Annotated in this window: 49 protein-coding genes (1 of these 49 only partly in view); 29 read left to right on the top strand and 20 right to left on the bottom strand. The window is 70.7% G+C overall.

What is annotated here, in order from left to right; genetic code table 11:
• Positions 1-171, top strand: partial view of a tautomerase family protein gene (locus FHT37_RS21250; RefSeq protein WP_147240928.1) — the final stretch only. It extends 225 nt beyond the left edge of the window; the window shows 171 of its 396 coding nt (coding positions 226-396); the start codon falls outside the window, past its left edge; it ends in the stop codon at positions 169-171.
• A 45-nt stretch (positions 172-216) separates the two neighbouring features.
• Here FHT37_RS21250 and FHT37_RS21245 read toward each other — a convergent pair whose 3' ends face one another.
• Positions 217-996 carry a type III pantothenate kinase gene (locus FHT37_RS21245; protein WP_183484336.1) on the bottom strand — a complete coding sequence of 260 codons (780 nt, stop codon included), beginning with the start codon at positions 994-996 and terminating at the stop codon, positions 217-219.
• Between the two features lie 177 nt (positions 997-1,173).
• Between FHT37_RS21245 and FHT37_RS25195 the strand changes: the two genes are divergently transcribed.
• Positions 1,174-3,003: a methyl-accepting chemotaxis protein gene (locus FHT37_RS25195; protein WP_186830461.1), complete on the top strand. Its 1,830-nt coding sequence runs from the start codon at positions 1,174-1,176 to the stop codon at positions 3,001-3,003.
• A gap of 44 nt (positions 3,004-3,047) precedes the next feature.
• On the top strand, positions 3,048-4,157 hold the full coding sequence (locus FHT37_RS25190; RefSeq protein ID WP_255489899.1) for a YbfB/YjiJ family MFS transporter: 1,110 nt from the start codon (positions 3,048-3,050) through the stop codon (positions 4,155-4,157).
• A gap of 39 nt (positions 4,158-4,196) precedes the next feature.
• On the opposite strand, the gene cobA is transcribed toward FHT37_RS25190, so the two are convergent.
• The 4 genes from cobA to nirB all read right to left on the bottom strand — a co-directional run bounded on the left by cobA (position 4,197) and on the right by nirB (position 10,889).
• Entirely contained in the window at positions 4,197-5,078 is an 882-nt protein-coding gene (cobA, locus tag FHT37_RS21235) for a uroporphyrinogen-III C-methyltransferase (protein ID WP_183484333.1), read from the bottom strand.
• Complete coding sequence (locus FHT37_RS21230; RefSeq protein WP_183485659.1) at positions 5,075-7,867, bottom strand: nitrate reductase; 2,793 nt, start codon at positions 7,865-7,867, stop codon at positions 5,075-5,077. Before FHT37_RS21230 ends, cobA begins: the two co-directional genes overlap by 4 nt.
• Positions 7,868-7,943: 76 nt before the next feature.
• A complete protein-coding gene (gene nirD / locus FHT37_RS21225; RefSeq protein ID WP_091719853.1) occupies positions 7,944-8,324 on the bottom strand; it encodes a nitrite reductase small subunit NirD in 381 nt (126 codons plus the stop codon).
• Positions 8,325-8,339: 15 nt separating this feature from the next.
• The gene (nirB, locus tag FHT37_RS21220; protein ID WP_183484330.1) at positions 8,340-10,889 is read right to left on the bottom strand and encodes a nitrite reductase large subunit NirB; all 2,550 of its coding nucleotides are present in this window, start codon (positions 10,887-10,889) and stop codon (positions 8,340-8,342) included.
• Between the two features lie 50 nt (positions 10,890-10,939).
• Between nirB and FHT37_RS21215 the strand changes: the two genes are divergently transcribed.
• A complete protein-coding gene (locus FHT37_RS21215; RefSeq protein ID WP_183484327.1) occupies positions 10,940-12,658 on the top strand; it encodes a bifunctional protein-serine/threonine kinase/phosphatase in 1,719 nt (572 codons plus the stop codon).
• Between the two features lie 16 nt (positions 12,659-12,674).
• Here the strand turns inward: FHT37_RS21215 and FHT37_RS21210 are convergent, their stop codons facing one another.
• Complete coding sequence (locus FHT37_RS21210) at positions 12,675-13,952, bottom strand: nitrate/nitrite transporter (protein WP_183484324.1); 1,278 nt, start codon at positions 13,950-13,952, stop codon at positions 12,675-12,677.
• A 325-nt stretch (positions 13,953-14,277) separates the two neighbouring features.
• Between FHT37_RS21210 and FHT37_RS21205 the strand changes: the two genes are divergently transcribed.
• Positions 14,278-15,738: a type IV pili methyl-accepting chemotaxis transducer N-terminal domain-containing protein gene (locus FHT37_RS21205; protein WP_183484321.1), complete on the top strand. Its 1,461-nt coding sequence runs from the start codon at positions 14,278-14,280 to the stop codon at positions 15,736-15,738.
• 6 nt (positions 15,739-15,744) lie between these two features.
• Here FHT37_RS21205 and FHT37_RS21200 read toward each other — a convergent pair whose 3' ends face one another.
• Genes FHT37_RS21200 through FHT37_RS21190 form a run of 3 tightly spaced genes read right to left on the bottom strand, consistent with a single transcriptional unit; the run spans position 15,745 to position 18,761 of the window.
• Positions 15,745-16,548 (bottom strand): ABC transporter ATP-binding protein, encoded by an 804-nt coding sequence (locus tag FHT37_RS21200; RefSeq protein ID WP_175538131.1) that lies wholly within the window; start codon positions 16,546-16,548, stop codon positions 15,745-15,747.
• Between the two features lie 28 nt (positions 16,549-16,576).
• Positions 16,577-17,503: a nitrate ABC transporter permease gene (gene ntrB, locus FHT37_RS21195; RefSeq protein WP_183484318.1), complete on the bottom strand. Its 927-nt coding sequence runs from the start codon at positions 17,501-17,503 to the stop codon at positions 16,577-16,579.
• Between the two features lie 34 nt (positions 17,504-17,537).
• Positions 17,538-18,761, bottom strand: a complete 1,224-nt coding sequence (locus tag FHT37_RS21190) for a CmpA/NrtA family ABC transporter substrate-binding protein (protein WP_183484315.1) — start codon at positions 18,759-18,761, stop codon at positions 17,538-17,540.
• 289 nt (positions 18,762-19,050) lie between these two features.
• Between FHT37_RS21190 and FHT37_RS21185 the strand changes: the two genes are divergently transcribed.
• A complete protein-coding gene (locus FHT37_RS21185) occupies positions 19,051-19,956 on the top strand; it encodes a PEPxxWA-CTERM sorting domain-containing protein (RefSeq protein ID WP_255489898.1) in 906 nt (301 codons plus the stop codon).
• A 58-nt stretch (positions 19,957-20,014) separates the two neighbouring features.
• Here FHT37_RS21185 and FHT37_RS21180 read toward each other — a convergent pair whose 3' ends face one another.
• Positions 20,015-20,644: an ANTAR domain-containing response regulator gene (locus FHT37_RS21180; RefSeq protein ID WP_217648359.1), complete on the bottom strand. Its 630-nt coding sequence runs from the start codon at positions 20,642-20,644 to the stop codon at positions 20,015-20,017.
• 184 nt (positions 20,645-20,828) lie between these two features.
• On the opposite strand from FHT37_RS21180, the gene FHT37_RS21175 reads away from it, so the two are divergent.
• The 3 genes from FHT37_RS21175 (at position 20,829) to FHT37_RS25710 (ending at position 27,001) form a co-directional block, all read left to right on the top strand.
• Entirely contained in the window at positions 20,829-21,842 is a 1,014-nt protein-coding gene (locus tag FHT37_RS21175; protein ID WP_183484311.1) for a PEP-CTERM sorting domain-containing protein, read from the top strand.
• Between the two features lie 194 nt (positions 21,843-22,036).
• Positions 22,037-25,321 (top strand): fused isobutyryl-CoA mutase/GTPase IcmF, encoded by a 3,285-nt coding sequence (gene icmF, locus FHT37_RS21170; protein WP_183484306.1) that lies wholly within the window; start codon positions 22,037-22,039, stop codon positions 25,319-25,321.
• Positions 25,322-25,450: 129 nt separating this feature from the next.
• Complete coding sequence (locus FHT37_RS25710) at positions 25,451-27,001, top strand: methyl-accepting chemotaxis protein (RefSeq protein WP_221211193.1); 1,551 nt, start codon at positions 25,451-25,453, stop codon at positions 26,999-27,001.
• A 95-nt stretch (positions 27,002-27,096) separates the two neighbouring features.
• On the opposite strand, the gene FHT37_RS21160 is transcribed toward FHT37_RS25710, so the two are convergent.
• On the bottom strand, positions 27,097-28,212 hold the full coding sequence (locus FHT37_RS21160; RefSeq protein ID WP_147240114.1) for a calcium:proton antiporter: 1,116 nt from the start codon (positions 28,210-28,212) through the stop codon (positions 27,097-27,099).
• Positions 28,213-28,271: 59 nt separating this feature from the next.
• Between FHT37_RS21160 and FHT37_RS21155 the strand changes: the two genes are divergently transcribed.
• Positions 28,272-28,877 (top strand): YdeI family protein, encoded by a 606-nt coding sequence (locus FHT37_RS21155; protein WP_183484303.1) that lies wholly within the window; start codon positions 28,272-28,274, stop codon positions 28,875-28,877.
• Between the two features lie 3 nt (positions 28,878-28,880).
• On the opposite strand, the gene FHT37_RS21150 is transcribed toward FHT37_RS21155, so the two are convergent.
• From FHT37_RS21150 to FHT37_RS21140, 3 genes are all read right to left on the bottom strand, one after another.
• Entirely contained in the window at positions 28,881-30,077 is a 1,197-nt protein-coding gene (locus FHT37_RS21150) for a GGDEF domain-containing protein (protein WP_091719795.1), read from the bottom strand.
• A gap of 122 nt (positions 30,078-30,199) precedes the next feature.
• Positions 30,200-30,997, bottom strand: coding sequence for a DUF72 domain-containing protein (locus FHT37_RS21145; protein WP_183484300.1), 798 nt, complete (start codon positions 30,995-30,997; stop codon positions 30,200-30,202).
• Entirely contained in the window at positions 30,994-31,698 is a 705-nt protein-coding gene (locus FHT37_RS21140; RefSeq protein ID WP_091724877.1) for a helix-turn-helix transcriptional regulator, read from the bottom strand. The genes FHT37_RS21145 and FHT37_RS21140 overlap by 4 nt, the downstream gene beginning before the upstream one ends.
• A 90-nt stretch (positions 31,699-31,788) precedes the next feature.
• Here FHT37_RS21140 and FHT37_RS21135 point away from each other — a divergent pair, with 90 nt between their 5' ends.
• The 5 genes from FHT37_RS21135 (at position 31,789) to FHT37_RS21115 (ending at position 35,971) form a co-directional block, all read left to right on the top strand.
• Positions 31,789-32,838 carry a hypothetical protein gene (locus FHT37_RS21135; protein WP_183484297.1) on the top strand — a complete coding sequence of 350 codons (1,050 nt, stop codon included), beginning with the start codon at positions 31,789-31,791 and terminating at the stop codon, positions 32,836-32,838.
• Positions 32,835-33,182: an antibiotic biosynthesis monooxygenase gene (locus FHT37_RS21130; RefSeq protein ID WP_091719785.1), complete on the top strand. Its 348-nt coding sequence runs from the start codon at positions 32,835-32,837 to the stop codon at positions 33,180-33,182. The genes FHT37_RS21135 and FHT37_RS21130 overlap by 4 nt, the downstream gene beginning before the upstream one ends.
• Positions 33,183-33,404: 222 nt before the next feature.
• Entirely contained in the window at positions 33,405-34,595 is a 1,191-nt protein-coding gene (locus tag FHT37_RS21125; RefSeq protein ID WP_183484294.1) for an acyltransferase, read from the top strand.
• 79 nt (positions 34,596-34,674) lie between these two features.
• Complete coding sequence (locus FHT37_RS21120) at positions 34,675-35,100, top strand: CreA family protein (RefSeq protein ID WP_233217840.1); 426 nt, start codon at positions 34,675-34,677, stop codon at positions 35,098-35,100.
• 16 nt (positions 35,101-35,116) lie between these two features.
• A complete protein-coding gene (locus FHT37_RS21115; RefSeq protein ID WP_183484289.1) occupies positions 35,117-35,971 on the top strand; it encodes a hypothetical protein in 855 nt (284 codons plus the stop codon).
• 18 nt (positions 35,972-35,989) lie between these two features.
• On the opposite strand, the gene FHT37_RS21110 is transcribed toward FHT37_RS21115, so the two are convergent.
• Positions 35,990-36,409 carry a rhodanese-like domain-containing protein gene (locus tag FHT37_RS21110; protein WP_183484286.1) on the bottom strand — a complete coding sequence of 140 codons (420 nt, stop codon included), beginning with the start codon at positions 36,407-36,409 and terminating at the stop codon, positions 35,990-35,992.
• Positions 36,410-36,509: 100 nt separating this feature from the next.
• Between FHT37_RS21110 and ftrA the strand changes: the two genes are divergently transcribed.
• Positions 36,510-37,583: a transcriptional regulator FtrA gene (gene ftrA / locus FHT37_RS21105; RefSeq protein WP_183484283.1), complete on the top strand. Its 1,074-nt coding sequence runs from the start codon at positions 36,510-36,512 to the stop codon at positions 37,581-37,583.
• A gap of 62 nt (positions 37,584-37,645) precedes the next feature.
• Here the strand turns inward: ftrA and FHT37_RS21100 are convergent, their stop codons facing one another.
• Entirely contained in the window at positions 37,646-38,707 is a 1,062-nt protein-coding gene (locus FHT37_RS21100; RefSeq protein ID WP_183484281.1) for a beta-propeller fold lactonase family protein, read from the bottom strand.
• Positions 38,708-38,798: 91 nt separating this feature from the next.
• Between FHT37_RS21100 and FHT37_RS21095 the strand changes: the two genes are divergently transcribed.
• Both FHT37_RS21095 and FHT37_RS21090 read left to right on the top strand, forming a co-directional pair.
• Complete coding sequence (locus FHT37_RS21095) at positions 38,799-39,980, top strand: GGDEF domain-containing protein (protein ID WP_183484278.1); 1,182 nt, start codon at positions 38,799-38,801, stop codon at positions 39,978-39,980.
• Between the two features lie 151 nt (positions 39,981-40,131).
• A complete protein-coding gene (locus FHT37_RS21090; RefSeq protein ID WP_183484275.1) occupies positions 40,132-40,764 on the top strand; it encodes a GNAT family N-acetyltransferase in 633 nt (210 codons plus the stop codon).
• A gap of 46 nt (positions 40,765-40,810) precedes the next feature.
• Here the strand turns inward: FHT37_RS21090 and FHT37_RS21085 are convergent, their stop codons facing one another.
• On the bottom strand, positions 40,811-41,632 hold the full coding sequence (locus FHT37_RS21085; protein ID WP_183484272.1) for a TetR/AcrR family transcriptional regulator: 822 nt from the start codon (positions 41,630-41,632) through the stop codon (positions 40,811-40,813).
• A 91-nt stretch (positions 41,633-41,723) separates the two neighbouring features.
• On the opposite strand from FHT37_RS21085, the gene FHT37_RS21080 reads away from it, so the two are divergent.
• On the top strand, positions 41,724-42,233 hold the full coding sequence (locus FHT37_RS21080; protein ID WP_183484269.1) for a GNAT family N-acetyltransferase: 510 nt from the start codon (positions 41,724-41,726) through the stop codon (positions 42,231-42,233).
• On the top strand, positions 42,224-42,733 hold the full coding sequence (locus FHT37_RS21075) for a GNAT family N-acetyltransferase (RefSeq protein ID WP_183484267.1): 510 nt from the start codon (positions 42,224-42,226) through the stop codon (positions 42,731-42,733). The genes FHT37_RS21080 and FHT37_RS21075 overlap by 10 nt, the downstream gene beginning before the upstream one ends.
• Before the next feature lie 18 nt (positions 42,734-42,751).
• Here the strand turns inward: FHT37_RS21075 and FHT37_RS21070 are convergent, their stop codons facing one another.
• Positions 42,752-43,921 (bottom strand): PQQ-dependent sugar dehydrogenase, encoded by a 1,170-nt coding sequence (locus FHT37_RS21070; RefSeq protein ID WP_183484265.1) that lies wholly within the window; start codon positions 43,919-43,921, stop codon positions 42,752-42,754.
• A 284-nt stretch (positions 43,922-44,205) separates the two neighbouring features.
• Between FHT37_RS21070 and fusA the strand changes: the two genes are divergently transcribed.
• From fusA to FHT37_RS21040, 6 genes are all read left to right on the top strand, one after another.
• Complete coding sequence (fusA, locus tag FHT37_RS21065) at positions 44,206-46,335, top strand: elongation factor G (RefSeq protein WP_183484262.1); 2,130 nt, start codon at positions 44,206-44,208, stop codon at positions 46,333-46,335.
• Between the two features lie 104 nt (positions 46,336-46,439).
• A complete protein-coding gene (locus FHT37_RS21060; protein ID WP_183484259.1) occupies positions 46,440-47,039 on the top strand; it encodes a hypothetical protein in 600 nt (199 codons plus the stop codon).
• Between the two features lie 340 nt (positions 47,040-47,379).
• On the top strand, positions 47,380-47,565 hold the full coding sequence (locus FHT37_RS21055; RefSeq protein ID WP_141225176.1) for a hypothetical protein: 186 nt from the start codon (positions 47,380-47,382) through the stop codon (positions 47,563-47,565).
• 66 nt (positions 47,566-47,631) lie between these two features.
• Positions 47,632-47,883 (top strand): hypothetical protein, encoded by a 252-nt coding sequence (locus FHT37_RS21050; protein ID WP_183484256.1) that lies wholly within the window; start codon positions 47,632-47,634, stop codon positions 47,881-47,883.
• A gap of 210 nt (positions 47,884-48,093) precedes the next feature.
• On the top strand, positions 48,094-48,906 hold the full coding sequence (locus FHT37_RS21045; protein ID WP_254783146.1) for an HDOD domain-containing protein: 813 nt from the start codon (positions 48,094-48,096) through the stop codon (positions 48,904-48,906).
• A gap of 112 nt (positions 48,907-49,018) precedes the next feature.
• The gene (locus FHT37_RS21040) at positions 49,019-49,630 is read left to right on the top strand and encodes a methyltransferase domain-containing protein (RefSeq protein ID WP_091719721.1); all 612 of its coding nucleotides are present in this window, start codon (positions 49,019-49,021) and stop codon (positions 49,628-49,630) included.
• Positions 49,631-49,645: 15 nt separating this feature from the next.
• Here the strand turns inward: FHT37_RS21040 and FHT37_RS21035 are convergent, their stop codons facing one another.
• Positions 49,646-50,128 (bottom strand): Lrp/AsnC family transcriptional regulator, encoded by a 483-nt coding sequence (locus FHT37_RS21035; protein WP_091724875.1) that lies wholly within the window; start codon positions 50,126-50,128, stop codon positions 49,646-49,648.
• A gap of 137 nt (positions 50,129-50,265) precedes the next feature.
• Between FHT37_RS21035 and hppD the strand changes: the two genes are divergently transcribed.
• Positions 50,266-51,390 carry a 4-hydroxyphenylpyruvate dioxygenase gene (gene hppD, locus FHT37_RS21030; protein ID WP_091719716.1) on the top strand — a complete coding sequence of 375 codons (1,125 nt, stop codon included), beginning with the start codon at positions 50,266-50,268 and terminating at the stop codon, positions 51,388-51,390.
• A gap of 57 nt (positions 51,391-51,447) precedes the next feature.
• Here hppD and FHT37_RS21025 read toward each other — a convergent pair whose 3' ends face one another.
• Positions 51,448-52,395 carry a triacylglycerol lipase gene (locus tag FHT37_RS21025; RefSeq protein ID WP_183484253.1) on the bottom strand — a complete coding sequence of 316 codons (948 nt, stop codon included), beginning with the start codon at positions 52,393-52,395 and terminating at the stop codon, positions 51,448-51,450.
• 226 nt (positions 52,396-52,621) lie between these two features.
• Here FHT37_RS21025 and FHT37_RS21020 point away from each other — a divergent pair, with 226 nt between their 5' ends.
• On the top strand, positions 52,622-54,352 hold the full coding sequence (locus tag FHT37_RS21020) for a long-chain-fatty-acid--CoA ligase (RefSeq protein WP_091719710.1): 1,731 nt from the start codon (positions 52,622-52,624) through the stop codon (positions 54,350-54,352).
• Entirely contained in the window at positions 54,352-55,323 is a 972-nt protein-coding gene (locus FHT37_RS21015) for an MBL fold metallo-hydrolase (RefSeq protein ID WP_183484250.1), read from the top strand. The genes FHT37_RS21020 and FHT37_RS21015 overlap by 1 nt, the downstream gene beginning before the upstream one ends.
• Positions 55,324-55,455: the final 132 nt, after the last annotated feature.

The raw sequence follows: 55,455 nt of genomic DNA, 5'->3' as shown, positions 1-55,455 counted from the left end.
ATCGAGGCCAAGCGCCGCCTCTACCGCGCGATCGTCGATCGCCTCGGCGAGCTCGACGTCCCCGCCGACCACGTCAAGATCATCCTCAACGAGGTGGAGCGCGAGAACTGGGGCCTGCGCGGCGGCCAGCCGGGCTCGGAGATCGACCTCGGGTTCAAGGTCGACGTGTAAACGCGTCGGGCGCGGTCGACGCGCCCCAGCGCCGGACCGTGCCGTCTACAGCGCCAGGCGATGAGCCTGCAACGCCAGCAGCCCGTCGAAGATCAGCGAGTCGATCAACTCGTGCGGGATGTCCAGCGCCGGCGAGACCTTCCAGCCCGCGCCACCGGTCATCAAGGTGACCGGCTCCTGCCCGCAGCGCTTGACGATGTGGCGGTGCATGCGCTCGATGGCGCCGGTGATCGCGTAGTTGCCGCCGCTGGTGAGCGCATCCGAGGTGTTGGTGGGGAACTCGCGCACCTCGCCGGTCGGCACGCGCAGGCCGGCGGTGCCACCTTCCAGCGAGCGCAGCATGATCCCGTGCCCGGGCAGGATCAGCCCGCCGAGGAAGCGGCCGTCGGCGTCGAGCGCATCCACGGTCACCGCGGTGCCCACCATCACCACCAGCGCGGGTCGCGGCGTCTGCCCGCGCATGCGCGCCAGCACGTGATGCCGCGCGCCGATCAGCGCGACGAAGCGGTCCGCGCCCAGGCGCCCCGGATGCTCGTAGCCGTTGATCACGCCGCCCGCCTGCGCCGACGACGCCACCCAGCGCGGTTCGATGTCCCACAGCTCCATCTGCTCCTCGACGCGGTGCCGCATCGCGTCGCCAGCCACGTTGCTGCCGAGCATGCTGCCCGGCGTCGCCGGCAGCCGGGCCCAGTCGTGCTCGGCCAGCTTCTCGATGTTCTCCAGGAACTGCGCGCCGTGCGCCAGCATCGGGCTGCCCGGCTGGGGGCTCGCGTAGAGCGCCCACTTGAGGCGCGTGTTGCCGATGTCGATGGCCAGGAAGCTCATGGGCGTGGCGGGACCTTCTGTGAAGTTCTGCGGGATCGGGCGGCCGGCGCGGATCAGGGCGGCAGGTTAGCAGTGTTTGTCCTCAAGCCGGTGCCCCCTTCGGCCGATTTAGGATGGGATGCAGGTCGACTGCACCATCCCGGGGCAGCCCCCGACCCAACACAAGGCGCCAGACCGATGAAGTTCTCGATCGCCACGCGACTCTGGATTCCCGTTGCCGTCATGTCCGTCATGACGGTGGTGATGTCGCTGGGGGCGGCCTCGCGCACCCGCAGCCTGCTCGAGGTCGCGCAGGCGACCCAGGAGAAACAGCAGCAACGCTTCGAGCTGGCGCTGCGCTGGCGCGGCCTCACCGAGGCCAACGCGAGCCGCGTGCAGGCCGGGCTGGCGGCCAACGACAACGCCGTCGCCGATGCGATGAAGGGCGACATCGCCAAGACCACCGAGACGATCAACGAGATCCAGAAGCAACTCGAGGCCCTGGCCGAGGGCGACGACGACAAGGCCGCGATGGCGCGGATCGCCGAACGGCGCCAGGCCTACATCGCCACCCGCAACGAGGCGAACAAGCTCAAGGCCGGCGGCGATGTGAACGGCGCGCACCAGGCGCTGCAGCAGAAGGTCGTGCCCGCCATCGAGCAGTACCTGGTCGCGCAGCAGGACTTCGTCACGCTGCAGCAGCGGCGCTCGGCGGCGCTGCGAGAGGCCGCGGGGGCCGAGCGCATGCGCACCGTGTGGGGCGTGGCGGCGCTGATGACGCTGATCGTTGGCCTGCTGGCCCTGGCCACCGCCTACTTCGTGCGCACGATCTCGGCGCCGCTGAAGTCGCTGATGGCCGAGGCCGAGCGCATCGGCGAGGGCGACCTGTTCCATGTCGACCGCGACTACAGCCGCGACGAGATCGGCGACGTGCAGCGCGCGCTGGCGGCGATGAAGAGCTCGCTGCGCAAGGTGATCCGCGAGGTGCGGGCCAGCGCCGACGGCATGCAGACGGCGAGCCAGGAGATCGCCAGCGGCAACCAGGACCTGAGCCACCGCACCGAGCAGACAGCCTCCAACCTGCAGCATGCGGCGTCCTCGCTGGCGCAGCTGACCGGCACGGTGCAGCAGAGCGCCGACAGCGCGCGCACCGCCAACCAGCTGGCCGGCAGCGCGGCCGAGGTGGCCGAGCGCGGCGGCACGGTGGTCGGCGAGGTGGTGGGCACGATGGCGCAGATCGATGCCTCGGCCAAGAAGATCAACGACATCATCGGCACCATCGACGGCATCGCCTTCCAGACCAACATCCTGGCGCTGAACGCCGCGGTGGAAGCGGCGCGCGCCGGCGAGCACGGCAAGGGTTTCGCGGTGGTGGCGTCGGAGGTCCGGGCGCTGGCGCAGCGCAGCGCAGGCGCGGCGCGCGAGATCAAGGCGCTGATCGGCGACAGCGTGGCCAAGGTCGAGGCCGGCTCGCAACTGGTGCGCGATGCCGGCGCCACGATGACGGAGATCGTCGCCAGCGTGCAGCGGGTGTCGGACATCATCGGCGAGATCAGCGCGAGCACCGTCGAGCAGAGCCAGGGCATCGGCAATGTCAACGGCTCGGTGGCGCAGCTGGACCAGATGACGCAGCAGAATGCCGCCCTGGTCGAGGAGTCCGCCGCCGCGGCCGAGTCGCTCAGCGACCAGGCGCGCAAACTCACGGCGCTGGTCGGGCACTTCAAGGTCAGCGACCCCAAGCCGGGGTCGGTCGACGCGGTGGGCGTGACGCCGCCACCAGCACCGGCGCGGACATCAGCGCCGACGCCGAAGCCAGCAGTCGCCGCCTCGATGGCGAAGCCGACGACCACGCGGCCGGCGGCAGCCAAGCCCGCGGCCGCGCGCCCCTCGCCGCCCAAGGCGCCTGCCGCCTCGGTCGCCAAGGCAAGACCCGCCCCCGCGGCGCCGTCCACGCCCAAGCAGGCGCCGGCAGCAGCCCCCAGCCCCAGCGCCACGTCCGCGCCCGGCGACGACTGGGAGACGTTCTGATCCGCCCCTGGCAGGTCTCCGCCGGCGGCATCGCCGGCCTGATCTTGAGCATCGGCCTGGCGCGTTTCGCCTACACGCCGCTGCTGCCGCTGATGCAGCAGCAGGCCGGCCTGAGCGACGCGATGGGCGGCACGCTCGCGGCCGTCAACTACGCCGGCTACATGAGCGGCGCCCTGATCGCCGCGCTGATCGACGACCCGCGCTGGCGCTCGCGGCTCTACCTCTGGGGCATGGTGCTGGGCCTGCTCGCCACCGCGCTGATGCCGCTCGCGCCCAGCCTGCCGCTGTGGGCGCTGTCGCGCTACCTCGGCGGGCTCAGTGGCGCCGCCGGCATGCTGCTCGGCTCCGGCCTCGTGCTCGGCTTCCTCATGCGCGCCGGCAAGCGGCCGGAACTCGGCGTCCACTTCCTCGGGCTCGGCCTGGGCATCGTCGTCTCCGCCCTCGGCGCGATGGCGATGGACCGCCTCGCGCTCGACTGGGCCGGCCACTGGTGGGGCTTCGTCGTCGTCGGCCTGCCGCTGCTCGCGCTGACGGCATGGTGGCGCCCGCCGGTGCCGCCGCCCGTCGCCGCGACGAGCACCGCCGCCGCCCCCGATCCGAGATGGATGCGCTGGATGATCGCCGGCTACTTCTGCGCCGGCTGGGGCTTCGTCATCAGCGCCACCTTCACCGTCGCGATCGTCGAGCGCCAACCGCTGCTGCACGGCCAGGGCCCCTGGGCCTGGCTGCTGGTGGGCCTGGCGGCCACGCCGGCCGTGTTCCTCTGGGACCGCGTCGCGCGCCGCCTCGGCGATCTCAACGCGCTGCTCGCCGCCTTCGCGCTGCAGATCGTCTCCGTCGTGCTGCCGGCGCTCTCCGGCAGCCTGGCCGCCGCGTTGATCGGCGCGCTGCTCTACGGCGCGACCTTCATCGGCCTGGTCAGCCTCACGCTCGCGCTCGTCGGCCGGCGGTCGCCCGGCAATCCGGGCAAGGCGATGGCGCGCCTCACGCTCAGCTATGGCGTCGCGCAGGTCACGGCGCCCGCGCTCGCCGGCGCGATGGCGCAGGCCAGCGGCAGCTACCTCGCCTCGCTCTGGCTGACCGCGGCGGTGCTCACCGTCGGCATGGGGATCATGGGACGCCTGCGCGCGCTGGAGCGGCGCAGCCCCGCCTGACGCGCAACGGCGTCGCGGCGGCGCTCCTCTGCGCCTCGTTCAGGCCGCGCGGAACGTCGCCAGCGGCTCGCCGACACGGCCGGCATCGGCATCGCTACCCGCGCCGGCGCCCGTCAATCCGGCATCCTCGCGCCATCGCGGCGACAAGGCGACCACCTCGCCGATCACGAGCAGCGCCGGACTGGGCAAGCCCTCGCGCTCGATCGCGGCCGGCAGCTCCGCCAGCGTCGTGAAGCATTCGCGCTGCCGCGGCGTGTGCGCCGCGCTGACGATCACGGCCGGCGTGCCCGGCGACAGGCCACCGTCCTGCAAGGCCTGCGCAATCGCCGCCGCGCGCGCCAGGCCCATGTAGACCACCAGCGTCAGCCGGCTCTTCGCCAGCGCCGCCCAATCGGGCGCGATGCCGTGCTCGCCGTTGTGCCCGGTCACGAAGGCCACGCCCGGCGTGCAGCGACGGTCCGTGACCGGCACGCCCACCGACGCTGGCGCCGCCAGCCCGGCCGACAGGCCGTTGATCACCTCGACCTCGATGCCGGCCTCGCGCAGCGCGTCGACTTCCTCGCCGCCACGACCGAACACGAACGGATCGCCGCCCTTCAGGCGCACGACACGCGCGCCCGCCCGGGCCTCGCGGATCATCAATTCATGGATGAAGCGCTGCTCCGTCGACACACAGCCGCCGCGCTTGCCCACGCGCAGCACCCGCGCCGTCGGTGGCAGGCAGGCGAGCACGCGCGCATCGACCAGGTCGTCGGTCAGCACCACCTCGGCCTGCTGAAGCCGCTTCATCGCCTTGACGGTGAGCAACTCCGGATCGCCCGGTCCCGCGCCGACGAGGGACACGCTCGGCGTGCCGGCGGACGTGCTGGCGCATGAAATCGCGGATGAGCTGGCGTTGGCGCTGGCATCGAGGGACGTCATGTCGCTTCCTTCACTGCATTCGAAACCGGAGACCCTGGCACGACGGTCTGCACCATGCGGCGCAGCGCCGGCAGACAGGAGCCGCACTGCGTGCCGCAGCGCAACGCGCCCTGCAGCGCCGCCAGGCGCGCCTGCGGCGCGTCGTCGGGCAGCCGCTGCAGGCAGGCGGTGATCGCGTCCTCGCGGACATTGAAGCAATTGCAGACCTGCGGGCTGACCGGCACGGCGGGCCCGTCCGCATCCGGCGCCAGCAGGCGGCGGCCGAAGGGCGCGACCGGCACGCGCTCGCTCCACAGCGCGTCGAGCCATGCTCCCTCACTGCCCTCGCCGACGCGCAACAGCGCCTGCAGACGCGCTTCGGCGCCTTCGCCATCCAGCCGCAAGGAGCGGCTGCGGCCGCGCCGCCCATCGGCATACCGCAGCACGCCGACACCGTTGAGCTGCAGCACCGTCGACAAGGCCTGCACCACCGGCGCGGGCGGCGGCTCGGCGAAGGCCAGCTCCAGGCTCCAGCCCTCCAGCCCGTCCTGCGCGGGTCCGGGCAGGCAGCAGGCGTACTCGGCCTGGTCCATCAGCACCCGCAGCTGGCTGCGCAGCGCGGCGGCCTGGCCCGGCTTCACCCAGGCCGCGCCGAACACGCGCCAGGGCAACGCCACCGCCTCCACCGAGACGGCCGCGAACTTCAGCTCGGGCTGCCGCGCATCCGGACAGAACGCCGATTGCGTCAGCGCATTGATGCCCAGCTGGCCGCGCCCGCCGAGGAACTCGCTGCCCCAGTGCATCGGCAACCAGGCCTGCTGCGGGCCGACGCCCTCGTCCGCGCGCAGCGGCACGATCAGCGGTCCGCGGCGCGACTGCACGCGCACCAGCGCGCCCGCCGTCAACCCGCGGCGCGCGATGTCCTGCGGATGCATCGACAGCGCGGGCGCCGGCTCGCCGGCGAAGAGCCGCGCGACCGTGCCGCTGCGGCTCATGCCGTGCCACTGGTCGCGCAGCCGCCCGGTGCTCAGCGCCAGCGGGAATTTCGGATCCTGCATCTCGGCCGTCGGCTTGAAGGGCTTCGCGATGAAACGCGCCCGGCCGTCGGCATGCGCGAAGCGGCGATCCTCGTAGAGCCGGGCCTGCGCGGCCTCGGCGCCGGCCGGCCAGGGCCACTGCCGCGGCGCCTCCTCCAGCATCGCGTAGCTCAGCCCGCCGATGTCCAGGTCGCGCCCGCGCGTGGCTTCACGATGCTCGATCCACGGCTGCTCCGGCGTCTCCCAGTCGAAGAGGCTGGGCCGGCCCGGACGCAGGACCGTCTCCATGCGCTGCGCGACGTCGCGCACGATGCGCCAGTCGGCGCGCGATTCGCCGGCCGGCGACAGCGCGGCGCGCACGCGGCTGATGCGCCGCTCGCTGTTGGTGACGGTGCCGTCCTTCTCCGCCCAGGTGGCGGCCGGCAGCACCACGTCGGCGAAGGCCGCCGTCGCCGTGCCGGAAAAGGCTTCCTGCAGGATGACCAGCTCGCAGCGCTCGAGCGCCGCGCGCACCAGCGCCTGGTCGGGCATGGACTGCGCCGGATTCGTGCAGGCGATCCACAGCGCCTTGACCTCGCCGCGGGCGGCGGCCTGGAACAGTTCCACCGCCGTCTTGCCCGGCTGGTCGGGCATCGCGTCGACGCCCCACAGCGCAGCCACTTCATCGCGATGCGCGGCGTTGCCTGGATCGCGGTGACCGGGCAGCAGCGTCGCCATGCCGCCGCTCTCGCGCCCGCCCATCGCGTTGGGCTGGCCGGTGAGCGAGAACGGCCCCGCCCCGGCGCGACCGACCTGGCCCGTCGCGAGGTGCAGGTTGATCAGCGCCGTGTTCTTCGCCGCGCCACTGCTGCTCTGGTTCAGGCCCATGCAGTACAGCGACAGCGTCGACGGCGACTGCGCGAACCACTGCGCCGCCTGCAGGATCTGCGCTTCCTTGAGGCCGGTGAGCCGCGCCGATTCGCTCGGCGTCATCGTGCGCACCAGCGCCTTCAGTTCCGCGAAGCCGGCGGTGTGCCGCTCGATGAAGTCCGCGTCGATCCAGCCCTCCCAGATCGCCGCGTGCAACATGCCGTGGAACAGCGCGATGTCGCTGCCCGGCTTGATCGCGAGGTGCAGATCGGCGAACTCGGCCGTCTCGGTGCGGCGCGGGTCCACCACGATGATCTTCATCTGCGGCCGCGCCGCGCGGGCCGCCTCGATGCGGCGGAACAGGATGGGATGCGCCCACGCGGTGTTGGAGCCGGCGATGAACAGGCAGTCGGCCCGCTCCAGGTCCTCGTAGCAGGTGGGCGGCGCGTCGGCGCCCAGCGACTGCTTGTAGCCGACCACCGCCGAGCTCATGCACAGCCGCGAGTTGCTGTCGATGTTGTTGGTGCCGACCAGGCCGCGCGCCAGCTTGTTGAACGCGTGGTAGTCCTCGGTCAGCAGCTGGCCCGAGATGTAGAAGCCGATCGCGTCCGGCCCATGCTCGGCGCGGATCGCCAGCAGCTGCTCGGCGATGCGGCGCGTGGTCGTGTCCCAGTCCTGCGGCTCGAACGCATCGTCGCGCGTGGGCCGCCAGGCCGGCTGCAGCAGGCGCTGCTGCTGGCGCACCAGCGGCGTCGCGGTCAGGTGCAGCGTCGAGCCCTTGGTGCACAGCCGGCCGAAGTTGGCCGGGTGGTCGGGATCACCGCGCACGCCGACGACGCGCGTGGCATCGCCCTCGCCCGCCGTGTCGATCAGCACGCCGCAGCCGACCCCGCAGTACGGGCAGGTCGAGCGCGTGCTGCGCACGCCCTCGGCCGGCGCGTGCGTGGACGCGGCGGGCTCGCGATCCTGGGGCACCCGGGCGTTCATCGGCCGGTGCCGTTCAGCAGGCCACGCGGGTGCAGGGACCGGCCATGACCGGCGGCAGGTCGATGCCCACCGTGTCCAGTTCCTGCCGGTCCAGCAGCACGACGCCGTCCTCGACCTTGACCTGGAACACCGGCGTGCGGCCTTCATCCGGCTCGCGCGCGCAGCCGTTCTCCAGCGCGATGGTCCAGTTGTGCAGCGGGCAGGCGACGGCATTGCCGAAGACGATGCCCTGGCTCAGCGGCCCGGCCTTGTGGGGGCAGCGGTCGAGCAGCGCGTGGATGCGGTCGTCGGCGGTGCGGAACAGCGCCACCTGCGGGCCCTTGGCGCGGGCGACGCGGCGCGAGCCCAGCACGGGAATGTCGGTGACGGCGCACACGGAGATCCAGTCGGTCATGGCGGGGCCTCTTGATCAGAAGGGGCCGCGCAGCGGCGCGGCGGGAACGGGTTTGGCGCCGGCACCGGCGGACCCGGCGGACGTCGCGCCGGCCGGGACGGCGACGCTGGCCACCGGCTCGAACTGGCGCACGTCAACCTGGGCCTTGGCGAACTCGAACCACGGATCGGGCTCGCCATCGAGCGCGTACTGCAGCTCGGCCCACAGCGCCTTGCGGCCCTCGTGGTCCTCGAGGATGCGCTGCTTCACATGGTCCAGCCCGACGCGGCTGACGTAGTGCACGGTGCGCTCGAGGTACCAGCCCTCCTTGCGGTAGAGCTGCATGAAGGCGCCGGTGTACTCCATCACCTCCTCGGCGGTCTTGAGCTTGACCAGGAAGTGCGCGACCTCGGTCTTGATGCCGCCATTGCCGGCGATGTACATCTCCCAGCCGGAGTCCACGCCGATGATGCCGACGTCCTTGATGCCAGCCTCGGCGCAGTTGCGCGGGCAGCCGCTGACGGCGAACTTGACCTTGTGCGGCGCGTACATGCGCCACATCGCGCGCTCCAGGTCCTTGCCCATCTGCGTGCTGTCCTGCGTGCCCATGCGGCACCACTCGGAGCCGACGCAGGTCTTCACCGTGCGCAGCGCCTTCGCGTAGGCATGGCCGCTGGGCATGCCGATGTCGCGCCAGACGTCGACCAGATCCTCCTTGCGCACCCCCAGCAGGTCGATGCGCTGGCCGCCGGTCACCTTCACGGTGGGGATCTTGTACTTGTCGACGGCGTCGGCGATGCGGCGCAGCTCATCGGCGGAGGTCTCCCCGCCCCACATGCGCGGGATCACCGAGTAGGTGCCGTCCTTCTGGATGTTGGCGTGGCTGCGCTCGTTGATGAAGCGCGATTGCGGATCGTCCACGGCCTCCTTGGGCCAGGAGGAGATCAGGTAGTAGTTGAGCGCCGGACGGCAGGTCGCGCAGCCGTTGGGCGTCTTCCAGTTCAGGCGGTCGTAGACCTCGTCCAGCTTGACCAGGTGCTCCTTGAAGATGGCATCGCGCACCTCCTGGTGGCTCAGCTCGGTGCAGCCGCACACGGCCTTCTTCTTCGGCGTGGCCGAGTAGTCGCCGCCCGCAGTGAACATCAGCAGCTGCTCGACCAGCCCGGTGCAGGAGCCGCAGCTCGCGCTGGCCTTGGTGTGCTTGCGCACCTCCTCCAGCGTGAACAGGCCCTTCTCCTTGATCGCCTTGCAGACGGCGCCCTTCGTCACGCCGTTGCAGCCGCAGACCTCGTCGCTGTCGGCCATCGCGGCGGCCTTGTTGTGGCCCTGGTGGCCGACGTCGCCGATGTTGCTTTCGCCGAACATCAGCTTGTCCCGGATGTCGCCGATCTTGCGGCCCTCGCGCAGCAGCTTGAAGTACCAGCTGCCGTCGACGGTGTCGCCGTACAGGCAAGCGCCGACCAGTTGGTCGTTCTTGATCACCAGCTTCTTGTAGACGCCGGCGAAGGGGTCGCTCATCACGATCTCCTCGGTGCCCTCGCCGCCCATGAAGTCGCCGGCCGAGAACAGGTCGATGCCGGTCACCTTCAGCTTGGTGCTGGTCTGGCTGCCGAGGTAGCGGCCGATGCCGAACTGCGCCAGGTGATTCGCGCAGACCTTGCCCTGCTCGAACAGCGGCGCCACCAGGCCGTAGGCGATGCCGCGGTGCGCGGCGCACTCGCCGACGGCGTAGATGCGGGGATCGGTCACCGTCTGCAGCGTGTCGGTGACGACGATGCCGCGGTGGCAGTGCAGGCCGGCGCTTTCGGCCAGCGCGGTGTTGGGGCGGATGCCGGCGGCCATCACGACGAGGTCGGCGGGAATCTCCTCGCCATCCTTGAAGCGGACGGCCCGGACCCGGCGGCGAGCCGGGGCCTCCCCATCCAGGCGGCCCTCCTCCTCGCCGATCAGCGCCTCGGTCTGCGCGCCCATGCGGAAGCGCAGGCCGCGCTCCTGCAGCGACTTGCGCAGCAGGTCGCCGGCCTGGTCGTCGAGCTGGCGCTCCATCAGCCAGTCGCCGATGTGCACGACGGTGACCTGCATGCCGCGCAGCATCAGGCCGTTGGCCGCTTCCAGGCCCAGCAGGCCGCCGCCGATGACGACGGCGTGCTGGTACCGGGTCGCCGCCTCGATCATCGTGTTGGTGTCGGTGATGTCGCGGTAGCCGATCACGCCGTCCAGGTCCTTGCCGGGCACCGGCAGGATGAAGGGGTTGGAGCCGGTGGCGATCAGCAGCCGGTCATAGTCGGCCTCGGTGCCGTCGGCCGCGATCACCTTGCGCTTGATGCGATCGATCTGCGTGACCGTCTTGCCCAGGTGCAGCGTGATGCCGTTCTCCTCGTACCAGGAGAGCGGGTTCAGGATGATCTCGTCCAGCGTCTGCTCGCCGGCGAGCACCGGGCTGAGCAGGATGCGGTTGTAGTTCGGATGCGACTCGGCGCCGAACACGGTGATGTCGTACAGATCGGGCGAGATCTTCAGCAGCTCTTCCAGGGTGCGGACGCCGGCCATGCCGTTGCCCACCATCACCAGCTTCATCTTTTTCATGCGGCACGCTCCAATCGGATTCGGGCGATGACGGCAGAATCGCCGCCACCATGAGTTTTGACATCGCCATCGGCCTGGCCAGCGACCGCGGTCCGCGGGAACGCAACGAGGACTTCGCCGCCGTGCAGCGGCCGCAGGACGCGCGCGAGGCCGGCAAGGGCTGGATCGCGGCGCTGGCCGACGGCGTCTCCGGACAGCCCGGCCAACCTGGCGAGGGCGGTGGCCGCATGGCGGCGCAGACCACCGTCGGCGCGCTGGTGCGCGACTACCACGCCACGCCGCGCCACTGGGACACCACCGTCGCGCTGGACCGGCTGATCGCCGCGCAGAACGGCTGGCTGGCCCATCACAACCGTCGCGGCGAGCGCTCGGCGCTGACGACGCTCAGCGCCGTCGTGCTGCAGGGTGGTGGCTACACGGTGGCCCATGTCGGCGACAGCCGCGTCTGGCTGATCCGCGAGGGCCAGGCCACGCAGCTGACGCAGGACCACGCCATCGACCAGAGCGACTTCGCGCGGCTCACCCGCGCCATCGGCCTCGATGACACGGTGCGCGTCGACTACGCGCAAGGCGACCTGCGCGCCGGCGACCGGCTGCTGCTCACCAGCGACGGCGTGCACGGCCCGTTGCGCGCGAGCCAGCTCGCCGAACTGGCGATGGGCGAGGACGCCCAGGCCGCGGCCGAGGCGCTGGTCCGCGCCGCGCTCGAGGCGGGCGGACGCGACAACGCGACCGCGCTGCTGGTGCTGGTGCGCGCGCCGGGCACCGCCGATTACGACGACCTGCTGCGCGGCGCGCAGCGCCTGCCCGTCCCGCCGCGCTTGAAGGCCGGGGATCTGCTCGACGGCCTGCGCATCACCGCGCTGGTGGCCGACAACGGCGTGCATCGGCTCTTCCGCGCCCGCCGCGACGAGGACCTTGGCGACCTGCGACCGCTCGCCTTGAAGACGCTCGCCGAGGCCCGCGGCGACGACCCGCAGGAGCGCGCCATGCTCGCGCACGAGGGCTGGGTGACGCGCCGCGTCGGCGACCACCCCGGATTGGTGCGCGGCCACGAGACGCCGGATGCCAGCGCGCTGTACCTGCTGGCCGACTGGCATGACGGCCGCACGCTCGAAGACCTGATGGCCGAGGGCCGGCCGGCGCTGGCCGACTTCCTGGCCGCGGCCGGCGAGATCGCCGCCGCGCTGGGCCGGCTGCATCGCGCCGGCATCGTGCATCGCGACATCAAGCCCGGCAACCTGCACTTGGGCGACGACGGCCGCTGGCGCCTGCTGGACCTGGGCGTGGCGCTGTCCGGCCACGAACCCGAGGCGCTGCGCGACCTGCATGCCGGCACGCCGAGCTACATCAATCCCGAGCAGTGGGACGATCCGCCGGCGCCCGCGGACGCCGGCAGCGATCTCTTCGCGCTGGGCGTGACGCTGTACCAGTGGCTCACCGGCCGGCTGCCCTACGGCGAGATCGAGCCCTACCAGCGCGGCCGCTACCGGCACGACCCGCGTCCGCCCTCGCGGTTGCGGCCCGACGTGCCGATCTGGCTCGACCGGCTGCTGCTGAAGGCCGTGCATCGCGAGGCCGCGGCCCGCTTCGAGACCGCCGACGAGTTGCTGCTGGCGCTGGAGCGCGGCGCCTCGCGCCCGCTGCCCGCCGCCGGCGGCAGCGCGCTCGCGCGTCGCAATCCGCTCGCGGCCTGGCAGCTCGCCTTCGGCCTGTCGGCGCTGCTCAACCTGCTGCTGCTGGTCTGGCTGCTGTTCCTGCCGCGCTGAACGCGGCCGGGCCGCGTCAACGCGCTTCATAGGCCCTCCCGTGGGACGGCGCCGAGGCGGCGCTGCTCGCCGTGCCCGCGGCGGGCATGCGGGCGCGGCCGCCGCGCTCGGCCCAGGTGCGGGTCCAGCGGATCTGCATCACGCGCATCACGCCCAGCATCAGCAGCGACAGCACCGCGAAGATCGCGAAGCCCCAGAAGTAGGTCCCGGCGTATTGCTTGGACAGGCCCATCAGGTTGGGCACCAGGCCGCCGCCGAGCGCGCCGACCTCGCCGATCATCGAGCCCGCCACCGCCGTGGCCGCGGGCCAGCGCAGCGGCACCAGCTGGAACAGCGCGCCGTTGCCAGCGCCCAGCGCGGCGAAGCACGCGATCAGCAGCAGCGTCGTGGCCACCAGCGATCCACCGGCCAGGCCCACCAGCAGCAGCGTCACCGTCACCGCGACCAGCACCACGGTCAGCGTGTTGACGCCGCCCCAGCGGTCGGAGATCCAGCCGCCCATCACGCGCACCGCGGCGCCCATGAATGCCGCCAGCATCGTCAGCTGGCCGGCCTGCACCTTGGAGACGCCGAACTGGTCGTAGTAGTAGGTGGGCAGGAAGGTGATGAGCCCGATGAAGCCGCCGAAGGTGACCGCGTAGATCAGGCTGAAGGCCCAGCCGTCCTTCTCGAACAGGCAGGCCATGTGGCTGCGCAGGCCGGCATGGCTGTCGACATCGGGCGGCTCCTTGGCGAAGACGATCATCACGAGCATCGGCACCAGGATCGCGGCGCCGGCGACCGCGTAGACCGTCTGCCAGCCCAGCCACTGCGCCAGCGGCGGCGCCACCAGCACCGACACCGCGGTGCCGACGTTGCCCGCGCCCACCAGGCCCATCGCCAGGCCCTTGTACTTGGGCGGGTACCAGCCCGAGCCCAGCGACAGCGCGACGCCGAAGCTCGCGCCGGCGATGCCCAGCAGCACGCCCATGGCGAGCAGGTCGTCGTAGCCCTTGACCATGAAGAAGCCGTAGCCCATGGCGACGGCGATCAGCGCCATCTCGACCAGCGTCGCGTTCTTGCGGCCGATGTATTGCGACAGCACGCCCAGCGGGAAGCGCATCAGCGCGCCCGCCATGATAGGAATCGACAGCATCAGGCCCTTCTGCGCGGCGCTGAGCTGGTAGGCCTCGCTGATGAAGGGCGCGAGCGCGCCGTTCAGCACCCAGATACAGCACGAGAACGCGAAGTACAGGAACGCCGCACCGAGGGTCGGGGCGTGACCGGAGCGCAGGAAGGTGCGGAACGCTGCCATGGCGGGGAGGCTCTGGGTGGCTGGAACGAAAAAAGGCCGCGTCGAGCACCGGGCTCGGCGTGGCCTTCTGACGGATGGGGCATCGGGTCGCTCGGCGGCCCGCTGCGAAGACCGCGGGGCCGGAACCCCGCGCGGGTGCGGCGCGTCATTGCGCCACGCACCTTCCTTCGCAAGTCGCGTGCCAGTTTGCTGCACCGCACCCAGGCCGCCCGACGCTGGCGCGAAGGGCTTATGCTGCGACGCGCCGAGGACCACCCCGGTTCCCGGCGCCCCGACGAGGCGGCCGACGCCGCCTTTCTCCTCTGTCGCGCCCCGCCTGCCGCCCATGTCCGCGTCCCTGCCCGCGCCCGCCTCACGCCCCCTCGATGACGCCGCCGACGATGGCGATGCCCTGCCCCGCCGCGTGCTGCTGCTGGGCGGCGAACGCGTCCCGTCCGACCTGCTGGCCCCGCCGCCGCACTGGATCGTGGCGTCCGTGCACCAGCCCGGACGCGACAGCTTGGTGCGTGCCGCACAAGAACAGGCCGTCGAGGCCTTCGTGCTGCTGGCCGACGCCGACCAGGTCGACGGCTGGCTCGATGCGATCGAGGCCGCTGGCGAGGCCTTCCGGAGGTCGCCCGCGGTCGATGCGCCGGGCGCGCTGCCCGGGCTGGCCGTCGTGCCCGACGCGCCGGCGCTGCCACCGCCCGTCCAGCAGCGCGCGCTGGCGCTGGGGGTGCAGCTCATCCTGGAGGCGATGCTTCCCGCCGAGGCGCTGCGCCGCCAGCTGCGCTGGGCCGTCTGGCAGGCCGGCCGCTTCGCGGCGGTGCGCGCGCAGCTCGACGACCGCAAGTGGACCGAGCGCGCCAAGGGCCTGCTGATGTCGGCGCGCGACCTGGACGAGGACAGCGCCTTCCGCCTGCTGCGCGAAACCGCCATGCATGCGCACCTGCGACTGGGCGAGGTGGCGCGCTCGGTGGTGCAGTCGGCGCAGCTGGCCGAGGCGGTCAACCTCGCCGGACAGCAGCGCATGCTCAGCCAGCGGCTGGTGAAGCTGATGGCGCAGCGGGCCGCCGGCATCGAAGCCAAGCGGGCGAAGACGCTGCAGGACGAGTCCTGCGCGCGCGTGGCGAGCAACCTGTCGCGGTTGCCGGCGCTGTTGCCCGCGTTGTTGCCGCCGATGTCATCGCCGATGTCGCCCGCGCCGGCCGCCGCGATGTCGCCCTCGATGTCGCCCGCGCCGGGGCCTTCGTCCTCCGCCGCGCCGGAGTCGGTCTCATCGCGGGCCGCGCTGCAGGTCGACCCGGTCATCGACGCCTGGCGACGCCTGGAGCCGCTGCTCGCCGGCAAGCCGACGGCCGAGGCCCTGCTCGCCGCCGATGCAGCCGCCGAGGACCTTCGCGCGCACTCTGATGCGCTCGCCTCGGCCATCGCGGCCTGCGGCGGCGGCAAGCCGCTGCATGTCGTCAACCTCTGCGGTCGCCAGCGGATGCTGAGCCAGCAACTGGCCAAGGAAGCGCTGCTGGCGGACCTGCTGCCCAGCCGGAATCCGGCGGTGCTGCTCGACAGCCTGGATCGTTTTGCCGCCGGGCTGGCGGAGCTGGAGAGCTCGCCGCTGTCGAGCGACGCGATCCGGGCCTTGCTGGCGGAGGTCGGCGCCGAGTGGCTGCGGCTGATGCGCAGCCTGCGTGACGCCCATGGCCGCGAGGCGGCCGCGGGACTGGCCCGCAGCAGCGAGATCCTGCTTGACCGGCTGGACCTGCTCACCGCGCATTACCAGCAGAGCTTGCAGATCATCCTGGGGTGAGGGTCTTCAAGCCGCCCGGGCCTCCGTGTGGCGATGCCGCGTGTAGAGGAAGTCGATCACCGCCTTGCGCGCATGCACGTAGACCGGATCCTCCGCGAGCGCGACCCGGTCCCTCGGCCGCGCCAGCCGCACCGGCAGCACCTCGCCGATCGTCGCCGCGGGTCCGTTGGTCATCATCACGATGCGATCCGACAGCAGCACCGCCTCGTCGACATCGTGCGTGACCATCACCACGGTGCTGCGCGTCGCGGCGACGATCTTCAGCAGCTCATCCTGCAGATGCGCCCGCGTCAGCGCATCCAGCGCGCCGAAGGGCTCGTCCATCAGCAGCACCTTGGGCTCCATCGCCAGCGCCCGCGCGATGCCGACGCGCTGCTTCATCCCGCCCGAGATCTCATGCGGCCGCTTGAACATCGCATGCCCCATGCCGACCAGGTACAGCGCTTCCTCCGTCCGCGCCATCAGTCGCGGACGCAGTTCCCGGCCGCCGAAGACGGACTCGACCGCCAGCAGCACGTTGTCGAAGCAGGTCAGCCACGGCAGCAGCGAATGGTTCTGGAACACCACCGCCCGCTCCGGCCCCGGACCGGCGATCTCGCGGCCGTCGCAGAGCAGGCCGCCGCCGGTGGGCCGCAGCAGGCCGGCGATCAGGTTCAGCAGCGTCGACTTGCCGCAGCCCGAATGACCGATCAGCGTCACGAACTCGCCCTGGGCAATGTCCAGGTCGATGTCGCGCAGCGCGTGGAAGCGTCCCTGGCGGGTCGAGAACACCATGTCGGCCCGCTGCACGCGGATGAAGGGAGTGCTCATCAGGATCTCCTGGTCGCGCTTGATGCGCTCAATCGTCGAAAGAGAAACGCCTGGCCAGCGCCATCAGCGCCCATTCCAGCAGCAGGCCCACGATGCCGATCACGAAGATCGCGATCAGGATGTGCCGCACGTTGAGGTTGTTCCACTCGTCCCAGACCCAGAAGCCGATGCCCACGCCGCCGGTCAGCATCTCCGCCGCGACGATCACCAGCCAGGCCGTGCCCACCGACAGCCGCACGCCGGTCAGCATGTAGGGCAGCACCGCCGGGAACAGGATGCGCGTCACCAGCTTCCACTCCGACAGCCGCAGCACGCGCGCGACGTTCAGGTAGTCCTGCGGCACGCGCTGCACGCCCACCGCGGTGTTGACCACCATCGGCCAGATCGAGCAGATGAAGATGGTCCAGATCGCCGCCGGGTTGGCGCTCTTGAACACCAGCAGCCCGATCGGCAGCCAGGCCAGCGGCGACACCGGCTTGAGCAGGCTGATCAGCGGCGACAGCATGCGGCTCGCGAATTCGAAGCGGCCGATGATGAAACCCAGCGGGATGCCCACGGCCGCCGCGAGGCCGAAGCCCAGCCCGACACGCTCCAGCGAGTTCAGGATGTTCCAGCCGATGCCCTGGTCGTTGGGGCCGTTGCGATAGAACGGATCGGCGAACAGCTGGACCGCGGCGTCCCAGGTGGCGCCGGGCGTCGGGAAGGCGCCGCCCTTGAGCGTGGCGACGGTCCAGACGAGCCACAGCAGGCCGAGCCCGAGCACCGGCGGCAGTACGCGCATCCACAGGCTGCGCCAGTCGATGCCGGCGCGCGGCGGGCGCGCGGACGGCGCGGCCGGCGTGGACGGCGCGACCGGTTCGTTGGCCGCGTCGCGGGCCAGCGGCTTGGGCGGGACCACCGGGGCGCTCATCGGCTCGGCGGCGTCGGTGGGGGAATGGAACACGGCACTGACCATGACGGCCTCCTGCGGGGATCGGATGAAGCGCCGTTCAGGCGCGGACCTTGAAGGCATCGGCGTACTTCGCCGGATCCTTGCCGTCCCAGACGACGCCGTCGAAGAACTTCGCGGACCGCATCGTCTCCTTGGGCACCGAGACGCCCAGCGCCGCCGCGGCCTGCTTGTAGAGCTCGACCTGGTTGACCTGGCGGGCCACGCCCAGGTAGTCCGGATGCTCCTTGATCAGGCCCCAGCGCTTGTGCTGCGTGAGGAACCACATGCCGTCGGACAGCCAGGGGAAGTTGACCTGGCCGTCGCTGAAGAACTTCATGTAGTTGGGGTCGTCCCAGGTCCGGCCCAGGCCGTTCTGGTACCGGCCCAGGATCCGCTGGTTGATCGCGTCGACGCTGGTGTTGACGTAGGCCTTGTCGGCGATGGTCTCGGCCATCTTCTGCTTGTTGGACAGGCTCGCGTCGATCCAGCGGCCCGCCTCGAGCACGGCCATGATCACGGCGCGCGCGGTGTTCGGGTACTTCTTCACGAAGTCGCCGGTGGTGCCCAGCACCTTCTCCGGATGGTCCTTCCAGATGTCCTGCGTCGTGGCCGCGGTGATGCCGATGCCATCGATGATGGCGCGATGGTTCCAGGGCTCGCCGACGCAGAAGCCGTCCATGTTGCCCACGCGCATGTTGGCCACCATCTGCGGCGGCGGCACGGTGATCACCTTGGCGTCCTTCATCGGGTTCACGCCCGCGGCGGCCAGCCAGTAGTAGAGCCACATCGCATGCGTGCCGGTCGGGAAGGTCTGCGCGAAGGTGTAGTCGCGCTGCTCCTTCTTCATCGCGCGGGTCAGCGACGCGGCGTCAACCGCGCCCGCCTCGGCGAGCTTCTTCGACAGCGTGATCGCCTGCCCGTTGTTGTTGAGCGTCATCAGCACGGCCATGTCCTTCTTCGGACCCGCCACGCCCAGGTGCACGCCGTAGATGAGGCCGTAGAGGACATGCGCCATGTCGAGCTCGCCGTTGACGAGCTTGTCGCGCACGCCGGCCCAGGAGGCCTCCTTGGTGGGCACGATCTTGATGCCGTACTTCTTGTCGAAGCCCAGCGCGGCGGCCATCACCACCGACGCGCAGTCGGTCAGCGGGATGAAGCCGATGCGGACCTCCTCCTTCTCCGGCTTGTCCGAGCCCGCGGCATAGGCGCCACCGCCCGGCAGCGCGGACAGCCCGCCCAGCGCCGCTCCGGCGGCGAGCAGCTTGCGACGCTCAGCGCTCATCAGACCCTCCTTGGAACCGTGTTGCATTCAAGACCTCCGGGAAAGAAAACAAAAAAGGCGTCGCGATCGGACCCGGCGCGGTGCGCGGGTGCGATCGGACGCCTTTGTCCGAACCTTGTTGGGGCGGCCCTCACGCCGTTGCGAGGGCTTGCCGATCACTACGCATGAAGCGTGCCAAGGCCGCGCACGCGGCGTGCCCGCGGAAGCGGTTTCGTGGGGCGGCGTGAACGTCGGCCGTCGGCTAACTTCCGTGAAGCCGCCGCGAACGATGCGGCAAGGGAGACAAGACATGGATGGCCTTCATTCGCGCCGCTGGCGCGCTTTCGCGCTGGCCGGCCTGACGAGCTTCGGCGCGGTCGCGGCGCAAGCGGGGACTCAGAGCGTTTCGCAGAACACCTATCTGCTGGTCAATGGCGCGGTCACTCAGTCGGTGCTCGACCATCAGCCGTCGGCCGCCGCCGGCCACCTGTACGAGGGTTCGCTGACGAGCAGCTGGCAGAAGACGGGGCTGAGCGCGAGCGGTAGCGCCTTCACACGCGCCGCGGCGGGCGACGGCTGGTTGCTGGCCGATGTCCGGAACGCCGTCTCATTGACGTCGACGTTGCCGCTTCAGCAGAGCGTCATGGTCTACAGCTTCGTCTCCGCGACGCTCGTGGACGACTTCATGATCACCTGCGACGGCTGCGTCGCAGGGACGACCGGCTACATGCTCGCGCAGTACGCCTTCGGGACGAATCAGGAGTCGTTCGGAAGCGGCGGCACGCCATCCACAGGCCGGAACTTCTACGCCTCCGCCGCGATCGGCAACGAGTACTGGGCCGCGCTCGACAACGGCGAATGGGTCGGCAACGCCTGGGGCTTCAGCTATCAAAGCTTCGTCGTGGGCCAGCCAATCCACCTGGAACTTCAACTCTCCGTCGACGTGTACTCCGGCGCGGTTTCGGTCGTCGGCGACGGGTCCGAATCCTGGATCGTTTCGCGGGATACGAGCGGCGGGCACCGCGTGTCCTGGGGAGGCATCCGCGATGTCACGGTCGGCGGCCAGGCGGTGACGAACTTCAATGCCTACAGCCTCGACGGGCGGGTGAACTACGCCCTGGCCGCCGTGCCGCTGGTACCCGAACCCGGCACGTGGGCGCTGATGCTCGGCGGCCTGGCGGCGCTGGGCGCGCTGGCGCGACGTCGGCGCGACTGATCACGACCGGCGCCTGGCACGCACCGTCCTGCGGCGCCCATGCGCCGCGGCGGTGCGTTCAGCCCCGCAGCAGCTCGTGCGCGTCGATGACCCGCCGAGCGACCTGCGCGATCGGCTCGCCGCGGTCCATGGCGAGCTTGCGCAGCCGCTGGTAGGCCTGGTCCTCGTCCAGGCCCTGCTCGCGCATCAGGATGCCCTTGGCCTTGTCGACAAGCTTGCGCGACGCCAGTTGCGCCTGCGCGTGGCTCAGCTCGGTACGCAGCGCGAGGTCCTGCTCGAAGCGCGCGATGGCGACGTGCAACACCGGCGCCAGGCGCTGCGCCTGAAGGTCCGCGACGACATAGGCGCTGACGCCCGCCTGGATCGCGCGACGCATGGTGCCGCGGTCCTCGTCCTCGGCGAAGACGACCACCGGGCGTGGCATCTTGGCGGAGAGCGTGGCGAGATTCTCCAGCGTGTCGCGCGTCGGCGATTCGGCGTCGACGATCACGACGTCCGGCTGCAGGCGCAGCACGCAGTCGTGGATCAACGTCGCCTGCTCGATGACGCCGACCACCTCGTGCCCCTGGCGCGCGAGCTCGTCGCGCAGCAGGTCCGCGCGATGCGCGCCGTCGTCGATGACGAGCACGCGCAGCCCCGCCGGAGCGGACGGCTCCGGGCTGGCAACGGGGGCTTGCGGCGGCTTCACCGCCGAGACGGCGCAAGTTCCATGCCGAGCGCACGGGCCGGGCGGAACGCGCCAGCGCGGAGCAATCGCCGCGCCTGCCACCGCGCAACCACCGTGCCCGCGGTCCTGTTTGGGAGGGGCCGCGCGATGCGGCGGATCGCCGTACTGTCGCAGCTTGCGGCACCCCCGCCGCAGGGAGAGCGCCATGCGCCACATTTCGCATCGAGTGTCCGTCGAGGTCCTGCTGGTCGCGTTGCTGTCGCTGGGAAGCGCAGCCGCCGGCGCCGCCGAGTTCAAATCCATCGCCACCGCGAGCAGCCAGACCGCGGCGCGCAGCGCCGAGCAGATCGGCGAATGGAAGACCGGCGGCTCGTCCATCTGGTCGGCCGCCGACGCCGTGCTGCTGGACCAGTCGTCCAGCCTCGTGCAGAACGCCGAGGCGCGTTCCTCGGCCACCGCGACCTTCGGCCTCCTCACCTTCGTATCGCGCACCGCGACGACGCAGACCTCGGTGTCCGGCGTGCAGCCCGGCACCCGTGCCGAGTCGATGGCCAGCACGGAAGCGGCCGACAGCTTCGTCATCACCTGCCTCACCTGCGTGGACGGCACCCGCGGGGTCATGAACTTCCGCGTCGTGCTCGAGGGCGACGTCGGCATGAGCCATTCCTCCACCAACTCGACGACGGGGCAGCCCATCCCCGGTCCCGACCGCGAGATGTCCTATTTCTGGAGCGCCAACCTCACGATGCGCGCCTCGGGGGTTGCGGCGGAGTTCCCCGGCCCGGGCTGGGTGTCGCAGTACGGGTACGACTATCTGGCGATGGTCAACGACCGCGTCGTCGCCGGCGCCTCGCGGGAGGGCACCGGGATCTACAACCTGCAACTGGAGTTCGAGTTTGGCCGTCCCATCGAGATGCTGTGGCAGGGGACCGCGATGTCCTCGTCCTTCCTGCATGACAGCGCGGATACGGTCATCGGCGCCCTCACCGCGCAGTCGTACGCCGCCTTCACCAACAGCTTCTACTGGGACGGCATCTCCTCGGTCACCGATGCCGACGGCAACGCCATCAGCGGCTTCACCGCGCTGAACGGCGCCGGCGTCAGCTACGCCCAGTCCTTCGCCGACGTGGTCGTCGCGGTCCCTGAACCGGGCATGGGTGCGCTGACCCTCGGCGGGCTGGCGCTGCTGGCGACGCTGGCCCGACGCCGCCGCGGCTAGCCCCTCGCCCTAGGGATTACCCGCCCTTCGCGCATCGACAAGCGCGGGCTTCTCACGTTTACGTAAACGTCAACCGGCACCTAGAATCGGCGCCCAGGGTCGGTCCCCAGAAGGGATCGACCCACGACAGGCGCCGCGGCGGGACCACCCTCGCCGTCCGCAGGCGACCGCGCCCCCCAGCCGGAGACACACGCATGACCGAGATGTCCGCCGAGTACAAGGCCCTGGCCGAGTACCGCCCCACCCAGAAGGTCCGTTTCGTGACCGCCGCGAGCCTCTTCGACGGCCATGACGCGGCGATCAACATCATGCGGCGCATCCTGCAGAGCATGGGCGCGGAGGTCATCCACCTGGGTCACAACCGCTCGGTGGACGAGGTCGTGACCGCCGCGCTGCAGGAAGACGCGCAGGGCATCGCGGTCAGCTCCTACCAGGGCGGCCACGTCGAATACTTCAAGTACATGGTCGAGCTGCTGCGCCAGCGCGGCGGCGACAAGATCCAGGTCTTCGGCGGCGGCGGCGGCGTGATCGTGCCGGCCGAGATCCGCGACCTGGCCGACCAGGGCGTGCGCATCTTCAGCCCCGAGGACGGCCAGCGCATGGGCCTGCAGGGCATGATCGGCGAGATGGTCATGCGCTGCGACCAGGACCTCAGCGCCGCCGCGCCCGGCGAGATCGCCGCGTTGCAGGGCCATTCCGAAGCCGCCTGGCGTGCGCTCGCACAGGCCATCACCGCGCTGGAGAACGGCCGCGCCGACGCGGCGTTCACGCAGTCGCTGCGCGACGCCGCCCGCGACCTGCGCATCCCCGTGCTCGGCATCACCGGCACCGGCGGCGCCGGCAAGTCGTCGCTGACGGATGAACTCATCCGCCGCCTGCGCCTGGACCAGGACGACGCGCTGCGCATCGCAGTGATCTCGATCGACCCGTCGCGCCGCAAGAGCGGCGGCGCGCTGCTCGGCGACCGCATCCGCATGAACGCCATCGCGCCCTGGGCGGCCGGCCCGCGCGTGTACATGCGCTCGCTGGCCACGCGTGACTTCGGCTCCGAGATCTCGCAGGCGCTGCCCGACGTGATCGCCGCGGCGAAGGTGGCGGGCTTCGACCTCGTCATCGTCGAGACCTCCGGCATCGGCCAGGGCGACGCGGCCATCGTGCCGCACGTGGACGTGCCGATGTACGTGATGACGCCGGAGTTCGGCGCCGCCAGCCAGCTCGAGAAGATCGACATGCTGGACTTCGCCGAGTTCGTGGCGATCAACAAGTTCGACCGCAAGGGCGCGGCCGACGCCTGGCGCGACGTCGCCAAGCAGGTGCAGCGCAACAAGGAAGCCTGGGGAAAGAAGGCCGAGGACATGCCCGTCTTCGGCACCATGGCCAGCCGCTTCAACGACGACGGCGTCACCGCGCTGTACCAGGCGCTCAAGCCGCGGCTGGCGGAACTCGGCCTGAGCCTGCACGACGGCCGCCTGCCGATCGCCGCGACGCGCTTCAGCACGCACCAGACGCCGATCGTGCCACCGGCGCGCGCGCGCTACCTGGCCGAGATCGGCGACACCGTCCGCGCCTACAAGAAGCGCGCCCGTGCGCAGGCGCGACTCGCGCGCGAGATCCAGCAGCTCAGCGCCAGCGCCGTGATGCTGGAGCAGTCCGATGGGCAAGCGAACGTGGCGGCGCTCGAAGCGCTCGCCGCCTCGCGCCAGGCGAAGCTCGACGCCGACGCACGCCAGCTGCTGGCGCAATGGCCCGACATGCAGAAGGCCTACGCCGGCGACGAGTACGTCGTGAAGATCCGCGACAAGGAGATCCGTACCGCGCTGGTGTCGACGTCGCTCTCGGGCACCAAGATCCGCAAGGTCGTGCTGCCGCCGTATGAGGACCAGGGCGAACTGCTCAAGTGGCTGATGCTGGAGAACGTGCCGGGCAGCTTCCCGTACACGGCCGGCGTGTTCGCGTTCAAGCGCGAGGGCGAGGATCCCACCCGCATGTTCGCTGGCGAGGGCGACGCCTTCCGCACCAACCGCCGCTTCAAGCTGGTCTCCGAAGGGATGCCGGCCAAGCGGCTGTCGACGGCCTTCGACTCGGTCACGCTCTACGGCGCCGATCCCGCGCCGCGGCCGGACATCTACGGCAAGGTCGGCAACTCCGGCGTCAGCATCGCGACGCTGGACGACATGAAGGTCCTGTACGACGGCTTCGACCTGTGCAACCCGACGACCTCGGTGTCGATGACGATCAACGGCCCGGCGCCGTCGATCCTGGCGATGTTCATGAACACCGCCATCGACCAGCAGCTGGCGAAGTTCAAGGCCGACAACGGCCGCGAGCCCACCGCCGACGAGGCCGCCAAGATCCGCGCCTGGGTGCTGGCCAACGTGCGCGGCACGGTGCAGGCCGACATCCTCAAGGAGGACCAGGGCCAGAACACCTGCATCTTCTCCACCGAGTTCTCGCTCAAGGTGATGGGCGACATCGCGCAGTACTTCGTCAACCATGACGTGCGCAATTTCTATTCGGTGTCGATCAGCGGGTACCACATCGCCGAGGCGGGCGCGAACCCGATCTCGCAGCTCGCATTCACGCTGTCCAACGGCTTCACCTTCGTGGAGGCCTATCTGGCGCGGGGCATGCACATCGACGATTTCGCGCCCAACCTGAGCTTCTTCTTCAGCAACGGCATGGACCCGGAGTACACCGTGCTGGGCCGCGTCGCGCGCCGCATCTGGGCGGTGGCGATGCGCGACAAGTACGGCGCCAACGAGCGCAGCCAGAAGCTGAAGTACCACATCCAGACCTCGGGCCGCTCGCTGCATGCGCAGGAGATCGCGTTCAACGACATCCGCACCACGCTGCAGGCGCTGATCGCGATCTACGACAACTGCAACTCACTGCACACCAACGCCTACGACGAGGCGATCACCACGCCGACCGAGGAATCGGTGCGCCGCGCGATGGCGATCCAGCTGATCATCAACCGCGAGTGGGGCCTGGCCAAGAACGAGAACCCGAGCCAGGGCGCCTTCATCATCAACGAGCTGACGGAGCTGGTCGAGGAGGCGGTGCTGACCGAGTTCGAGCGCATCGCCGAGCGCGGCGGCGTGCTGGGCGCGATGGAGACGGGCTACCAGCGCAGCAAGATCCAGGAGGAGTCGCTGCACTACGAGATGCTCAAGCACACCGGCGAGTACCCGATCATCGGCGTCAACACCTTCCGCAACCCGCATGGCGACCCGGTGCCGGAGCACATCGAGCTGGCGCGCTCGACCGAGGACGAGAAGCAGAGCCAGCTGACGCGCCTGGGCGAGTTCCATGCGCGCCACGCGGCCGAGTCGCCGGCGATGCTCAAGCGGCTGCAGCAGGCGGTGATCGACAACGGCAACGTCTTCGAGGTGCTGATGGACGCGGTGCGGGTCTGCTCGCTAGGGCAGATCACGGCGGCGCTGTTCGAGGTCGGCGGGCAATATCGGCGCAGCATGTGAGCCCGGCCGGGCGCATGACCCGGCCCCTGCCGCACAGCCCCCGACCCGAGGGGCCCGGGCCTTCCCTGCCTTGCCGTGTCCAGGGGGCACTCCCATAATCGATCGCACCCACGTCGACGGGAGTCCGCCATGCTGCAGACGCTGAACCGGATGAAGATCACCACCCTGCTCCAGGTCGGCTTCGCGGCGGTGCTCGCGATGGCGGCCCTGATGACCGGCGTGGGGGTGATGAAGCTGCGCGAGATGGTGCGCCTGAGCGACGGCCTGCACGTGCTCGAGCAGCGCCGGCTGATGGCCACGAACTGGCGCGCCGCGACCGAGCTCAACCTCAACCGCGTGATGGCGATGGCCAAGTCCGGCGGGCACGACGGGCTGACCGCATTCCTCTCCGGCGAGATGACGCGCACCACCGAGCGCATCAACCAGCTCCAGGCCGACCTGGAGAAGGCCATCGACGACCCGGAGCAGAAGGCGCAGCTGCCGGTCATCGCCGCCGAGCGCCAGCGCTACGTCGACATCCGCAAGGGCGTGATGGCCGCGATCAAGGCCGATCCGGCGGCGGGCGGCCGGCAGGTCGACCAGACCCTGATCCCGGCGGCGACCAGTTACCTCGCGTCGGTCGAGAAGCTCGTGGCGCTGATCTCCGAGGACACCGACGCCTACGCCGCGCGCCAGCGCGAGCAGGCCTCGCAGGCGGCGGCGCTGATGCTGGCGCTGACCGGCCTGGCGGTGGTGCTGGGCGTCTTCATCGCGTGGCGGATCACGCAGTCGGTGCGGGCGCCGATGGTGCGCGCCGGCGCGGTGGCGCAGACCATCGCCAGCGGCGACCTGAGCCAGGACATCGTCGTCGATCGCAGCGACGAGATCGGCGTGCTGCTGCGCGAGCTGAGCGCGATGCAGGACGCGCTGCGGCGCATGGTGCGGCAGGTCCGCGACGGCACCGAGACCATCAACGTCGCGACGCAGGAGATCGCGACCGGCAACCAGGACCTGTCGGCGCGCACCGAGGCGACGGCCTCCAACCTGCAGCAGACGGCCTCGTCGATGGAGGAGCTGACCGGCACGGTGGCGCACACGGCGAGCTCGGCGCAGCAGGCCAACGCGCTGGTGAGCGCGACGCGCGAGTCGGCCTCCAAGGGCGGCGACGTGGTGAGCGAGGTGGTCGAGGTGATGCAGCAGATCGAGTCGAGCTCGCGGCGCATCAACGACATCATCGGCGTCATCGACGGCATCGCCTTCCAGACCAACATCCTGGCCCTGAACGCGGCCGTGGAGGCGGCGCGTGCGGGTGAGCAGGGACGCGGCTTCGCGGTGGTGGCCGGCGAGGTGCGGGCGCTGGCGCAGCGCTCGGCCGGCGCGGCCAAGGAGATCAAGGCGTTGATCGGCGAGAGCGTCTCGCGCGTGGACGCCGGCACGCGGCTGGTGCAGGACGCCGGCACGACGATGGGCGAGATCGTGCAGGGCGTGCGCCGCGTGGCTGACATCGTCGGCGAAATCGCCACGGCGGCCGCCGAGCAGAAGGACGGCATCGGCCAGGTCAACGTCGCCGTGCAGCGGCTGGACGAGATGACGCAGCAGAACGCCGCGCTCGTCGAGGAGTCCGCCGCCGCGGCGGGCAGCCTGCGCTCTCAGGCGGAGCAGCTGAACGCGCTGGTGAGCGCGTTCAGGCTGGCGGCGTAGGTCGCTGGGGCCGGGCTGGCGCAACGGCGAAGCATCGACCCGTCCGGTGGGCCATGGACCGCGCTCGGGCGGCCCGGCTCATCGACCGTGAAGCCTCAGGGCACGACCGCCAGGAACAGGAACACGACGAACACCACCATGTGCACGGCGCCTTGCAGCACCGTGGCGCGTCCGCCGCCCAGCGTGAGGCCGCCGACGATGAAGGTGAGGAACAGCAGCACCATGCTCAGCGGCGTGAGCCCCAGCACCAGCGAATGCGGGAACAGCGGCGACAGCACCGCCACCGTGGGGATCGTCAGCCCGATGCTCGCCAAGCCCGATCCCAGCGCGAGGTTCAGGCTGGTCTGAAGCCGGTTGTGCAGCGCCGCGCGCACCGCCGCGACCGTCTCCGGCAGCAGCACCAGCATCGCCACGATCACGCCCACCAGCGACGGCGGCGCGCCGATCGCATGCACGCCGCGCTCGATCGTCGGCGCCAGCAGCTTGGCCAGGCCGACCACGCCCACCAGGCACACCAGCAGCAGCGCCAGGCTCAGCCCGGCCACGCGCCAGCTCGGCGGCTCGGCATGCGTGTCCTGGTCGTCGACGCCGGCCACCGGCAGGAAGTAGTCGCGGTGCCGCACCGCCTGCACGAACACGAAGGCGCCGTACAGCACCAGCGACACGCCGCCCGCGAAGAGCAGCTGCGCGGTGGTGAAGGTCGGCCCCGCTGAACTCGTCGTGAAGGCCGGCAGCACCAGCGTCAGCACCGACAACGCCGCCAGGACCGCCAGCGTCGGGCTCGTGCCCTCGACGCGGAAGGCCAGCTCCTGGTGTTTCCAGCCGCCGACCAGGATGCACAGGCCCAGCACGCCGTTGCAGACGATCATGATCGCGGAGAACACCGTGTCCCGCGCCAGCGTGTTGGTGGACTCGCCCCCGGCAAGCATCAGGGACACGATCAGCGCCACCTCGATGATGGTCACCGCGACCGCCAGCACCAGCGAGCCATAGGGCTCGCCCACCCGGTGCGCGACCACCTCCGCGTGATGCACCGCCGCGAGCACCGCGCCGATCAGCAGGACGCTGACCACCGCCAGCACCAGCGTCGAGTTGCCGCCGGCCGTCAGCCCCAGCAGCGCGAGGATCGCCGCCAGCGGCGCGAGCAGCGTCCAGATCGGCAGGGCCGCCGGCAGGCGGGCGAGAAGGGAGTTCGAGGGCTTGGCGCGCATGGGGACCGAGCATAGACCACGATGGTCGACCGCCCGTGGACGCGTTAGGCTGCGACGCCATGCCCACCCTCGATCCCCGCGTCGACGCCTACATCGAGCGCGCCGCTCCCTTCGCGCAGGGGATCCTGCGGCACTGGCGCGCGACCGTGCACGCCCACTGCCCCGAGGTCGTCGAGACGATCAAGTGGGGCTTCCCCAACTTCACCTACCGCGACCGGATCCTGACCGGCATGGCCGCCTTCAAGGCGCATTGCTCGATCGGCTTCTGGCACGGGGCGGCCGCTGTCGGCGCGGCGCATGCGAAGGACGGCGCCATGGGCGACCTTGGCCGCGTCGCCTCGCTCCAGGACCTGCCGGCCCCGGCGGAGCAGCAGGCCATCCTGCAGCGCGCGATGCGCCTCATCGAGGACGGCGTGAAGGCCCGGCCCGCCAAGGCGGCCGCGCCCCGGCCACCGCTGGCGACGCCGGACGACCTGGGCGCGGCGCTCCAGGCCAACGCGGCGGCGCGAGCGACCTTCGAGGCCTTCCCGCCCAGCCAGCAGCGCGAATACATCGAGTGGATCGTCGAGGCGAAGCAGGCCGGCACCCGCGAGAAGCGCCTGGCGCAATCCATCGCGTGGATGGCGGAAGGCAAGCGCCGCAACTGGAAGTACGAGCGCCGCTGAACCTCAGGCCGCCGGGCTCTCCATGCCGAGCTCCCAGCCGCTGTCGTGCAGCTGCACGTTGTTGCGGCCACCGTCCTTGGCGCGATAGAGCGCGCGGTCGGCGCGCATGAACAGCTGGTCGGCGGTCAGTTGTCCGCCCGGCGCCGCCACCGCGATGCCGGCGGAGACGGTCAGGGCGAAGTCGTGGCCCTCGCCGTCGCACAGCCGCAGCGTCGCCACCGCTTCGCGGATCTGTTCCACCAGGCGCGCCGCGCCCGGTCCGTCGGTGGCCGGCAGGATCAGCCCGAACTCCTCCCCGCCCCAGCGCCCCACCACGTCCGACGCGCGCAGCCGGGCGCGCACCTCCGCCGCGAAGGCGCGCAGCGCATCGTCGCCCGCATGGTGGCCGTGGCAGTCGTTGACGTCCTTGAAGTGGTCCAGGTCCAGCAGCACGAAGGCCAGCGGCGTGCCTTCGCGTCGACCGCGCTCCAGCTCATGCCGCAACAGCGCATCCGCCGTCATCCGGTTCAGGCAGCCGGTGAGGCCGTCGGTGGAGGCCATCTCCTCCATGCGACGCGCGATGCGCTCGAAATTGGCGAGCACGAAACCGAAGCCCGCGCCGATCAGGCAGATGAAGCTGAACAGGAAGGTCAGGCCCTGGCCCAGGCTGCTCTGCATCAGGTCGCGGTACTCCTCCGGATTGGTCAGCGCATGCACGCTGCGCAGCAGCAGGCTGGTCGCCGCGGCGACCAGCGTCAGGCCGACGGCGCGCAGCGACGACTCGCCGCGCCAGCCCGGCCCCAGCAGCACGAGGATGGCCGGACACAGCAGCAGTGCGAAGACCAGCGAGATCGCACTGGTGCGCAGCGCCAGCGGCCAGGTCAGCATCCAGGCCGTGAGCGTCCAGGCCCCCAACGGCGCGCTCCACCACATCCAGCGCGGCAGCGAGCGGCCCAGCACGTGGCGATGGATGGCCTCGTTGTAGAACACGATGCCCAGCGCGATCAGGCCGTTGCCCAGCAGCGCCGACACCCACACCGGCACCACCAGCCGGGCCGTCAGCATCGCGAAGCCGGCCAGCAGCGTCCACGAGCCCCAGGTCCACACCGCCAGATCCAGGTAGCGCAGCCGGCTGCGCTGCGCCGCCCACAGCTGCACGCCGAGCATCGCGAAGCCGCTCAGCAGCGCCAACATCAGCGTGGGGATGTGGATGGACGCCATGACGAGCGAGTGTAGTGATCCCGGACCGACGGCCGTCCCCCTACATCGCGGGCCCGAGCCGTCAAGTTGGCGTCAAGCCGTGGCACCCGGACGAAGCTCGGACGAAGCTCCGGAAGAGATGCTCAGGTCAGGCGGTCGATCAGCGCCATCGCGGCGGCGGGCGCGCGTTCCTTGGCGCCGCTGATGAAGAACACGAACACGTCGCGCGGCCGCCGCGGCGGCGTGCGGTCGGCCTCGACCAGCGGCAGGCGGTCCGGCTGGCCGCCCGAGGCCCAGCGCGAGGCGCTGGCGGCGATGCCGTCGAGTTCCTCCTCGGTGACGCCGGTCACCAGCTCGGACCGGGTGCGCATCACGCGGGTGTAGACGAAGTCGGTGGTCAGGTCCGGGATGGGCGGGTAGTCGTCCGACTCGGTGAACACGACGGCGGCGTCGTGGTCGCGCGCCATCGCCAGGAACTCGGCGCTGCGGAAGCTCTCGTGACGCACGTCGAGCGCGTGGCGCAGCGCCACGCCACCGGACTGCGCCGGCAACAGCTTCAGGAAGGCGCCGAAGTCGACGGGATCGAATCGCTTGCTCGGCGCGAACTGCCAGACGATGGGCCCGAGCTTGGGCCCGAGTTCCGCGACGCCGCTGTCGATGAAGCGCATGACCGATTCGCCGGCCTCGGCCAGCACCCGCCGGTTGGTCGCGAAGCGGTTGGCCTTGAGCGAGAACACGAAGCCCTCGGGCGCGGTGTCGCGCCACTTCGCGAAGGTGGCCGGCTTGAAGGTCGAGTAGTAGGTGCCGTTGACCTCGATGGCGGTCAGCTTGCGGCTGGCGTATTCCAGCTCGCGCGACGCCGGCAGGTCCTTCGGGTAGAAGGTCTCGCGCCAGGGTTCGAAGTTCCATCCGCCGATGCCCACATGGATCGAGGTGCTCATGTCGTCGTGTCCTCCAGCAGTCGTTCGAGTCGGGCCTGTCCGCGCCGCGTGACGCGCAGCGCGCGGCTGTCGGGATCGGGGTCGAGCCAGTCCTGCGCCAGCATCGCCTGCAGCCAGGCCGCGCCCAGCGCGCCGCCCAGGTGCGGCCGGCGTTCGCTCCAGTCCATGCAGGCGCAGGCCAGGCGCCGTCGACGCGCGCCGGTGGCCGCGGCGACATCGACGCCCAGCGCGCGCAACGCGTCCAGGCCCTCGTCGGTGCAGCGGTAACCGCGGGCCTCGTCGGGATCGGGCGTCATCCAGCGCTGGCGCAGCGCGTGGTCGTGCAGCCGCACGCCCCAATGGCCGGCCAGGTGGTCGTAGCAGCGCCGCGCCTGGCGCAGTGCGGGCGGGGTACTGGGCTCGAAGCGCGGGCGCGGCAGGCCGGCCAGCACCAGCATCGCCTCCAGGGCCTGACCCACCTCGGCGCCCGCGAGCCGGTAGTAGCGGTGCTTGCCCTGGGCCATGCAGCCGACCAGCCCCTGCGCGAGCAGCTTGGCCAGGTGGGCGCTGGCGGTCGAGGCCGCGACCTCGCCGACGGCGGCCAGCTCGGTGGCGGTGCGCGCATGGCCGTCCATCAGGCAGCAGAGCATGCGCGCGCGGACCGGCTCGGCCATGCTAGCGGCGATGTGCGCCAGCGCCTCGTCGGCGGTGGGGGCGTCAATCATGTTTCGATGCTAAGCGAAGCGTTCCCGGCGATCCATCGCGAAGATTCCCCCATCTCCCCATCCCTCGCCCACCCGGGCGCCCACGCGATGACTGCTTGTCCCTTCCATGCGCGGCACGAGGCCGATGCCCAGGTCGTTGGCGCCGCTGATGCCGCTGATGCCGCTGATGCCGTTGACGCCGATGCCCCGATCGCCGACGCGCTGAGCATCGATGCGCCGCTCGCTCCACTGCTCGACCCCGCGCTGCGGATGCGGCCGCCGGACGAGCCACTGCCGCCACCGCTGCGCGCCCAGGGCGGGCCGCTGGCCGAGGTCTTCTTGCGCTGGCTGCGACAACGCGACGACGCGGCCCACGCGCCGGAGAAGGCGGCGCTGTCGCGCGCGCTGCTGGCGCTCTCCGATGACGACGTCCGCGCCCATGCTCGTCGCCAGGCAGTCATCGCCGCGCAGGGCGGCTGGTCCCACTGGCATTGGGCGGTCCCGGCATCGACGGTGGCGAGCCTGCTGGGCCTGCCCATGGACGAGCTCGCGGCCCAGCGTCGACTGCACGGGCAACTGCGCGCGATGGCGGCCGGCCTGGGCGCCCAGGCGACGGGCGAGGCGGTCCGCGTCGGCGGCGAGGCGGTGGCGACGCTGCTGGGCGCGCTCGACGACGCCGAGCACCGCGCACCCGATGCGCCGCTGCAATGGACCTTGCTCCGGCACGCCGCGCCCTCGCGCTGGACCGATCGCGCCGCGTTCACCGCGAACCGGCTCGCGCTGATCTGGCAGAGCCATGAAGCGGGCGCCGCGCTGCTGGGCCATGCGCTGCTCGGTGATTCGTGGATGGGCGGCGCGCCGACGCGCGCGGCCCTGCTGCGCCTGGCACGCGAGGGCGGCGCCGTGCGCATGACCCGGCGTTTCGACGTCCGGCAACAGCCCCCCGCGCCGGTGACCGTGCCGCTGGCCGGCAGCGACCACCCCTTCGGCGACGGCGCCCATCGCTGCCCGGGACAAGGCCTGGCGCTGGGCATCTCGCAGGCGGCGCTGCAGTGGCTCGCCGAGCAACCGGGGCTGCGTCCGCCGACCGCCGTCGCGCCGCTGGCGTTGCCCAACATGGACATCCCGCAATTCAAGGACGAGGAGCTTTACCCATGATCGCCGTCATCTTCGAAGTCACGCCCAGCGCCGACGGTCGCGACCGCTACCTCGAGCTCGCCGCCGAGCTCAAGCCCCTGCTGCAGGAGATCGATGGTTTCCTCAGCATCGAGCGCTTCCAGAGCCTGACCGACCCGGGCAAGCTGCTCTCGCTGTCCTTCTGGCGCGACGAGGCGGCGGTGCAGGCCTGGCGGCGCCTGGAGGCGCATCGCCAGGCGCAATCGGAGGGCCGCGCGGGCGTGTTCGCCGACTACCGGTTGCGCGTCGCCGCAGTGCTCCGCGATTACGGCATGCAGGCACGCGACGAGGCGCCCACGGACAGTCGAGAGCGCCATCGCGCCTGAAGTGCCCATGGCGCCGGTGATGTCGGCGGCATCGGTGGTGTTGGGATAGGCGCATCGGTCGCGCGACGCTCGAGAGCCGCGTAACGCGCGTAACGGTTCTCGCGCTGCCGACTCGTCCATCGCGCGGGCGATTTCGTCGCAGGATGGCGCCGGCGCCGCGCGGCGTGCCGAGAATCGCCGCCATTCCAACGACGCCGCCTCGAAGCCGGCTCCTTGCTTCCCATGTCCTCCCCTTCCCTGCCCGGCTCGGGCACCCCGCGCCTGCATGGCCTGGACACGCTGCGTGCCGCGGCCATCCTGCTGGTCTTCGCCTACCACTACCAGGTCTTCGTCAGCGGCGAGTCGACCTTCGGCTGGCTGAGCCGCATCGGCTGGGCCGGCGTCGACCTGTTCTTCGTGCTCAGCGGTTACCTGATCGCCAACCAGCTGATGGGCGGGATCGCGCGCGGCGAGCGCCTGTCGCTGCCGCGCTTCTATGGCCGGCGCCTGCTGCGCACGCTGCCCAACTTCTACGTCGTGCTGGCGCTCTACCTGTTGCTGCCCCCACTGATGGGCGGCCGTGAGCCGCCCCCGCTGTGGCGCTTCCTGACCTTCACCCAGAACATCGGCCTGGCGCCCGGCACGGCGTTCTCGCACGCCTGGTCGCTGTGCATCGAGGAGCAGTTCTACCTGATGCTCCCCGCCGCGCTGATGCTGGGCGCGGCACTGAAGTCGGGCCGACGCGTGCTGGCCTGGTCGCTGATCGCCGGGCTGACGCTGGCCGCCATCGCGTGGCGCGATCACCTGTGGCGGCGCTACGGCACGCAGGATCCGTCGCTCGGCTACTACCCGCAGCTCTATTACGGCAGCCTCGCGCGCCTGGACGAATTCCTGCCCGGCGTCGCCATCGCCCTGCTGAAGCATGGCCATGCGGACCTGTGGGCCGCGCTGATGCGTCGCTCGCGGATGCTGCTGGCGGTCGGCGTCACGGCCAGCATCGGCATGCTCACGCTGATGCTGCACTTCTATTACATCGAGGGCTACGGCTATGGCCACGCGATGAGCAGCTGGGGCTACAGCGCGCTCGCATGGAGCTTCGGGCTGCTGACCCTGGCGGCGCTCGCACCGCGTGGCGCGCTGTCCCGCGTCGAGGTCCCGGGCGCGAATGCGCTGGCGCGCTGGTCCTACGCGCTGTACCTCACCCACAAGCCGATCGCCCATGCGCTGATCCAGCCGTTGGCGGCGGTCGGGCTGACGCGCACCTCGGGCGCGGCGGTGCCGGTGATCGCGGCGGCCTGCCTGCTGGGCGGATGGCTGCTCTACCGGACCGTCGAGCGGCCTTTCCTTGGCTGGCGCGACCGCTGGATCCCGTCGCAGTTTGTTGACGCGACGCGTGCTACAACCGCGGGCCAAAGGAGTCCCCAGCATGCCTAGCCCCCGTTCCTCCCGCTCTCGCCGTCCGGCGGTCCTGTCCCTCGGCGCCCTGGCGCTGAGCCTGCTCGCCACCGCCTGCATGGGCGCGAACGCCGAGGAGATCGGCGACGTGAGCACGGTGTTCAAGTTCATCGGCCCGAACCACAAGATCGTCGTCGACGCCTACGACGACCCGGCGGTGAACGGCGTGACCTGCTACGTCTCGCGCGCGAAGACCGGCGGCATCAAGGGCGGCCTGGGGCTGGCCGAGGACAAGTCCGAGGCCTCCATCGCCTGCCGCGCGGTCGGTCCGATCAGCATCCCCAAGCCGCTGCCGCGGCAGGAGGAGGTGTTCTCCGAGCGCGCCTCCCTGGTGTTCAAGCGGCTGCGCGTCGTCCGCATGGTCGACGCCAAGCGCAACACGCTGGTCTACCTGACCTACTCGGACCGCGTCATCGAGGGCTCGCCGCAGAACAGCGTGACCGCCGTGCCGGTGGACCGCGGCACCGTCATCCCGGTGAAGTAAGGCGCGGCGGTCCTCCATGCCCGTCATCACCGTCTTCACGCCCGACGAGGTCGAACACCCGGACAGACCGGCGCCGCTGTCCGACTTCAACCGGCAGTTCATCGCCCAGGGCGACTCCTGGTTCTCGATGGGCGGGCTGCCGCTGCAGTCCTCCAACCTGTTCGACGGCATGTCGACACGGACCGCCGCCTGCGCGGTCAATTTCGCCTCGCCCGGCGCCGTGCTGAGGCGCATGACGGATACGGTCCGGGAACGCCGCTTCCTGCGCCACCTCAATGGCCCGCTGTCCCGCCGCTGGAGCGCGCTGCTGCTGTCCGGCGGCGGCAACGACCTGATCGAGGCGGCCGCGGTCGACCCGACGCAGCCGGCAGCGCTGCGCCTCCTCGCCACACAGGCGGAGTGGGGCTCAGGCGTCGCGGAAGACCGCTATCTCTCCGACGCGGGCTGGCAGACCTTCAGCGTTCACCTGGATGCGGTCATGCGGCAACTGCTGCGAGAGCGCGACCGGGGCCTCAACCGCGGCATCCCGGTGGTGCTGCACACCTACGACCTGGCCGTACCGCGTCCGAGCGGCGCGGGCTTCGGCCGCGGCCCCTGGCTGCAGCCCTCGCTCGTGAAGTACGGCATCCCGCCGGACGCATGGGCCGCCGTGAGCGCGTTGATGCTGCGTCGGCTGAAGGCCTTGCTGTTCCAGATCGCGGCGACCACGCCCGATGGATCGGTGCACGTCGTCGACACGCAGGGCACCTTGACGCCAGCACGCGTGACCGACACCGGCGCGACCGCCGACTGGCTCAACGAGATCCATCCGACGAGCGCCGGCTACCGCAAGCTCAGCGCGCACTGGGCGCCGGTGCTGGACCGGCTCTGACGCCCGCCGAGCATCGCGTCAGGACGCGGCGACGACCGGCGACAGCGCGCGTTCGACCTCGAAGCCCTCGTCGATCCAGCCGGTCAGGCCGCCGATCATCAGCTTCACCGGCCGGCCGAGCCGGGCCAGCCGCACCGCGCCGCGATGCGCGCCGTTGCAATGCGGGCCGGCGCAGTAGACGACGAACAGCGTGTCCTTCGGATACGCCGCCATCTTGCCTTCGGTGATCTTGCCGTGCGGCAGGCTCAGCGCACCGGGCAGGTGGCCGCGCTGGTAGAGCTCGTGGCTGCGCACGTCGAGCAGCACGAAGTCCTGGACGCCGCGGGAGAACGCGTCGTGGACGTCCCAGCAGTCGGTCTCGAAGGCGAAGGCCTGCTCGAAGTGGGCGAGCGCCTGGGCGCTGGGCGCGGCGGGAATGGCGGAGACATGCGAGCTCATCGGGGGTTCCTTGCTGGGTGGGGATCGATGGCAGCCAGTGTCGCCAAGCGTGGTGTCATGCACGAGTGGCCGGAATGCCGCGTATCGGTAACATCGCGCCATGCCACGCGCCCGTCATGAATCCAGCCCCTCTCCCCGCAAGGGCAGCACCGCCGACGCGAGGCCCGTCGCCGCCCGCGCCAACGCCGCCAGGTCGAGCCGATCGGCCCAGGCGGCCGCCTCGACCCAGGCGCCGCTGGTCGCGATCCTCGCCTACGACCGGCTCTGCATGTTCGAGTTCGGCTGCGCCGTGGAGCTGTTCGCGCTGGACCGGCCCGAGCTCGGCGTGGCCTGGTACCGCCACGCGATCTGCGCGGCCGAGCCCGGCCCGCTGCGCGGCACCGGCGGCGTGCGCGTCGAGGCGCCCCACACGCTGGCGATGCTGCGGCGCGCCGACATCGTCGTCATCCCCGGCTGGCGCGATGCCGCCGAGCGGCCGCCCGAGCCGCTGCTGAAGGCGGTGCGCGCCGCCCATGCGCGCGGCGCGCGGCTGTGCACGATCTGCTCCGGCGTCTTCGTGCTCGCGCACGCGGGGCTGCTCGATGGCCGGCGCGCGACCACCCACTGGCGTTATGCCGAGCGCCTCGCCCGCGAGTTCCCCCGCATCGAGGTCGATCCCGGCGCGCTCTACGTCGACGAGGGCCAGGTGATCACCTCGGCCGGCTCGGCCGCCGGGCTGGACATGCTGATGCACCTGGTGCGGCGCGACCACGGCGCACGCATCGCCAACGCGGTGGCGCAGCGGCTGGTGATGTCGCCGCATCGCGAGGGCGGCCAGGCGCAGTTCGTGCCCAGGCCGATGCCCAGCGACGAATCCAGCCCCATCGCCGTGCTGCAGGACTGGTTGCGCGCGCATCCGCGCGAGGCCCACACGGTCGCGTCGATGGCCGATCGCGCCGCGATGAGCGCGCGCACCCTGCAGCGCCGATTCAAGGCGGCCACCGGCCTGGCACCGCTCGAATGGCTGACGCGCGAGCGCGTCGCCATCGCGAAGGAGCTGCTCGAGACCCGCGAGTCGCTGGACGTGGAGGCGGTGGCCGATCTCTCGGGGCTGGGCTCGCCGGAGTCGATGCGGCGGCACTTCCGCTTGCTGGGACTGCCCGCGCCTTCGCGCTACCGGCGGCAGTTCGGCTGATCAGGTCGCGCGATGGGCGATCGCGGCGTCGTCGCGTCGCCGCTGCCCTGCCTGTCCGTCGCTCAGCGGAACACCACGCAGGCCGCGCCCGGCATGGCGATGAAGCGGCCGTCGAAGCGCGGCAGCGCCTCGCCGTCGAGCCGGAACACGCAGAGCTGATGACTGCGCTGCAGGCTGACCCAGAGCTCGTGGCCGTCCGGGCTCAGCGTCGCACTGCGCGGGTAGCTGCCCTGGGCCCAGACTTCGCCGCGCCAGGACGGGCGGCCGTCCGCATCCACGTCGAAGACGGCGATGGCGTCATGCAGCCGGTTCAGCGCGAAGAGCCGGCGGCCGTCGGGCGTGACGAGCAGGTCCGACGCGTAGCTCAGCCCTTCGAAACCCGCCGGCAGGCTGCTGAGCCGCAGCCGGTGCGTGAGCCGGCCGGCCTCGTCCAGGCCCAGCCAGTCGAGCGCATTCGCGGCCTCGTTGAGCAGGTAGAGCTGCCCCGCATCCCTCGGGTGGAAGACGACGTGGCGCGGGCCGCTGCCCGGCGGCAGCGACAGGCCCTCCAGTTCGATCGGCATCTCCCCGCCTTCATCGACGCGCCACACGCGCAGCAGGTCCTGGCCCAGGTCGGTGGTCAGCATCAGCGGCCAGCGCGGATGCCGGCGCACCATGTGCGCATGCGGCTCGGCGCCGGGCCGGGGAGCGATCGACCGATCGGGCGCACGCAGCGCACCGTCGCTTTCCACCACCGCGCGCCGCACGCTGCCATCGCCGTAATGCGCGATCCATGCCTCGCGCGCGCGGCCGGCGTTGTCGTCGAAGGCGAGATGCACCGGTAGCGTGCCGCCCGTCGCGACGCGCGACATCAGCGTGAGCGCCCCGTCGTCGGGATCGACCGCGAAGCTCGCGAGCTCGTGACTGTCCTCGAGCAGCGCGTGCAGCCGCCGTCCGTCCTCGGCCAGATGGAGCCAGGTCGGGCTGCCTTCGAGCGGTGCCGCAAGCCGCGCCCGCACGCGGCCACCGCTCTCCCCCACCAGCGCGTGAACGCCGCCGCAGTGCGGTCCATATCCGCCGGCGAAGGCGAACGGCACGCCCGGCCGGCGAGCTTGGGCGGACGGGAGGGTGGTCGTCAGGCTCATGGGGCCGCGACTTTACGTGCGCGGCCGCATCGGGGCCACAATCGCCGGTCATGACCAGCTCACGCCCGCCTCGCCGGCGGGTGCCGCGCGTATGCGTTTCGACGTCCCGACGCTGTTCAGCCTGATGCTGATCCAGTCCCTGGCGCTGGCGCTGCTGCTGCCCTTGCTGCTGGGCTGGTGCGACAGCATCGCCGCCCGTCGCGCGCAACTCGGCGCCGCCGCCCAGGCCGCCGGCTGGGCCCTGCTGCTGCTGCCGCCCGAAGGCTCGCGCCTGGCCGCGACCGCAGCGCTGGGCCTGCTCAGCGCCAGCGTGACGCTGCTGTGGATGGCCGCTGACCGCTGGCTGCCCGGGCGGCTCGGCCGCTTCTTCCAGTACGGCATGCCGGTGCTGGTCATGGTCGGCTACGGCGCCGGCTGGGACAACTACGCGCTGCGCCTGGCCTGGTCCAACGGCTGCATCGGCCTGCAGATGCTGGCGTTCTGCGTCAGCCTGATGCAGCCGGTCAAGCGCGGCCCCGTCGGCCACCTGCGCTGGCGCCTGCTGTTCACCGTCAGCCTGGGCCTGCTGGCGCTGCTCAACCTGGCCCGCGCCTACCTGGCCGGCTTCGACACCGGCAACCTGCCGCGCTTCGACGCGCCGCATCCGCTCAACATGGCCTTCGCCGTCGTGGCCAACGTCTGCGTGCTGGCCGCCGCGATCGCGATCCTGGTGGCCTGGCGCGGCGAAAGCGAGGTCGAGCTGCGCCGCCTCTCCCAGGTCGACGCCGCCACCGGGCTGGCCAACCGGCGCGCGTTCCAGCAGCGCTCGGTGGACATGATCTCGATGGCGCGTCGCTACAGCGAGCCGCTGATGCTGCTGGTCATGGACCTGGACGGCTGCAAGGCGATCAACGCCACCCACGGCGAGCTCAAGGGCGACCAGGCGATCGCGCTGTTCGCCCGCTGCCTGGACGAGCAGAAGCGCCTGGGCGACGTCGTCGCGCGCATCGATGGCCAGCGCTTCGCGGTGATGATGGCGCGCTCGGACCTGGTCGGGCCACCGGCGCTCGACCGCCGCGTCCGCGAAGCGCTGCTGGCGCTGGCGCCGCGCGAGCTCGGTTTCACGCTCGGTTATTCGGCCGGCTGGGCCAAGCTGCGCAACGGCGACCGCAACATCGAGGACCTGCTGCACCGCGCCGAGGCCGCGCTGTATGCCGCCAAGCGCCAGGGCAAGGGCCGCCTGTGCGCCGAGCCGGGGCTCGAGGCGGAACTCAGCGTGGCGGTGCCCGCCTGAGCCTGAGCCTGAGCCGGCGCCGCGCGGCAATCGCCCGCGCGATGCAGCCTCGCGCGGAGCTGGCATGACGTTTGCGTCAGGGTTTTCCAGGTCCCGGCCGCGATTCACGAGATCGGTCGGGCAGCCGCAGTCCCACCTGGAGTTCCCGCCCATGCACGTCGCCCTCAGCCCCACGGCCGTCCACCCCCGAGCCGCGCGCGCCCTCCATCCACAGGCCAGCGATACCGCCGCCTTGCCACGACTGGAGCGCGCGCCGATCGAGATCCTCAAGCTGTCGTCCCGCGACCTGCAATGGCTGCCCGCCCTGACCCACCTGCTGATCGACAACGTCCATCTCGGCGCGACGCTGGGCTTCCTGGCGCCGCTGTCGCGCTACCAGGCGCTGGACTACTGGCATGGCGTCTTCGCGCGACTGGGCCAGCACCACATGCTGTGGATCGCCTGCGAGTCCGAAGGTCCCGGCCGGCTGCTGGGCGCGGTCCAGCTCTCGCTGTGCCCGCTGGCGAATGCGCACCACCGCGGGGAGGTCCAGCGGCTGATGGTGCATAGCGAGGAACGCAGCCGCGGCGTGGCGGGCCAGCTGATGGCGCGCCTGGAATGCGCGGCGGCGACGCAGGGGCGCTTTCTGCTGCAGCTCGAGACCTGCGCCGATTCGCAGGCCGAGGCGGTCTTCGCGCACCTCGGCTGGCAACGCGCCGGCCAGATCCCGGACCACTGCCATGGCGCCGAAGGCCAGCTGCAGACCGCGGTGCTGTACTACAAGCGCCTGCCGCACCTGGTCTGAGCCCGCGCCCGGTCCGAGCCCGCGCCTGGACGACGGTCGGCGCGCCTCACCCGGCGCCGACCAGCCCGGCCAGCAGCGCCTCCACCCGCTTCGCCCGCGAGACCGCGCCGCCGAGCGCCAGCCCGTCCTGCTCCAGCATCACTAGCCCGTGCAGGCCCGACCACAGCGCGGCGGCGCGCGCGGCGGGCAAGGCGGCCGGCGCGATCAACGCGTCCAGGCCCGTGATCAGCGCCTCACGCAACGCGACCGGCGTGTCGAGCATCAGCAGCCGGTAGTCGTGCGGATGCTGCAGACCCCAGGAGACGAAGGCCCGCGCCACCGCGGCCGCCTCGCCGCCGGGCGCCGCGCCGTCGACCGCGCCCTGCAGCCGCGTCAGGACCGCCTGCAGGCTGTCCTGCGCGAGCCGCGCGAGCAGCTCGCCCTTGTCATGGAAGAAGCTGTAGAGCGTCGCGTGCGAGTACCCGACCGCCGCGCCCACCTCGCGCAGCGTCAGCGCCTCGGCGCCGCGCTCGGCGAACAGCTCCCGCGCGGCGGCCAGGATGCCGGCTTCCAGCGCCTGCTTGTGCGCCGCGCGACGCTGCTGCGACGCTGTCGGCGGCAGCCCCGCCTCGTCTGACGGTGCCAGCGCGTTCGCGCCCTCGGCGCCTGCATCGCTCATCGCCTTGCGCTGGGCCTGCCGCTTGAGCGGCCCTTCCGGCTTGGCCACCTTCTGCCGCACGCGCGGTTGCGGCTTGGCGGCCGGACGCGCGTCGGCCGCGCCCGCCGGGCCGGCCTGCACGACGCCCGCGGTGGGGTGCAGGCCCTTCGGACCGCTCGGGCGCGGATCCGGCAGGGGCGCCCGCCCGCCGCTTGTCGATTTACTGACCATTGGTTAGGATTTGATCGTTGGTTCAAACGAAGCCTGAACAATGCCACAAACGCCTGCGATTGGCCAATCTGCCGTACCTTGCATCGCCGTGATGTTGGAAGCGGTGTCGGTCGACCACCCCGACGCGGTGCTGCTGATGCACCAGCTCAACCAACGGTTGGCATCGCTCAGCGGCGATTCCGGCGCGAGCCGCTTCGACGCCGCCTCGATGCCCAAGGGGCGCTCGGTGTTCCTGGTGGCTCGCGGCGACGGCGGCGCGCTGCTCGGCTGCGGCGCGGTCCGGCCGCTCGCGCAGGCCGGTGAGGCGCCGGTGGCGGAACTCAAGCGGATGTTCGCGCGCGACGGCACGCGCGGCGTCGGCGCCGCGTTGCTGGCGGCGCTGGAGCGCGAGGCGCTCGCCATGGGCTACCGCGCGCTGTGGCTGGAGACGCGCCGCGTCAACGAACGCGCGCTGCGCTTCTACCGGCGCCACGGCTATTCCGAGATCCCCCGCTATGGCGCCTACGTCGATCGCCCCGACGCGGTGTGCCTGGGCAAGCCCCTGCGCGCCGCCGTGGCGACCGCCTCCTCCCCGCTCCACCAGGAATCCCCATGGAACTGATCGACCTCCGCGGCACCGACCGCGACTGGATGCCCGCGCTCGGCGAGCTGTTCTTCGACGTCATCGACGGCGGCGGCTCGCTCGGCTTCCTCGAGGACATCGACGAGGCGCAGATGCGCGAGTACTGGGAAGGCGTCTTCGACCAGCTCGGCCCGCGACACCGCCTGTGGGTCTGCCGCGACGGCGACCGGGCGCTCGGCACGGTGCAGCTGTCGATCTGCAGCAAGCCCAACGGGCGCCATCGCGCCGAGGTGCAGAAGCTGATGGTGCATCGCGACGCACGCCGGCGGGGCGTGGCGGCGCAGTTGATGGCCGCGCTGGAGCGCGTCGCGCGGGACGAGGGCCTGCGGCTGCTGGTGCTGGACACCGAGGTCGACTCGCCGGCCGAGACCTTCTATCGCGCGCAGGGCTTCCAGCGCGCCGGCGAGATCCCGGACTTCGCCACCAGCCCTCAGGGCGAGCTGCGCGGCACCGCGCTCTACTGGAAGCGCCTGCCCTGACGCGATGCGCGTCAGCGGTCAGCGCGACAGCCGCATCAGCTTGCCGCCGTCGGTGACGATGAGCAGCGCGCCGTCGCGCGCCTGGATCAAATCGCGGAAGCGCTCGCCCAGGTCGCCGAACATCTTTTCCTTGGCCGTGACGGTCTCGCCGTTGATCGCGATGCGCCACAGCGCCGTGCCCGCCAGCGATCCCGAGATCAGCTGCCCGCGCCATTCCGGGAACATGCTGCCGGTGTAGAACACCAGGCCCGCCGGCGCGACCGAGATCGGCGTCCAGGTCGTCAGCGGTTCGACGTAGGTGGGGGCGTGCGTGCCGCCGCCGATGCGGCAGGCATCACCCACCGGCGAGCCGTACGGGCAGCCGTAGCTCTTGACCGGCCAGCCGTAGTTCTTGCCGGCGCGCGCGATGTTGAGCTCGTCGCCGCCCTGCGGGCCGTGCTCGGTGATCCACAGCTCGCCGGTCTGCGGATGCAGCACCGCGCCCTGGATGTTGCGATGGCCGTAGCTCCAGATGCCGGGCCGCGCGCCGCCGGCGAAGCTCGGGTTGTCCGACGGAATGCCGCCATCGCGGTTCACGCGGATCACCTTGCCCAGCGTCTGCTGCAGGTCCTGCGACGGGCTGCCCTTCATGCGCTCGCCGGTGGTGATGTAGAGCGTCTTGTCGCGCGCGAAGACCAGGCGCGAGCCGTAATGCCCGCTGCCGTCGACCTTGGGCGCCTGCCGGAAGATCACCTGCACGCCGGTCAGCGCGTCGCCCTCGAGCCGGCCCCGCGCCACGGTCGTGCCGGCCTTGCCGGCTTCGCTGCCGCTGCCCGCCTCCGCGTAGGCGAAGTAGACCCAGTTGCTGCCCGCGGTCCCGAAGTCCGGATCGATCGCGATGCCCAGCAGGCCGCCCTGGCCGCTGTCCAGCACCGGGGGCAGGCCGGAGAGCGTGGCCTCCGTCCGGCCGGTCGCGGACAGCCGCACGATCGCGCCGCCCTTCTGCGTCACCAGCAGCCGGCCGTCCGGCAGTTGCGCCAGGCCCCAGGGGCGGTCCAGTCCGTTGTTGAGCGTCTGCAGCGTCGGCGCCGCGGCACCGCCGCCGGGCTGCGACGGCACGGCGGTGTCTTCACCGCCACTGCCGCCACCGCCGCAGGCCACCGCCGCCGCGGCGACGGCCAAGGTCGACATCCATTCCGCCACGCTCATGTCCGCTCTCCTGATCCGGGTGAAAGGCCGCGGCCCCGGCAGCCGCGTCACGATGCCGTGAAGTCCGGGAGTCTAGGCGTCCCGCGCGTCGGTGCGACCGGGCGCGCGCATCGGCCCCGCCGTCGTCGATGCCCCGTGCGCGCGGGGCAATCGGCGTGCACGCCGCCGCGCCCGGCGACCCGCGGCCCGGATGGCCCTGGCCTTGTGCGGGCCCGGCGCTTCCTCTACGCTGGCCGCAATCCGGCTCCAGACCCACGTCCAACTCTTCCCGAGAGGAGCGAGCCATGTGCCCCAGTCCCACCTCTGACTTGGAAGGCGCCCCCGCCGGCAGCCCAGGCAGCGCCGCGGTGCCCCAGCATCCCGGCATCGCGGCGATCCGCACCCTGGCGCTGGCCGGCCCGGCCGGCGCCGGCAAGACCTCGCTGGCCGAGGCCCTGCTGCTGAAGGCCGGCGCGATCAAGAGCGCCGGCAGCATCGAGAAAGGCAGCACCGTCAGCGACCACGACCCGCTGGAGAAACGGATGCAGCACTCGCTGCAGGCGGCCCAGATGCACCTGCTGCACAACGGCCTGCGCGTCCACCTGCTCGACACCCCGGGCGCGCCCGACTTCATCGGCCAGGCGCTGCCCGCGCTGGAGGCGGTCGAGTCGGTGGCGATCGTCGTCAACGCGCAGAACGGCCTGGAGCTGATGGTCAAGCGGATGATGGAGGCCGCCGCCGGCCGCGGGCTCACGCGGCTCATCGTCGTCAACAGGATCGACGCGCCCGGCGTCGATGCGCAGGCGCTGCTGGGCCAGTTGCAGGAGGCCTTCGGGCGCGAATGCCTGCCGCTGAACCTGCCGGCCGCGGGCGGCACGCGCGTCCAGGACTGCTTCTTCGGCTGCAGCGGCGACAGCGACTTCGGCTCCGTCGAGGCCGCCCACCGGGCGCTGGTGGAGCAGGTGGTGGAGGTCGATCCGGACTTCGTCGACCGCTACCTCAATGACGGCGACGTGCCGGCGACCGAGCTCCACGCGCCGCTGGAGCAGGCCTTCCGCGAGGGCCACCTGATCCCCGTGTGCTTCGTCTCCGCCCGCACGGGCGCCGGCGTGGCGGAGTTGCTCGACGTCATCGAGAAGCTGCTGCCCAACCCCTACGAGGCCAATCCACCGCAGTTCCTGCGCCGCGAGGGCGAGGAGGCCGAGCCGCTGGTCATCACCATGGATCCGGCCCGGCACGTGGTGGCGCACGTCTTCAAGATCCAGTCCGACCCCTACCTCGGCAAGCTGGCGATGCTGCGCGTCCATCAGGGCACGCTGCGCAGGAACGCGCAGCTTTACGTCGGGCATGCCCGCAAGGCGGTGCGGGTGGCGCATCTGTTCATGCTCCAGGGCAAGGAGCATGTGGAGATCGAGCAGGCGCTGCCCGGCGACCTGTGCGCGCTGGCCAAGCTCGAGGAGCTGCATTACGACGCGGTGCTGCACGACGCGCCGGAGGACGAGCACCTGCACCTGGCGCCAGTGGCGCTGCCGACGCCGGTGCATGGCATCGCGATCCGGCCCAGCCGCCATGGAGACGAACAGCGGCTGTGGGAGGTGCTGTCGCGCCTGGTCGAGGAGGACCCCTGCCTGCGCCTGGAACGCGGCGGCGACCAGGACGGCCTGGGCGCGCAGGGTGGCGAGACGCTGGTCTACGGGCTGGGGGAACTCCATCTGCGCGTGCTGCTGGAGCGGCTCAAGGAGATCTACAAGTTCGACGTCCAGACCCAGCCGCCGCGGATCGCCTACCGGGAAACGATCTCGGCCAAGGCCGAGGGGCATTACCGCCACAAGAAGCAGACTGGCGGCGCGGGTCAGTTCGGCGAGGTCTGGCTGCGTATCGAGCCGCTGGCGCGCGGCGCCGGCTTCGAGTTCCGCGACGAGGTCAAGGGCGGCACCATCCCCGGCCAGTTCATGCCGGCCGTCGAGAAGGGGGTGCGCCAGGCCCTCGCCCAGGGGGTGGTGGCCGGCTACCCGGTGGTGGACCTGCGCGTGACGGTCTTCGACGGGAAACACCATTCGGTGGACTCCAAGGAAATCGCCTTCATCACCGCCGGCAAGAAGGCGCTGATCGCCGCGGTGCGCGAGGCGCGCCCGGTGGTGCTGGAGCCGATCGTGCAGGTCGAAATCAGCGCCCCGGAACATGCCACCGGCGACATCACCGGCGACTTGGCGTCCCGGCGCGGCCAGGTGCTGGGCACCCGCGCCAGCGTGCCGGGGCAGATCGGCGTCGAGGGGCTGGCGCCGCTGGCGGAGCTCAGCGCCTACCAGAACCGCCTCAATGCGATGACCAGCGGGCAGGGGCGCTACACGATGGTGCTGTCCCATTACGAACCGGTGCCCCCCAACACGCAGGCCCAGTTGGCGGCGGGCTACCACCTGAAGGACGAGGAGTAATCCCCCATCCGCCGGGGATCGTCGGGACGCCGATCCCCTGTGACGCGGGGGCCGGTCGGAGGCGGTGGGCCAGGCGTTTGTGAACGAAGCTTTATCATTGCGGGATGTGTTCCGCCCCCCGCGATGTCGCGCAGATCCGCCTGGACAACGCGATGCGCTTGTTCGACGAGTTCGTCGCCGCGACGATCAAGCATCCCGATGCCGCCGCCCTGCGCGGCCTGGAGCGCCGCTTTGCCGAGCGCCTGCAGATCCAGCCTAGCTACTGGAGCCAGATCAAGAGCCGTTCGCGCCAGATCGGCGAGCGGCTGGCCCGCCAGTTCGAGCAGCTCAGCCACAAGCCCAACGGCTGGATGGACCAGGAACACGGGGCGCCGGGCACCGCCGCCGCAGGCTCGGGCGGTATCTCCCAGAGCAACGGGGCTTTATCAAGCGCGCACCGGCCGGCCGCAGCGGACAACTCCCCCAGCCTGCCGCAGGACGATGACGAGCGCTTCATCGTCGGCCTGGTGCTGACCTATTACCGCCGCCATCCGCAGCGGGCCCGCACCCGGCTGCTCGACCTGCTGGGCGAGGTGCTGACCCCGCCCGCTCCGAATACGCTGCCCGCGCCCGCACCGCGGGCAGCCGCGCCGGCGACCTCCGACGTCGACGACTGGCGCAAGCTGCAGCAGAGCATCGCGCCGCTGAAGCCGAAGAAGCGCTGAACTCGCGCCCGGCGGCGTCACGCCGGCAAGCCCCTCGACCTCCCTCGCCCCTTCCGTTCCGCCTTCTGTCCCGCCTGGTCCTCGGCCCTCGGCGTGCGTAGGTGTGCGCCTGCGCGCGTAACCGCTGCCGCCCCGCCGCCGAGGCGCTGGCTCCCGGCGCGGCGTCGTCCCGTCGCCGAGGGACAACGCCAGATAAAAACCGCTTGCGCTTGATAATCAGATGTTTATCATCTGCGCAACTTTGGAGCCCCCGCCGCAACGGCCGCGCAGTTGGCGCCCGTCCCGGGACCGAGGCGCTCCCTTTTCCCTTCCGTCCCGTCCGTCATCACAGGAGGCTGCCATGGCCCAGTTCATCACTCCCCGTCCGCGTCTCGCAATGACACCGCGCAAGCCGCGCAATCCCTTCGTGGCCCTGAGCCACGGCCGTTCAGCGGGCCGTCACGGCCCCACCGCCGGCGGTCGACGCCAGCAGGAACAGCAAGCCCTGAAGCGCGCGCTTCAGCGGCACGACGACTTCAGCCCTTGAACGGGCCGCCTCCGACGGATCGGGACGTCTTCCCGGTCCGGCGCAGGCCGCCCAGGGAGACAAGACATGCAAGAGATCACCTTGATGCCGGGCCGCATGCATGGCCTGGCCCGCCAGCAGACCCTGCGGGGCTGGCTGGCGATCCTGCTGCTGGGCGCCGGCGGGCGCCTGATCAGCTGGGCGTGGCAGGTCGCTCCGGCGCCCCGCCGCGATGAACCGGCCGCCGGGCTGGAGTTCCACGGCGACGCCGACGGCGCCGGCCGGCTCTACGTCGACGGCCAACTGCAGGGCACCCTCGCGGGTGTGCAACGGCTGTGATGCCGGTCTGGCTCGCGGTCGCCGTGGCCGCGGTGGGGATCAAGCTCGCGGGCGCCGAGCCGATATACGATGAACGATCACCGTGTACCGCCGCCCGCGCGGCGACCTCGCTTCATGACCCAGAGCGTTCCGCCCGCTGCCTCTGCCCCGTCCGGGAGCGGAGCGGGGAATCCGCCGGTTCCCCCGCCGTTCCAGCCTCTGACCCGGCCCTTGCCGGACCTGGCGGCGTGGACGGCGCACCTGCGCGGCATGGAGATCCCGGTGCTGGCCAGCACGGCCGAGCAGCTGGAGATCTGGCGTGCCAATGAGGACGCGGTCGACGCGCACCTGCTCGGCGAGATCCTGAGCAAGGATCCGCTGATGACGCTCAAGCTGCTGGCGCATGCCGCGTCGCAGCGCTCCAGCCGGCTGCTGACCGACACCGAGACGGTCACCGCCGCGCTGGTGCTGATGGGCATCACCCCCTTCTTCAAGGCCTTCGGCGCGCAGCCGACGGTCGAGCAGCGCCTGGCCTCGCGCCCGGACGCGCTGGCCGGCGTGCAGCGGGTGCTGCACCGCGCCGAGCGCGCCGCGCGCTTCGCGCTGGGCTTCGCGGCGCACCGCGCGGATCCCGATGCCGCGGTCATCCACAGCGCCGCGCTGCTGCACGATTTCTCCGAGATGCTGCTGTGGTGCGAGGCCCCCGACCTCGCGCTCGAGATCCAGCGCCGCCAGCAGGCCGATCCGGCGCTGCGCAGCGTCGCGGCGCAGCGCGCGGTGCTCAACATCGAGCTCGGCGACCTGGAACAGGCGCTGATGCGCAGCTGGCACCTGCCGGAGCTGCTCGCCCACATCGTCGACGACAAGAAGGCCAACGATCCGCAGGTCCGCAGCGTGACGCTGGCAGTGCGGCTGGCGCGGCATACCGCCCAGAGCTGGGAGAACCCCGCCGTGCCCGACGACCTGATCGAGATCGGCGCGCTGATGAACCTCTCGCCCGCCCACACGCTCAAGCTGGTCCACGAGGTCGACGGGGTGCTCTGAACCGCGGTGCGGCGGCGGATCGCCGCGACGCCATCGCATGGGCGCTGCATCGGCGCCGCATCGGCGTTACGCTGCGCGCTCCGACAGCATGCGACCGACGCGAGGAGACACCATGGCCGGCCCCGACCGCGAGTTCTGGCAACAACGCTTCGAGACCGGGCAGACCGGCTGGGACCGCGGCGCGCCGCATCCCCAGCTGGCCGCGTGGTTGGCGGACGGGCTGTTGCCCACCGGCGCCCGCATCGTCGTGCCGGGCTGTGGTCGCGGCCACGAGCTGTCGGTGCTGGCCCGCGCGGGATTGGACGTGATCGGGCTGGACTACACGCCGGCGGCGGTGGAAATCGCCCGGGCCGCGCTCAAGGAGGCCGGTGTGCCGGGGCGTGTCGAGCAGGCCGATGTGCTGGCCTGGCGGCCCGATCATCCGGTGGACCTGATCTACGAGCAGACCTGCCTCTGCGCGCTGCATCCCGACCAGTGGACCGGTTATGCCGAGCAGCTGCAGCGCTGGCTCAAACCCGGCGGCCGACTGCTCGCCCTGTTCATGCAGGCGCGCCGCGACGAGTCCGAGCACGGCCAGGTCATCGGCCCGCCCTACCACTGCGACATCAATGCGATGCGGGCGCTGTTCCCGCAGGCCTTGTGGAAATGGCCGGCGCCGCCCTACACGCAGCGCCCGCACGAGCGGGGCTGGTTCGAGCTCGCGGTGGTGCTGGAACGGCGCTGAGCGCCGCCGCTACCTTCAGACCGGCAGCGCCGTCGTGTCCTTCAGCCGGTCCAGCACGAAGCTGGTCTTGCAGTCCTGCACGCTCGGGTGGCGCAGCAGCGTGTCGCTGATGAAGCGGGCGTAATGGCTCATGTCCTCGACCAGCACCCGCAGCAGGTAGTCCATCTCCCCCGTCAGGGCGGCGCATTCCACCACTTCGGGCCAGGTCTGGACCGCCGCGCGGAACAGGTCCATCGGCGTGCGCTTGTGGCTTTCGGTGTGCTTCTCCAGGCGCACGTTGATGTAGGCCGTCAGGCCGAGGCCCACCCGCTCCGGGCTCACCAGCGCCACGTAGGCGGTGATCACGCCGCCTTCCTCGAGCCGCCTCACCCGCCGCAGCACCGCCGACGAGGACAGGTTCACCTGCGCCGCCAGCGCGTCGTAGGTCATGCGGCCGTCGGCTTGGAGGGCGTGGAGGATGCGTCGGTCGATCGCATCGAGCTCGATCTGCTTGTCCATCCCGTGATTCTTGCAGGATTCCTGCGCCATCCCTCTTTCGGGCGCCTTGGATCGCAAAAATCCTGCGCCCCCCTCCCCCTACAGTGACGCCATCGCATTCCTGACCAGATCCCCTTGACGGGGTAGCGGAGACAAGCATGGCATTCACCCCCTGGGACAACCCGATGGGCACCGACGGCTTCGAGTTCATCGAGTTCGCCGCGCCCGATCCCGCGGCGCTGGGCGCGCTGTTCACCTCGATGGGCTTCGTCGCCGTCGCCCGCCATCGCCACAAGGATGTGACGCTGTACCGCCAGGGCGACGTCAACTTCATCATCAACGCCGAGAAGGACGCCTTCGCCCAGCGCTTCGCGCGCCTGCATGGACCGTCGATCTGCGCGATCGCGTTCCGCGTCAAGGATGCGGCCTTCGCCTACCGCCGCGCGCTGGAGCTCGGCGCCTGGGGCTTCGACAACAAGGCCGGCCCGATGGAGCTGAACATCCCGGCGATCAAGGGCATCGGCGACTCGCTGATCTACTTCGTCGACCGCTGGCAAGGCAAGAACGGCGCGGCGCCCGGCGAGATTGGCAACATCAGCATCTACGACGTCGATTTCGTGCCGCTGCTCGATGCCGAGGGCAAGCCGGTGCAGTCCACGCCCAAGGGTCATGGCCTGACCTACATCGATCACCTGACCCACAACGTGTTCCGCGGACGGATGAAGGAATGGGCCGAGTTCTACGAGCGCCTGTTCAACTTCCGCGAGGTCCGCTACTTCGACATCGAGGGCAAGCTCACCGGCCTGAAGTCCAAGGCGATGACCAGCCCCTGCGGGAAGATCCGCATCCCGATCAACGAGAGCAGCGACGACAAGAGCCAGATCGCCGAATACCTGGACCTGTACCACGGCGAGGGCATCCAGCACGTGGCGCTGGGAACCGACGACATCTATCGCACCGTCGAAGGCATGAAGGGCACCGGCGTGGTCTTCCAGGACACGATCGACACCTACTACGACCTGGTGACCAAGCGCCTGCCCGAGCACAACGAGGACCTGGACGAACTGCGCCGCCTGCGCATCCTGATCGACGGCGCCGCGCACCAGGGCGCGCCGCACGAGCTGCTGCTGCAGATCTTCACCAAGGAAGTGATCGGCCCGATCTTCTTCGAGATCATCCAGCGCAAGGGCAACGAAGGCTTCGGCGAGGGCAACTTCAAGGCCCTGTTCGAAAGCATCGAACTCGACCAGATCCGCCGTGGCGTGCTCAAGGCGGACGCTTGATGGTCCGGGATGTCGGCCGGCCTCGCCGCGCTGACTTCCCACTGACGCGATCCTGATTCAACCCGCCCGGCTCACCCGCTGGGCGGTGTTCATTTGGGCCGGCTCATCGAGCAGGGCCAGCGCCCGCTCGAAGGCCTGCGGCTCGAACACGAGCTGCAGGTGGCCACGCGCCGGCAGGTGCAACACGCGAGCCCCGGGCAGCACCGCCGTCTCCGCCGGGAAGACGATCTGGTCGCAATGGCCGTAGAGGCAATCGAAATGGCTCGCGACCTGCGGCGGCTCCTGGCGCGCGAGCTCGTTCAGCCATTCCGAATCGCCGCGCATCTGGCGGGCGTTCTCGGTGGTGCCCAGCTTCGCCAGCAGCGTGCCGTGATGCGGCGTGCCCAGCGTCAGGATGCGATGGATACGGTCGAAGGGGTGGCCCTGGCTGCGCCACCAGGCGCGCGCGCTCAATCCCCCCATGCTGTGGGCAACGATGAGCGGCGCCAGGCCGGTCCGGTCATGGAGCGCGCGCATGGCGGCGTCGACCTGCGGCGCGTAGCGGTCGATCGAACCGAAGGCCGGCTCCTGGGTGAGCGCGATGAACGGCGTCCCGCGCGCCCGCAGGGCCTTCATCCATCCGTTCCACAGGCCGCGATTGCAGCTGTAGCCGTGCAGGAACACGACGCCGCGGCGGCCGCGCGCCTGCGCTGGCGGCGGCAGGAAGTCCGGCTCGCGATGTTCGGCCCAGGGCTGCTGCCAATTGAACACCCTCGTGACCACGACAACCTCGCGCCACCAGGCCTGTAGCAGGTCGCCCAGCGGCGCGGTCGGCAGCCCCGGCGCGGGCGGGACGAAGCGCAACACCAGGAAGTGGGGGAGCATCGCCAAGGGCGGCCCCGCCACGAAAAGCGCGAGCAGCGCCAGCCCTACCCAAGGCCCCCAGTGACTGCCGGCCCACAGGCTCAACAGCGGTCCAACGATCCAACGAAACAACGAGGTGAGGCGCTGCAGCCTGCCGTTCATCCGGGCTCCCGATCAAAACGACGAGTGTAGGCGCGGGCTGGACCAGGGCGTCGCTTCGGAAAACTCTGCGCATGGACATGCCTGGCCAAGGAATGGCGACCGGTTGTCCCTCACGTGACGAGGTGGCCTAGGGCATCCCCGCTACGACGCCTTCGCGCCAGCAGCCAGCATGGACAGTTCCTCAGGGGCGCGCCCCTCCGACACATCAAGAACGCGACGAGGAGACATGACTGCAACCACCGCACCGACCGCCGCGACGCTGGCGACCGCCCCACCGGCCGCGAAGCCCTGGCTGAAGAACTACCCACCGGGCGTCCCCGCGGAGATCCAGGTCGACGTCTATCCCTCGTTGGTGGCCCTGCTCGAGGAGGCATTCCGCAAGCATGCGCGCCGCGACGCGGCCGCCTGCATGGACCAGCGCCTGAGCTTCGCGCAGGTCGACGAGCTGTCCGCGGCGCTGGGCGCCTGGCTGCAGCAGCGCGGCCTGGTCCGCGGTGCGCGCGTGGCGATCATGATGCCCAACGTCCTGCAGTACATGGTGACCATCGCCGCCATCCTGCGGGCCGGCTTCGTCGTGGTGAACGTGAACCCGCTGTACACGCCGCGCGAGCTGGAACACCAGCTCAAGGACTCCGGCGCCGAAGCGATCATCGTGCTCGAGAACTTTGCCAAGACGCTCTCGGAGGTGATCGACCGCACGCAGGTGAAGCATGTGGTGTTGACCGGCCTGGGCGACATGCTGGGCTGGTGGCGTGGCCCGCTGATCAACTTCGCGGTCCGGCACGTGAAAAAGATGGTGCCGGAGTTCCGCCTTCCGCTGACCGGCGGGCGCAGCGTCTCCCGCTTCAATCAGGCGCTGGCGCAGGGCGCGGCCATGTCGCTGAAGCCGGTGCAGGTCGGCCCGGACGACCCCGCCTTCCTCCAATACACCGGCGGCACGACGGGCCTGTCAAAGGGCGCGACCCTGCTGCACCGGAACATCGTCGCCAACATCCTGCAGAGCGAAGCCTGGTTCGCGCCGATGCTGAACAAGCTCGGCGACAAGCCCCTGACCATCGTCTGCGCGCTACCGCTGTATCACATCTTCGCGCTCACGGCCTGCTACATGCTGGGCGCGCGGATGGGGATCATGAATCTGCTGATTCCGAATCCCCGCGACATTCCGGGGCTCATCGCGACGCTGCGCAATTACCGCGTGAACATGTTCCCCGCGGTCAATACCTTGTTCAATGCGCTGGCCAACGATCCCGCATTCGCCAAACTCGATTTCAGCGAGCTGGTGATCTCGAATGGCGGCGGCATGGCGGTGCAGCAGGCCACTGCGGAGAAATGGGCGCGCATTACCGGCTGCCCTGTCGTCGAGGGCTATGGGCTTTCCGAGACCTCTCCGGTGGCGACGGTGAATCGCCTCGACCTGGCCCAGTTCAATGGATCGATCGGCCTGCCTGTGCCCAACACCGAGATCGCAATCCGCGACGACAACGGCAAGGACCTGCCAATCGGCGAGCGCGGCGAGATCTGCATCCGAGGGCCGCAGGTCATGGCCGGCTATTGGAATCGTCCCGAAGAAACCGCGCAGGCGATTGGACCGGATGGATTCTTCAAGACCGGGGACATCGGCGTGATGGATGCGGAGGGATTCACCCGCATCGTCGATCGCAAGAAGGACATGATTCTGGTCAGCGGCTTCAACGTGTATCCCACCGAGATCGAACAGGTCGTGAACCTGCATCCCGGCGTGCTCGAGTGCGCGGCGATCGGCGTGCCGGATCAACACTCCGGCGAAGCGGTGAAGCTGTTCGTCATCAAGAAGGATCCGGCGCTCGCCGAGGAGGACCTCGCCGCCTATTGCCACAAGCAGTTGACGGGCTACAAGCGGCCGAAGTACATCGAATTCCGCGATGAGCTGCCCAAGACCAACGTCGGCAAGATCTTGCGACGCGAACTGCGGCAGTGATGGGCGCCTCGCGCGGTGACGGCCGCGGCGCTTGCTTGTTGCCGTCGGGTGTCACCGTCCTGGAGCGGGGTTGGCTCTCGTCCAACAACGTCGTGCTTCATGGCGCATCCCCGGAGGAGGGCGCAGTCCTTGTCGACACCGGCTACGCCAGCCACGCAGAGCAGACCCTCGCTTTACTCGATGCCAGCTTGCGGCCGGCTGAGTCGCTGCGCCTGATCGTCAATACGCATCTCCATTCCGACCATTGCGGAGGGAATGCGTTGATCGCGCAGCGGCATGGGTGTCCCATCCTCATTCCTCCGGGCGAGTACATCGCGATTTCGACTTGGGACGAGGCGGCGCTGAGCTACCGCTCGACCGGCCAGCGCTGCGATCGGTTCACGCCAGCGGGAAAGCTCACGCCCAGCCAAGTGCTTCGTCAAGGAGGGAGGGATTGGCATGTCCATGCCGCGCCGGGGCACGATCCGCATTCGGTGATCCTGTATGAACCATCCAGCGGGACGCTGCTGTCCGCAGATGCGCTGTGGGAACGGGGCTTCGGAATTGTCTTTCCGGAGCTTGATGGCGAAGATGCTTTCGAGGAAGTGGCTGCCACACTCGACGTCATCGAACGGTTGAAACCCGAAATCATCATTCCCGGTCACGGGGCGCCATTTACGGACATCGCCAAGGCCATCGGAATTGCACGCGAGCGCTTGGACTACTTTCGACGGGAACCTCATCGCCATGCGGTGCACGCGGCGAAGGCCCTCACTGCCTTTCATATGCTTGAGGTGGTTCACAGTACCCGCGACGCGTTGCTCGCCTGGCTGGTATCAACGCCCATCTTTGTGGGTACTTGGCGACGATTCTTTCCTGACCGGGACCTGCTCGATTGGTCCAATGAACTGGTGGACGAGTTGATCGCGGCAAAGATCCTCGGAACTTCGAGCACAAACGGCTCAGTGATGCTTCAAATCTCTAAGGCATGAGCGCCGAAAGCAGCGAGAAAATCTGCGACGCCCAAAAGCAAAACCCCTCGACTGTTTCCAATCGAGGGGTTTGCGGGATATTAGCCTGACAATGACCTACTTTCACACGGGAATCCGCACTATCATCGGCGC

The organism is Mitsuaria sp. BK037 (assembly GCF_014193045.1).
Classification (GTDB): Bacteria; Pseudomonadota; Gammaproteobacteria; order Burkholderiales; family Burkholderiaceae_C; genus Roseateles.
The sequence above is the reverse complement of the archived record's forward strand: the minus strand, read 5'-3'. Positions and strand labels throughout refer to the sequence as shown.

Excerpts from the sequence above, each read along its gene's own strand:
- FHT37_RS21050 (WP_183484256.1), top strand. The coding sequence starts at position 47,632 with ATGCAAGAGATCACCTTGATGCCGGGCCGCATGCATGGCCTGGCCCGC.
- nirD (WP_091719853.1), bottom strand. The coding sequence starts at position 8,324 with ATGACCGACTGGATCTCCGTGTGCGCCGTCACCGACATTCCCGTGCTG.
- FHT37_RS21055 (WP_141225176.1), top strand. The coding sequence starts at position 47,380 with ATGGCCCAGTTCATCACTCCCCGTCCGCGTCTCGCAATGACACCGCGC.
- FHT37_RS21215 (WP_183484327.1), top strand. The coding sequence starts at position 10,940 with ATGAGTTTTGACATCGCCATCGGCCTGGCCAGCGACCGCGGTCCGCGG.
- FHT37_RS21135 (WP_183484297.1), top strand. The coding sequence starts at position 31,789 with ATGACTGCTTGTCCCTTCCATGCGCGGCACGAGGCCGATGCCCAGGTC.
- FHT37_RS21025 (WP_183484253.1), bottom strand. The coding sequence starts at position 52,395 with ATGAACGGCAGGCTGCAGCGCCTCACCTCGTTGTTTCGTTGGATCGTT.
- FHT37_RS21015 (WP_183484250.1), top strand. The coding sequence starts at position 54,352 with ATGGGCGCCTCGCGCGGTGACGGCCGCGGCGCTTGCTTGTTGCCGTCG.
- FHT37_RS21060 (WP_183484259.1), top strand. The coding sequence starts at position 46,440 with ATGTGTTCCGCCCCCCGCGATGTCGCGCAGATCCGCCTGGACAACGCG.
- FHT37_RS21090 (WP_183484275.1), top strand. The coding sequence starts at position 40,132 with ATGCACGTCGCCCTCAGCCCCACGGCCGTCCACCCCCGAGCCGCGCGC.
- FHT37_RS21160 (WP_147240114.1), bottom strand. The coding sequence starts at position 28,212 with ATGCGCGCCAAGCCCTCGAACTCCCTTCTCGCCCGCCTGCCGGCGGCC.
- FHT37_RS21110 (WP_183484286.1), bottom strand. The coding sequence starts at position 36,409 with ATGAGCTCGCATGTCTCCGCCATTCCCGCCGCGCCCAGCGCCCAGGCG.
- FHT37_RS21205 (WP_183484321.1), top strand. The coding sequence starts at position 14,278 with ATGTCCGCGTCCCTGCCCGCGCCCGCCTCACGCCCCCTCGATGACGCC.
- nirB (WP_183484330.1), bottom strand. The coding sequence starts at position 10,889 with ATGAAAAAGATGAAGCTGGTGATGGTGGGCAACGGCATGGCCGGCGTC.
- FHT37_RS21085 (WP_183484272.1), bottom strand. The coding sequence starts at position 41,632 with ATGGTCAGTAAATCGACAAGCGGCGGGCGGGCGCCCCTGCCGGATCCG.
- cobA (WP_183484333.1), bottom strand. The coding sequence starts at position 5,078 with ATGACGTCCCTCGATGCCAGCGCCAACGCCAGCTCATCCGCGATTTCA.
- FHT37_RS21100 (WP_183484281.1), bottom strand. The coding sequence starts at position 38,707 with ATGAGCCTGACGACCACCCTCCCGTCCGCCCAAGCTCGCCGGCCGGGC.
- FHT37_RS21150 (WP_091719795.1), bottom strand. The coding sequence starts at position 30,077 with ATGGCGTCCATCCACATCCCCACGCTGATGTTGGCGCTGCTGAGCGGC.
- FHT37_RS21130 (WP_091719785.1), top strand. The coding sequence starts at position 32,835 with ATGATCGCCGTCATCTTCGAAGTCACGCCCAGCGCCGACGGTCGCGAC.
- icmF (WP_183484306.1), top strand. The coding sequence starts at position 22,037 with ATGACCGAGATGTCCGCCGAGTACAAGGCCCTGGCCGAGTACCGCCCC.
- FHT37_RS21245 (WP_183484336.1), bottom strand. The coding sequence starts at position 996 with ATGAGCTTCCTGGCCATCGACATCGGCAACACGCGCCTCAAGTGGGCG.
- FHT37_RS21190 (WP_183484315.1), bottom strand. The coding sequence starts at position 18,761 with ATGAGCGCTGAGCGTCGCAAGCTGCTCGCCGCCGGAGCGGCGCTGGGC.
- FHT37_RS21115 (WP_183484289.1), top strand. The coding sequence starts at position 35,117 with ATGCCCGTCATCACCGTCTTCACGCCCGACGAGGTCGAACACCCGGAC.
- FHT37_RS25710 (WP_221211193.1), top strand. The coding sequence starts at position 25,451 with ATGCTGCAGACGCTGAACCGGATGAAGATCACCACCCTGCTCCAGGTC.
- FHT37_RS21080 (WP_183484269.1), top strand. The coding sequence starts at position 41,724 with ATGTTGGAAGCGGTGTCGGTCGACCACCCCGACGCGGTGCTGCTGATG.
- FHT37_RS21035 (WP_091724875.1), bottom strand. The coding sequence starts at position 50,128 with ATGGACAAGCAGATCGAGCTCGATGCGATCGACCGACGCATCCTCCAC.
- FHT37_RS25195 (WP_186830461.1), top strand. The coding sequence starts at position 1,174 with ATGAAGTTCTCGATCGCCACGCGACTCTGGATTCCCGTTGCCGTCATG.
- fusA (WP_183484262.1), top strand. The coding sequence starts at position 44,206 with ATGTGCCCCAGTCCCACCTCTGACTTGGAAGGCGCCCCCGCCGGCAGC.
- FHT37_RS21210 (WP_183484324.1), bottom strand. The coding sequence starts at position 13,952 with ATGGCAGCGTTCCGCACCTTCCTGCGCTCCGGTCACGCCCCGACCCTC.
- FHT37_RS21145 (WP_183484300.1), bottom strand. The coding sequence starts at position 30,997 with ATGAGCACCTCGATCCATGTGGGCATCGGCGGATGGAACTTCGAACCC.
- ntrB (WP_183484318.1), bottom strand. The coding sequence starts at position 17,503 with ATGGTCAGTGCCGTGTTCCATTCCCCCACCGACGCCGCCGAGCCGATG.
- FHT37_RS21075 (WP_183484267.1), top strand. The coding sequence starts at position 42,224 with ATGGAACTGATCGACCTCCGCGGCACCGACCGCGACTGGATGCCCGCG.
- FHT37_RS21185 (WP_255489898.1), top strand. The coding sequence starts at position 19,051 with ATGGATGGCCTTCATTCGCGCCGCTGGCGCGCTTTCGCGCTGGCCGGC.
- FHT37_RS21070 (WP_183484265.1), bottom strand. The coding sequence starts at position 43,921 with ATGAGCGTGGCGGAATGGATGTCGACCTTGGCCGTCGCCGCGGCGGCG.
- FHT37_RS21155 (WP_183484303.1), top strand. The coding sequence starts at position 28,272 with ATGCCCACCCTCGATCCCCGCGTCGACGCCTACATCGAGCGCGCCGCT.
- ftrA (WP_183484283.1), top strand. The coding sequence starts at position 36,510 with ATGCCACGCGCCCGTCATGAATCCAGCCCCTCTCCCCGCAAGGGCAGC.
- hppD (WP_091719716.1), top strand. The coding sequence starts at position 50,266 with ATGGCATTCACCCCCTGGGACAACCCGATGGGCACCGACGGCTTCGAG.
- FHT37_RS21125 (WP_183484294.1), top strand. The coding sequence starts at position 33,405 with ATGTCCTCCCCTTCCCTGCCCGGCTCGGGCACCCCGCGCCTGCATGGC.
- FHT37_RS21020 (WP_091719710.1), top strand. The coding sequence starts at position 52,622 with ATGACTGCAACCACCGCACCGACCGCCGCGACGCTGGCGACCGCCCCA.
- FHT37_RS21120 (WP_233217840.1), top strand. The coding sequence starts at position 34,675 with ATGGGCGCGAACGCCGAGGAGATCGGCGACGTGAGCACGGTGTTCAAG.
- FHT37_RS21175 (WP_183484311.1), top strand. The coding sequence starts at position 20,829 with ATGCGCCACATTTCGCATCGAGTGTCCGTCGAGGTCCTGCTGGTCGCG.
- FHT37_RS21200 (WP_175538131.1), bottom strand. The coding sequence starts at position 16,548 with ATGAGCACTCCCTTCATCCGCGTGCAGCGGGCCGACATGGTGTTCTCG.
- FHT37_RS21095 (WP_183484278.1), top strand. The coding sequence starts at position 38,799 with ATGCGTTTCGACGTCCCGACGCTGTTCAGCCTGATGCTGATCCAGTCC.
- FHT37_RS21040 (WP_091719721.1), top strand. The coding sequence starts at position 49,019 with ATGGCCGGCCCCGACCGCGAGTTCTGGCAACAACGCTTCGAGACCGGG.